Annotated in this window: 41 protein-coding genes, 1 tRNA gene, 2 pseudogenes and 1 CRISPR repeat array; of the genes and pseudogenes, 25 read left to right on the forward strand and 19 right to left on the reverse strand. The window is 55.6% G+C overall.

The annotated features are described in order from the left end of the window. Positions 1-132: 132 nt before the first annotated feature. Together GJA01_RS15600 and GJA01_RS15300 are read left to right on the forward strand one after the other, a co-directional pair. Positions 133-830, forward strand: a pseudogene (locus tag GJA01_RS15600) (IS5 family transposase); the annotation flags it as partial. Positions 831-1,270: 440 nt separating this feature from the next. Continuing rightward, positions 1,271-1,438 (forward strand): hypothetical protein, encoded by a 168-nt coding sequence (locus tag GJA01_RS15300; protein WP_169925641.1) that lies wholly within the window; start codon positions 1,271-1,273, stop codon positions 1,436-1,438. Between the two features lie 11 nt (positions 1,439-1,449). On the opposite strand, the gene GJA01_RS11675 is transcribed toward GJA01_RS15300, so the two are convergent. From GJA01_RS11675 to GJA01_RS15780, 6 genes are read right to left on the reverse strand one after another with little or no spacing between them, the layout of a single operon-like run. Continuing rightward, entirely contained in the window at positions 1,450-2,292 is an 843-nt protein-coding gene (locus GJA01_RS11675) for a transglycosylase SLT domain-containing protein (RefSeq protein ID WP_062503126.1), read from the reverse strand. A 43-nt stretch (positions 2,293-2,335) separates the two neighbouring features. Then, a complete protein-coding gene (locus GJA01_RS11680; RefSeq protein ID WP_062503124.1) occupies positions 2,336-4,126 on the reverse strand; it encodes an aminopeptidase P family protein in 1,791 nt (596 codons plus the stop codon). Further along, on the reverse strand, positions 4,123-4,653 hold the full coding sequence (locus tag GJA01_RS11685; protein ID WP_062503122.1) for a GNAT family N-acetyltransferase: 531 nt from the start codon (positions 4,651-4,653) through the stop codon (positions 4,123-4,125). The genes GJA01_RS11680 and GJA01_RS11685 overlap by 4 nt, the downstream gene beginning before the upstream one ends. Further along, positions 4,641-5,561, reverse strand: a complete 921-nt coding sequence (locus tag GJA01_RS11690; protein WP_062503120.1) for a 50S ribosomal protein L11 methyltransferase — start codon at positions 5,559-5,561, stop codon at positions 4,641-4,643. Before GJA01_RS11690 ends, GJA01_RS11685 begins: the two co-directional genes overlap by 13 nt. After that, on the reverse strand, positions 5,561-7,786 hold the full coding sequence (locus GJA01_RS11695) for an ATP-dependent helicase (protein WP_062503118.1): 2,226 nt from the start codon (positions 7,784-7,786) through the stop codon (positions 5,561-5,563). The genes GJA01_RS11690 and GJA01_RS11695 overlap by 1 nt, the downstream gene beginning before the upstream one ends. Before the next feature lie 39 nt (positions 7,787-7,825). Beyond that, entirely contained in the window at positions 7,826-8,008 is a 183-nt protein-coding gene (locus GJA01_RS15780; protein WP_253783194.1) for a hypothetical protein, read from the reverse strand. Here GJA01_RS15780 and GJA01_RS11700 point away from each other — a divergent pair. Continuing rightward, a pseudogene (locus tag GJA01_RS11700) lies at positions 7,943-8,443 on the forward strand (JAB domain-containing protein); the annotation flags it as partial. The gene GJA01_RS15780 and the pseudogene GJA01_RS11700 sit on opposite strands and share 66 nt — an antisense overlap. 65 nt (positions 8,444-8,508) lie before the next feature. Continuing rightward, positions 8,509-8,842: direct repeats of the CRISPR family, unit length 29 nt; unit sequence CGGTTCATCCCCGCGTGTGCGGGGAACAC. Between the two features lie 124 nt (positions 8,843-8,966). Next, entirely contained in the window at positions 8,967-9,725 is a 759-nt protein-coding gene (gene radC, locus GJA01_RS11705; protein ID WP_062503114.1) for a RadC family protein, read from the forward strand. A gap of 7 nt (positions 9,726-9,732) precedes the next feature. Here radC and GJA01_RS11710 read toward each other — a convergent pair whose 3' ends face one another. The 6 genes from GJA01_RS11710 to rpmE form a co-directional block, all read right to left on the reverse strand. Continuing rightward, on the reverse strand, positions 9,733-10,863 hold the full coding sequence (locus tag GJA01_RS11710; protein WP_062503112.1) for a 5-(carboxyamino)imidazole ribonucleotide synthase: 1,131 nt from the start codon (positions 10,861-10,863) through the stop codon (positions 9,733-9,735). Beyond that, a complete protein-coding gene (gene purE, locus GJA01_RS11715) occupies positions 10,860-11,384 on the reverse strand; it encodes a 5-(carboxyamino)imidazole ribonucleotide mutase (RefSeq protein WP_010501649.1) in 525 nt (174 codons plus the stop codon). Before purE ends, GJA01_RS11710 begins: the two co-directional genes overlap by 4 nt. Further along, positions 11,384-11,584, reverse strand: coding sequence for a YdcH family protein (locus GJA01_RS11720; RefSeq protein ID WP_007281975.1), 201 nt, complete (start codon positions 11,582-11,584; stop codon positions 11,384-11,386). Before GJA01_RS11720 ends, purE begins: the two co-directional genes overlap by 1 nt. 162 nt (positions 11,585-11,746) lie before the next feature. After that, on the reverse strand, positions 11,747-12,331 hold the full coding sequence (locus tag GJA01_RS11725; RefSeq protein ID WP_010501648.1) for a DUF1013 domain-containing protein: 585 nt from the start codon (positions 12,329-12,331) through the stop codon (positions 11,747-11,749). Between the two features lie 212 nt (positions 12,332-12,543). Further along, entirely contained in the window at positions 12,544-13,026 is a 483-nt protein-coding gene (locus GJA01_RS11730; protein WP_099282378.1) for an Hsp20 family protein, read from the reverse strand. 155 nt (positions 13,027-13,181) lie between these two features. Next, positions 13,182-13,406: a 50S ribosomal protein L31 gene (rpmE, locus tag GJA01_RS11735; RefSeq protein WP_007281980.1), complete on the reverse strand. Its 225-nt coding sequence runs from the start codon at positions 13,404-13,406 to the stop codon at positions 13,182-13,184. A 191-nt stretch (positions 13,407-13,597) separates the two neighbouring features. On the opposite strand from rpmE, the gene mscL reads away from it, so the two are divergent. Then, positions 13,598-14,056: a large-conductance mechanosensitive channel protein MscL gene (mscL, locus tag GJA01_RS11740; protein WP_062503110.1), complete on the forward strand. Its 459-nt coding sequence runs from the start codon at positions 13,598-13,600 to the stop codon at positions 14,054-14,056. Beyond that, a complete protein-coding gene (locus tag GJA01_RS11745; protein WP_062503108.1) occupies positions 14,056-14,388 on the forward strand; it encodes a hypothetical protein in 333 nt (110 codons plus the stop codon). Before mscL ends, GJA01_RS11745 begins: the two co-directional genes overlap by 1 nt. Before the next feature lie 75 nt (positions 14,389-14,463). Here the strand turns inward: GJA01_RS11745 and secF are convergent, their stop codons facing one another. Both secF and secD read right to left on the reverse strand, forming a co-directional pair. Continuing rightward, positions 14,464-15,411, reverse strand: coding sequence for a protein translocase subunit SecF (secF, locus tag GJA01_RS11750; RefSeq protein WP_062503106.1), 948 nt, complete (start codon positions 15,409-15,411; stop codon positions 14,464-14,466). 5 nt (positions 15,412-15,416) lie between these two features. Next, the gene (secD, locus tag GJA01_RS11755; RefSeq protein WP_026017428.1) at positions 15,417-16,958 is read right to left on the reverse strand and encodes a protein translocase subunit SecD; all 1,542 of its coding nucleotides are present in this window, start codon (positions 16,956-16,958) and stop codon (positions 15,417-15,419) included. A 162-nt stretch (positions 16,959-17,120) separates the two neighbouring features. Here secD and GJA01_RS11760 point away from each other — a divergent pair, with 162 nt between their 5' ends. After that, on the forward strand, positions 17,121-18,110 hold the full coding sequence (locus GJA01_RS11760) for a Gfo/Idh/MocA family protein (RefSeq protein ID WP_062503104.1): 990 nt from the start codon (positions 17,121-17,123) through the stop codon (positions 18,108-18,110). A 21-nt stretch (positions 18,111-18,131) separates the two neighbouring features. Here the strand turns inward: GJA01_RS11760 and GJA01_RS11765 are convergent, their stop codons facing one another. After that, the gene (locus tag GJA01_RS11765; RefSeq protein WP_062503102.1) at positions 18,132-19,943 is read right to left on the reverse strand and encodes an ABC-F family ATP-binding cassette domain-containing protein; all 1,812 of its coding nucleotides are present in this window, start codon (positions 19,941-19,943) and stop codon (positions 18,132-18,134) included. 58 nt (positions 19,944-20,001) lie between these two features. Continuing rightward, entirely contained in the window at positions 20,002-20,733 is a 732-nt protein-coding gene (locus GJA01_RS11770; protein WP_062503100.1) for a response regulator, read from the reverse strand. Between the two features lie 127 nt (positions 20,734-20,860). Here GJA01_RS11770 and GJA01_RS11775 point away from each other — a divergent pair, with 127 nt between their 5' ends. From GJA01_RS11775 to recQ, 9 genes are all read left to right on the forward strand, one after another. After that, a complete protein-coding gene (locus tag GJA01_RS11775) occupies positions 20,861-21,436 on the forward strand; it encodes a sigma-70 family RNA polymerase sigma factor (RefSeq protein WP_082785239.1) in 576 nt (191 codons plus the stop codon). A 122-nt stretch (positions 21,437-21,558) separates the two neighbouring features. Further along, positions 21,559-22,134 (forward strand): sigma-70 family RNA polymerase sigma factor, encoded by a 576-nt coding sequence (locus tag GJA01_RS11780; RefSeq protein ID WP_010501628.1) that lies wholly within the window; start codon positions 21,559-21,561, stop codon positions 22,132-22,134. A gap of 204 nt (positions 22,135-22,338) precedes the next feature. Then, complete coding sequence (locus GJA01_RS15305; RefSeq protein WP_023942497.1) at positions 22,339-22,512, forward strand: NepR family anti-sigma factor; 174 nt, start codon at positions 22,339-22,341, stop codon at positions 22,510-22,512. 91 nt (positions 22,513-22,603) lie between these two features. Continuing rightward, the gene (locus tag GJA01_RS15610) at positions 22,604-22,993 is read left to right on the forward strand and encodes a hypothetical protein (RefSeq protein WP_253783192.1); all 390 of its coding nucleotides are present in this window, start codon (positions 22,604-22,606) and stop codon (positions 22,991-22,993) included. A 153-nt stretch (positions 22,994-23,146) separates the two neighbouring features. Then, the gene (locus tag GJA01_RS11785; RefSeq protein WP_253783190.1) at positions 23,147-24,382 is read left to right on the forward strand and encodes a sensor histidine kinase; all 1,236 of its coding nucleotides are present in this window, start codon (positions 23,147-23,149) and stop codon (positions 24,380-24,382) included. A 109-nt stretch (positions 24,383-24,491) separates the two neighbouring features. After that, positions 24,492-26,180: a thiol reductant ABC exporter subunit CydD gene (gene cydD, locus GJA01_RS11790; protein WP_062503095.1), complete on the forward strand. Its 1,689-nt coding sequence runs from the start codon at positions 24,492-24,494 to the stop codon at positions 26,178-26,180. Next, positions 26,177-27,850, forward strand: coding sequence for a thiol reductant ABC exporter subunit CydC (gene cydC / locus GJA01_RS11795; RefSeq protein WP_062503094.1), 1,674 nt, complete (start codon positions 26,177-26,179; stop codon positions 27,848-27,850). Before cydD ends, cydC begins: the two co-directional genes overlap by 4 nt. Before the next feature lie 59 nt (positions 27,851-27,909). Then, the gene (locus GJA01_RS11800; RefSeq protein WP_010501619.1) at positions 27,910-28,317 is read left to right on the forward strand and encodes an OmpA family protein; all 408 of its coding nucleotides are present in this window, start codon (positions 27,910-27,912) and stop codon (positions 28,315-28,317) included. Beyond that, on the forward strand, positions 28,271-30,181 hold the full coding sequence (gene recQ, locus GJA01_RS11805) for a DNA helicase RecQ (RefSeq protein ID WP_253783188.1): 1,911 nt from the start codon (positions 28,271-28,273) through the stop codon (positions 30,179-30,181). The genes GJA01_RS11800 and recQ overlap by 47 nt, the downstream gene beginning before the upstream one ends. Positions 30,182-30,197: 16 nt before the next feature. Here the strand turns inward: recQ and GJA01_RS11810 are convergent, their stop codons facing one another. Next, positions 30,198-30,662: a copper chaperone PCu(A)C gene (locus tag GJA01_RS11810; RefSeq protein ID WP_062503091.1), complete on the reverse strand. Its 465-nt coding sequence runs from the start codon at positions 30,660-30,662 to the stop codon at positions 30,198-30,200. A 107-nt stretch (positions 30,663-30,769) separates the two neighbouring features. Here GJA01_RS11810 and nrdR point away from each other — a divergent pair, with 107 nt between their 5' ends. The 3 genes from nrdR to thiL are packed head-to-tail and all read left to right on the forward strand — an operon-like array spanning position 30,770 to position 32,703. Next, the gene (nrdR, locus tag GJA01_RS11815; protein ID WP_010501613.1) at positions 30,770-31,273 is read left to right on the forward strand and encodes a transcriptional regulator NrdR; all 504 of its coding nucleotides are present in this window, start codon (positions 30,770-30,772) and stop codon (positions 31,271-31,273) included. Next, positions 31,270-31,752: a transcription antitermination factor NusB gene (gene nusB, locus GJA01_RS11820; protein ID WP_010501611.1), complete on the forward strand. Its 483-nt coding sequence runs from the start codon at positions 31,270-31,272 to the stop codon at positions 31,750-31,752. Before nrdR ends, nusB begins: the two co-directional genes overlap by 4 nt. Before the next feature lie 3 nt (positions 31,753-31,755). Beyond that, positions 31,756-32,703, forward strand: a complete 948-nt coding sequence (gene thiL, locus GJA01_RS11825; protein ID WP_062503089.1) for a thiamine-phosphate kinase — start codon at positions 31,756-31,758, stop codon at positions 32,701-32,703. A 23-nt stretch (positions 32,704-32,726) separates the two neighbouring features. On the opposite strand, the gene GJA01_RS11830 is transcribed toward thiL, so the two are convergent. Beyond that, on the reverse strand, positions 32,727-33,896 hold the full coding sequence (locus GJA01_RS11830; protein WP_062503087.1) for a hypothetical protein: 1,170 nt from the start codon (positions 33,894-33,896) through the stop codon (positions 32,727-32,729). Between the two features lie 152 nt (positions 33,897-34,048). On the opposite strand from GJA01_RS11830, the gene GJA01_RS11835 reads away from it, so the two are divergent. After that, on the forward strand, positions 34,049-34,852 hold the full coding sequence (locus tag GJA01_RS11835) for an SDR family NAD(P)-dependent oxidoreductase (protein WP_062503129.1): 804 nt from the start codon (positions 34,049-34,051) through the stop codon (positions 34,850-34,852). 91 nt (positions 34,853-34,943) lie between these two features. Next, entirely contained in the window at positions 34,944-35,912 is a 969-nt protein-coding gene (gene glk / locus GJA01_RS11840) for a glucokinase (RefSeq protein WP_062503085.1), read from the forward strand. Positions 35,913-35,961: 49 nt separating this feature from the next. Here glk and GJA01_RS11845 read toward each other — a convergent pair. Then, positions 35,962-36,035 (reverse strand) — tRNA-Cys (locus GJA01_RS11845). A 152-nt stretch (positions 36,036-36,187) separates the two neighbouring features. On the opposite strand from GJA01_RS11845, the gene GJA01_RS11850 reads away from it, so the two are divergent. The 4 genes from GJA01_RS11850 to GJA01_RS11865 form a co-directional block, all read left to right on the forward strand. Continuing rightward, a complete protein-coding gene (locus GJA01_RS11850) occupies positions 36,188-37,645 on the forward strand; it encodes a TolC family outer membrane protein (RefSeq protein ID WP_062503083.1) in 1,458 nt (485 codons plus the stop codon). A gap of 35 nt (positions 37,646-37,680) precedes the next feature. Beyond that, the gene (locus GJA01_RS11855; RefSeq protein ID WP_062503081.1) at positions 37,681-38,172 is read left to right on the forward strand and encodes a DUF2497 domain-containing protein; all 492 of its coding nucleotides are present in this window, start codon (positions 37,681-37,683) and stop codon (positions 38,170-38,172) included. Positions 38,173-38,227: 55 nt separating this feature from the next. Beyond that, positions 38,228-40,894: a valine--tRNA ligase gene (locus GJA01_RS11860; RefSeq protein WP_062503079.1), complete on the forward strand. Its 2,667-nt coding sequence runs from the start codon at positions 38,228-38,230 to the stop codon at positions 40,892-40,894. A 46-nt stretch (positions 40,895-40,940) separates the two neighbouring features. Further along, positions 40,941-41,690 (forward strand): hypothetical protein (locus GJA01_RS11865; protein ID WP_099282380.1); only part of this gene is annotated, 750 nt, incomplete at its 3' end.

A 41,690-nucleotide genomic window follows, 5' to 3' on the forward strand; every position in this document is an offset into this window, starting at 1 on the left:
TTCGAACGGACGGGTCCACCTCTCTTAAAGGCTAACAAATTAACACTAGGTCGCGTTGACAAAAGGTCTATACACTCATCCTGAGATCTGATTCACTGGTTGCTTCAACGCAGACGGTACGGTGGAGCGGGCATGGCACGAGGCGATCTGACGGATCAGGAATGGGCGATGATTGGTCCGCTTCTGCCGCCTGAGCGCGGACGTTGGGCTCGACCAGCTGGAGACAATCGCCTGTTTCTCAATGGTATGCTGCATGTTCTGCGCACAGGCTGTCCGTGGCGGGACATGCATGAGCGCTACGGCAAATGGAACTCGGTCTATGTCCGGTTCCGGCGTTGGGCTGAGCAGGGGGTGTGGGATGCTCTGCTGCAAACCCTGATAGACCTCGGCCTGACCGATAACTGGCAGCATATGGTCGACAGTACCGTAGTCCGTGCCCATTCACAGGCTACGGGCGCAAAAGGGGGGCTCATTCGGAGGCTTTTGGTCGATCACGCGGCGGCTTTACGAGCAAGATCCATGCCCGATGTGACAATCAGGGGTGCCCTCTTGGCTTTGTCCTTACCGGAGGCCAGGTCTCGGACTACAAAGCCACAGACGCCCTGATGAAGCTGTCTGTCCCGCCCCCCAAAGCCATGCTGGCTGATCGGGGCTATGACAGTGACAGCTTCCGCCAGGATCTGCTGATCCACGGGATCCTGCCGGTTATTCCATCACGCAAAAGCCGCAGTGCTCCACAGAAAACAGACTGGTGGCGTTACAGGGAACGCAACCGCATCGAGCGGATGTTCAACAAACTCAAGCAGATGCGCCGTATCGCGACGCGCTACGACAAGACCGCCTTGTCCTTCATGAGTTTCCTCAATCTCGCCGCCGCAAAGCTCTGGATCAGATTTTTTGTCAACATGACCTAAGAGTCACACGAAATGTCTTGATGGGGTATCCTAGCCAGCTTATAGCAAAGCCAATTAACTGTGGTGCGATATCTTGTCTCGAGCAAACTTTGTACAAGTCGGCGCGATAGAGCCAATTCCACTCTCTAAAGCACCACTACGAAATATATTTTCCAAGGAATAATTCGCGCTGTCTTTCGGTGGAAACTTCAATCCGTTCGAGGTCTTTCGCGATCTCTGGGAACTCTTAAAGGCGCTTTATCGCCTGATGCTTTATCTCTATCATCTTTTGACAGGTTTTCCCCCGCAACATTGAACCGGATGAAACGTTATCGTCGGCCTGCTTATATCCGGCCGGCCTTTAACGGAGAAACATCATGAGGTTCCATCTGCTCTTGGGGCCCGTACTGCTTGCCCTGTCTTTGACAGCCTGCGTCGACCATCACTACCATGATCGGACAGACCGAACGCACTGGCGCCAGGGGGATACACCCGGGCCGTATTCAGGCTATAAGCAGAACCGGTGGACAGCCCCCAATAACTGACATCGGTTTTTCTAATTCTGGCGCCAGGCCAGCCGGACAGGTGCAGCCCTGTAAGACATCAGGTCCCGGCCACGGCCTGCGCCAGACACATTGCTTCCAGAGTTTTCAGGTCGCCTGATGACACGAGGTGGGGGGCCATAAACGACATGAGCCACCTCTCCCCCCTGAATTCTCTGCGGAGCCGGAATTGGACGAGGATATGAATATTGGCTCTGGCTGGGCGAATGCCATGTTGATTCCGGCATAATGACCCTGGGGCCTGCGCCTGTCATGACAACCTGAGGCAGGAAGTCAGGGGGTCGATACGTATCAGATTTTCCATTCCAGACCGCCATCACATGCTGTTCGTATTCAGCACCTAAAGAAGGGGTCAGTGAATGATAGGCCGCAGTTGCAGCAGGCCAAGCGTGAAACTGACTGAAAAGATTTCTTAAAAACAGGGCTCCATAACGAGCATTTTTGAACGGATCGAACGCCTCTTCAAGCGAAGCGAACGCGTCAGCATGGTGATGCAGATTGATCTGCATACACCCTACATCAATCGAAACGATTCCTGCCCGCCGAAACTCTTCTACTGCGGCAACAGCTTCTGCTTTTGAACCGTAAAAATATCCCCGTCCTGCGGCATTGACCGTCCAAGGCCATGCTACGACCTGACCCGACAGCGGATCGCGGCGACCACTTTCCACACGACTGATAGCGTTTAACAATCCAGACGGAATAGCTGTATTTCGCTCGGCATCAGCAACCGCCTCGTGACAAACAGCGCCCGCCACATCCCAGTCATTAGCATGCCCCAATTTCGGCAAGCCCAGAACAATGCAGAAGAGCAGGAGAAGCGTTTTGCCGGTCATAATGCTCTATATGACCGGCAAATATGAAGAAACGCTTACCAGATCAGGCGTTATTTCTCAGCACAGGCGCACAGGCCTGTTCAAGCCAACCCAAAACATCCGCTTCAACATCAGGTCCAACACGCGTCAGAACTTCAGCATGATAGGCGTTCAGCCACGCCAGTTCAGCATCATCCAACAACGTCACATCAATAAGTTCGCGGTCAATCGGCGTATAGCTCAAGAGCTCGAACTCGAGGAAACCACCCTTGGCGCCATGATAAGCTGATGGCTTTACGAGCATCAGGTTTTCAATACGAATGCCATACCTACCCGGCTCGTAATATCCGGGCTCATTGGAAACGATCATACCCGCTTCCAGGGCCGTTGGCCGAGGGGCAGGGGAAATGTTCTGCGGCCCTTCATGAACTGACAGATAACTGCCAATTCCATGACCCGTCCCGTGATCGTAATCCAGCCCGATTTCCCACAGCGCAGCACGCGCCAGAGTGTCCAGACGATGCCCCGTTGTACCGGGTGGGAAGCGCACGCGCGAAAGCGCAATATTGCCCTTCAGAACACGCGTGAAATTCTCTTTAATGCTCTGCGGAGCGGCATCAGGCCCGATCCATAGCGTGCGGGTAATATCCGTCGTCCCGAACGGATACTGACCACCGCTATCAATCAGATACACACTGTTTTGCGCCAGAACCCGGTCTTTGCCGACTTCCGCACGATAATGTGGGTACGCGCCATTCGGTCCCGCCGCAGAAATCGCGTCAAAGCTCTGCTCCCGATAATCAGAAGACTGGGCACGAAAGCCGTTCAGACGGTCGACCAGATCCGTCTCACGTTGACCGGCTGCTGAGCTAGACAGCGAATGCAGGAACCTCGCCATCGCAATCCCGTCCAGCTTATGCGCCCGGCGTGATCCGTCCTGCTCCACACTGTTCTTGACGGCCTTGGGCAAGGTGGACGGATCATTACCATCCACAACCTTGGCGCCAACAGCTTTCAGGGTCGTTTCAAACCACACCGGCGTCGTCACCGGATCAAGCCGAACATCCTTGCCCGCCAGCGTACTCAGACGCTCTTCAAGCAGCTCCGGCGTATAGACTGCAACATCTGCACCTAGAACATCGACCAGACCGCTCTCAAGGCGAGCAGGATCTGCAAACAGTTCTGCCCTGCCATCAGCATGAAGAATACCATAGCCGTGCGCTACAGGGGTGAGGGGCACATCATTCCCACGGATGTTCAGCAACCACGCAATAGAGGTACAATCCGCGAGCACAACGGCATCCTGACCCGAACGCATCAGGAATGCAGCAAGACGCTCCCGTTTGCTCGTACTGCTTTCCCCTGCAAGCGCCAGCGATTGTTCAACAATAGTGCTCGCCGGAGCGGAAGGCTGATCCGTCCAAGCCTGATCAATCGGATTAACCGTCAGTGGAACCAGTTCAACGCCCGGCGCAGCCCATGCGGCCAGCATGGAGCGACTGACCAGCTTCGGATCGTAGCCAACCCGCAAACCGGCTGCCTTCTCTGCCAGCCAATCCGCCGCTGGCTCCAACGTTACGTGTCGCCGCTCCCATAGCTCATGCGGAACCTGCTCTTCCATCTGAACCGTATAACGACCATCGGAAAACACAGCCGCTGCATCCGGCAAAAGAACTGCAAGACCCGCACTTCCCGTAAAGCCTGTAAGCCAAGCAAGACGGTCAGAGCAGGGGGCCACATATTCCCCAAGATATTCATCTCCACGAGGAATAATGAAGCCTGAAACTCCCAGAGCTTCACAAGCCTTGCGAACAAGGGCAGGGCGCTCATTCAGGGGAATGGAAGAAACGGTCATGGAATATCCTTTTCCGGTTCGAATACTGCCTCAAGGCAGAGCGTCATGAAGAGAAGGTCGAGCCAACGTCCACCTTTTCGTCCCACCTGAGGTAAGATACCGCTGTTCTGAAAACCAAACTGGCGATGAAGGGCAACCGAGGCCTCATTACCAGCCGTAATACCGGCCACCATGACGTGAAAACCGGCCTGTCTGGCATGATCGATCAATCGGGCCAACAACATGCGCCCGAGACCTCGCCCCTGATGCTCGACATCCACATACACTGAGTGTTCGATCGTCTTGGCGTAGCCCTCAAAAGCGCGAAAAGCCCCATAGGAAGCATATCCGCAAACGTCTCCGTTTTCGCTCACAGCCACGAACACCGGAAACCCCTGAGCCAGACGATCCGAAACCCATTTCTGACGCTGCTCCAGCGTGAATGGTGTGCTGATCCACAAAGCATCCGTATGGGCAATCGCATGATTTGTGATCCGCAGAACTGCAGGCAGGTCCTCATCCTGAACGTCTCGGATCACGAGCACCATTGTAAGCCTCGCTTACGAAGGATCAACGTCGCCCAGTCGCCTTCACGCAAGAGCCGCTCAAGAACGAGCCCCTGACGGCGATGTGCCGCCAGAACCATATTGGCCTGTGTGTAGAGCAGACCCGCCAGAATAGCGGTACCGTTCGGAGCAAGATTCAGAGCCAGAGACTGTGCCATCCGGCAAAGCGGACGCGCCAGAATATTAGCAAACACCAGATCATACGGCGCCTTGACCCGCACCTGATTGGTATTCCAGCCATTGCCAAAGCGGCAATCCAGCAAATTACCCTGGCCATTCAACCGGGCATTGGTCTTCGCCGTCCGAACAGACCATGGCTCAATATCAACCGCCAGAACGGGACGATGCAGCAGCTTGGCTGCCGCCATGGCCAAAATGCCCGATCCACATCCCATATCCAGAATGTGCCGAGGCTTGCGGTAGGCCACCATTTCCAGAGCGCGCAGACAGCCCCGCGTCGAGCCATGCTCACCCGAACCAAACGCGATACCCGCATCCAGCGTGATGGTCAGGCGGGACTGGTCCGGGGCACCATGCAGATGCGTGCCCCGAATGGCAAAACGCTTGCCAACATTCTGCTGCGGAAAGGACTCATACGTCCGCGCTAGCCAGCCCTCCGCCTCGGTCGCTTCCCGAACAAGTTCAGCGTCACATCCCGTCAGAAGGCGAGCCACAGCCAACGCGCTTTCAAGCTCGTCTTCCTTATAGCCAATGTCCTTGACACCTTCGAGACGCCAGTATTTCTGCTCGTCATCAGCCTCGAAAATACCAACGGTCTCACAGACGCACATCAGAACCTGCTCGAAGAGAGGAACGTATTCCTCCTCCACCGTAATGGACAGGGTTTCAAGCGCACTGGCATGGCGTCGGCCAATGCTGCGGGGTGCCATCACGATCTGATCTCCACGAAATTTGCCATGACGCGCTTAATGCCGCCATTTTCAAAGTTGATTTCAAGTCGGCTGCCATCCACCGCAATCACGGTGCCTTCGCCAAACTTCTGATGAAAAACCGTCGCCCCAACCGGAACATTGGCCTGTGGCTGCATATCCGTGACGCGCGGGCGAGGGGCCTGATGCATCCCAGCAGGACGGGTGCTCGTAAAAGGCCCGGACGCAAACATGGAAGGCGCTGCTGCAGCCTGCCGCCGACTTTCAAGAGACTGGCCACTCGTCTGAACGTATTCGGACGGAATTTCTTCGATGAACCGGCTTGGCATCGAAGCCTGCCAGTTCGCGTAAATCCGCCGGCTGGCCGCGTGAACAACGATGGCCCGAAGCCTCGCCCGCGTCAGCCCAACATAGGCCAGACGCCGTTCTTCTTCGAGCGCCCGGTTCCCGCCTTCATCCAGAGACCGCTGAGACGGGAAAACGCCTTCCTCCCAACCGGGCAGAAACACCGTATCGAACTCCAGCCCCTTGGAACCATGTAACGTCATGAGACTGACCTTATCGTCGGTCGTCTCGCTTTCCGTATCCATGACAAGCGCCACGTGCTCCAGAAAACCTTCAAGCGTCGCAAACTCACCGATCGCACGCAAAAGTTCACGGATATTGTCGAGACGCCCCGGTGCTTCCACAGACCGATCATCACGCCACATCTGAAGATAACCGCTCTCTTCCAGAAGCTGTTCAACCGCGACAACCTGACCTTCCGTCTCCAGCGTCGCTTTCGCACGCTGGAACGCTTCCATCAGACTGGTCAGAGCCTCCTTGGACTTTCCCTTGAGCGCGCCCTGTTCAATCTGCGTCAGAACAGCAGCCGTCAACGGGCCGGGCAGGGTGCGCGCCAGACCATGCAGCTTCTGCACCGCGACAGCACCCACACCACGTTTGGGAACATTGATGATGCGCTCGAACGCAAGATCATCAGAAGGCTGCGACAGAACCCGCATATACGCCAGACAGTCCCGAATTTCCGCACGCTCATAAAACCGCAGACCGCCGACAATCCGATAAGGAACACCGATCGTCATCAGGCGCTCTTCGAAGGGCCGCGTCTGAAAACCGGCCCGCATCAGAATAGCCATTTCGGACAAGAGGTGCCCATCGGCATGGAGACGCTCAATCGCTCCGCCGACAATCCGGGCTTCCTCATCGGAATCCCGAACACCGATGATCTGTACCTTCTCGCCCTGCGCATCCTCGCGCCCGGGACGAAGCGTCTTGCCGAGACGACCCTCATTATGCGCGATCAGTCCCGCAGCAGCAGCCAAGATCTGCGCCGTCGAACGATAGTTCTGTTCCAGCCTTACAACTGCCGCCCCAGGAAAATCCTGCTCGAACCGCAGAATGTTTTCAACCTCAGCCCCACGCCAGGAATAGATCGACTGATCGTCATCGCCCACACAGGCAATGTTGGACGGACCATGCTCCCGCTTTGCCAGCAGACGCAGCCAGAGATACTGGATCGTGTTGGTATCCTGATACTCATCCACCAGAATATAGCGGAAGATGCGGTGGTACTGCGCCAGCACGTTCGGCTGGGACCGCAGGATCTCCACCATGTGCAGCATCAGATCGCCAAAATCGCAGGTATTCAGTTCCCGCAGCCGCACCTGATAGGCCCGATAGATTGCCAGCGCGTGCCCATTGGCAAAATCGGTATCTTCAGCAGACGTCACGCGATCCGGCGTCAGACCACGATCTTTCCAGCGCTGGATAATCCCCATGAGCTGGTTCGGCGGCCAACGCTTCGTATCCAGCCGAAACGGCTCCATGATCTGCTTCAACAAACGAAGCTGATCATCCGTATCCAGAATATTGAACCCACTCGTCAGGCCCACATATTCCGCATGCCGCCGCAACATCCGCGCACAGATGGCATGGAACGTGCCAAGCCATAGCCCCTCGGCCGGCTCGCCAAGGATCGCCCCAACACGCTCGCGCATTTCCCGCGCCGCCTTGTTGGTGAAGGTCACGGCAAGAATCTGGCTCGGATACGCGCGGCCAGTCAAAAGCAGATGGGCAAAACGCGTCGTCAGAACGCGGGTCTTTCCCGTTCCTGCACCGGCAAGGATCAGAAGAGGGCCTTCGGTTGTTTCGATGGCACGTCTCTGTTCCGGGTTCAGACGGGAGAGATACTCGGGTGTGGGGATGAGAGGGTCTTGCGGCACACTCCCGATATAGAGTGTGATGCTCCTATGGCCAACACATCATCTTCCCGGATTGACCTGACACGCGGTACTGGGCCGCAGGGGCATCGCGCCCGGATGCGAACCCGCGTGGAAACCAACGGTGCCGAAACCCTTGCGGATTACGAACTTCTGGAAATGCTGCTGTTTCTGGGTATCCCGCGCAAGGACACGAAACCTCTTGCCAAGGGCCTCATCAGCCACTTCGGAAGCCTCATCAACGTCTTCCGTGCGCCAACGCGCGATCTGCGAAATGCCGGCCTGAACGACGATACCATCCGCGCCCTTCGCCTACCATCAGTCGCCGCAGAACGCCTCGCTTCAGCGGAACACCAGGAACGCCCGGTTCTGGGAAACTGGCCCCAACTGACAGAGTACCTTGAAACAGCATTGAAAAGCGCAGTCGCCGGACAGCTTCGCGTTCTCTATCTGGATAACCGAAACCGGCTCCTCGCGGATGAAGCAGCTCCGCCAGAAGAAGATATCACCTTCCTGAACCGCGCCATCGCCATTCGCGCCCTGGCTCTGCACGCTACAGCCATCATCGGCGTACACGTCCAGCCCGCCCTGAGAGCACCAGCCCTCTCAACAGCCGCACGAACATTGGAAAACGCTCTCAGGCCACTCTCCATTGTTTTGCATGATGTCCTTATCAGCACCCAAACAACAACTCTCAGCAGCCTCAGACAGGAAGGCCTCCTGTAAATTTCATCCCCGCATGTGCGGGGAACACCCCTACGGAGATCAGGCTGGCACGTATCAGAGCGGTTCATCCCCGCGTGTGCGGGGAACACGCCGCATTAGCAACCGCATCCAGATTGGCAATCGGTTCATCCCCGCGTGTGCGGGGAACACATCTTGGGGCTGGAACCCAACAGATAACAACTCGGTTCATCCCCGCGTGTGCGGGGAACACCCGGTTGTAACCGAGGGGATAAAATGGCCGGACGGTTCATCCCCGCGTGTGCGGGGAACACTGGACTTTTGCCGCTCTGAGTAACGGCGGATACGGTTCATCCCCGCGTGTGCGGGGAACACTCTTCCTGTTAGATAGCTGTTTTCCAAAGGAAAAACAGCCCTCGAAAAATCTACCGATTTTTTAAGCTTTTTTGAGTGCCGATGCTACCTTGATCTTCTTCGCCTTACAGTGCCAGAAAAACAAATGACTAATGCTCCGGCCTCTGATGATGGGTTTGCTGAATACTCAGGAAAAATCCTTTTCCAAACCGTACCATTTTCCATCAACCCACAGCCGACAAACAACGAGCATATTCCGCCCCCTGTTGCCCTTCTGAGCGGACGGGGACGGCGCCTGGACGATGACACTCTGTTACGCCTGATCGTTCAGATTTTTACGGGCCGTAAAGAAAAAGTGGACACCCTCGTTCCAGCACTTCTGGAACGCTTTGGTTCGGTGGCAGCCCTGCTTTCCGCCAGCAATCGGGAACTTGCAGGCATCAGGGACATGGGTAACCACATGGTTCCCATGATCCGCGTCCTGCAGGAAGCAGCGCTCCGGTATAACCGGGAACGGTTACCAACGGCCGATTTGCTCGATAGTGAGCAGAAGCTGCTCGACTATCTGACAGCCCGGCTTGCCCGTGAGAATATTGAACAATTCCGCATTCTTTTTCTCAACGAGCAGCAAGGCCTCATTGCAGATGAGGCTCAGGCCCGCGGGACCGTCAACCATACCCCCGTTTATCCAAGAGAAGTGGCCAGACGCGCTATAGAGGTAGAAGCAACCTCTCTCGTTCTGGTGCACAACCACCCTAGCGGCGATCCAACGCCCTCACAGGCCGATATCCAGATGACCCAGCAGGTTCAGGCTGCGCTGGAAGTGGTGGGCATTCAACTTACAGACCATCTCATTATCGGAAATGGCCGGCACACCAGCTTTCAGCGTACAGGCCTGCTCTAGAACTGCTTTAGCCTCGTGGAGGCAACAGACCTTCCAGCGCCAGTTCACCCGGCAGGGCGCCACGAGGAAAAATCGTATTAACGTGCCCCATCTTCCGGCCCGGTCGTGCTTCACGTTTTCCGTACAGATGAAGCGATGCGCCATCCGTTGCCAGAATACCCGCCACGCGCGCCATATCTTCCGGACCAACAAGGTTGTGCATGACGGCATCTGAATGACGCCGTGCAGGCGGTAGAGGTAACCCGGTCACAGCGCGGATGTGCATCTCAAACTGGTCGATCAAACACGCATCCATCGTCCAGTGCCCTGAATTATGCGGGCGAGGGGCAATTTCATTCACCAGAAGCTGACCATCGGCTCCATGGAACAACTCCACCCCCATGATGCCGACAAGATCCAGTTCCATCGCAATTTTCATCGCGATCGCCTGAGCTTCCTCAGCCACATCAGGCATAATCCGGGCTGGTGCGAGAGTGACGTCCAGAATACCGTCCCGATGACGGTTTTCGACCGTATCAAAACACCGCACGGTCCCGTCAATACCACGCACAACCATGACGCTCAGCTCACGCTGGAAATCAATCATCTTCTCGGCAACGAGAGGGTAGGGAAGATCTGTCAGTGCAGAAAGCGCTTCCGCACTCTCAACGCGGAACTGCCCCTTGCCATCATACCCAAAACGCGTGGTCTTCAGAATGAGAGGGAAACCGAGTTCTTCCAGAGATTTCAGGTCCTGCGGGCCAGACACTGCCTTCCAGGGAGCAAGTGCAATCCCTGCTTCGGCCAGACACGTCTTTTCCAGAATACGATCCTGACTCACACGGAGGATTTCGCCTGCAGGGCGAACAGGCCGATGCTTCGCCAGAAGCGATAATCCTGCGGCGCTAATATTCTCGAATTCAAATGTGATGACATCACAACGGGATGCAAACTCTTCGAGAGCCGCTGGATCATCATACGAGCCAGCAGTCGCAGAAGCCGAAACCTCGATTGCAGGACTCGTCGGAGCAGGGTTCAGAATATGAACGCGATAACCCAGCTTGGCCGCAGCCATGGCTGACATGCGGCCGAGTTGCCCTCCGCCAATAATCCCGACCGTGCTCCCCGGCTCAAATACAGCATTCGTCTGCATTGTCATTCGACTGGTACGTCCGCGACAGCAGCCGTCTGCGTACCGCGCCATGCGTCAAGCCGCGCCGCAAGTTCAGGATCAGAGAGAGACAGAATGGAGGCGGCCAGAAGGCCAGCATTTTTCGCGCCTGCCTTGCCAATCGCCAGCGTTCCCACAGGCACACCACCCGGCATCTGAACGATGGACAGAAGACTGTCCTGTCCCTTCAGGGCGTGGCTTTCAACAGGAACTCCCAGAACAGGCAAAGACGTCCACGCCGCGCACATACCCGGCAAATGGGCCGCGCCGCCAGCGCCCGCAATCACCACATGCAACCCACGGCTCCGGGCCGTCCGGGCATAGTCGGCAAGGCGGTCAGGGGTACGGTGCGCGGAGACAATCCGACGTTCATGGGCGATACCGAGTTCATCCAGGATATCGCAGGCATGCCTCATGGTTTCCCAGTCAGACTGGCTTCCCATGATGACGCCAACGCGCACGGCGCTCTCGGCTTGAAGGGTCTCGCTGGAAGAAAGGATCTGGCTCATCAGGCAATGTTATCCGGAATCAGACGGGTCTCGATCCAGGAAATCTCGTCTTTAAGCTGCAACTTGCGTTTTTTAAGGCGCTGAAGCTGGAGCTGGTTGAGGGGATGGTCCACCAGACGCTCAATGACTGTATCAAGATCGCGATGCTCGCTCCGCAGTTCGTGGAGGCGTCTGAGCATGGCATTATTGTCAGTCATCATCGCTGTCAGTCCCGGAACTCTGTCTGGGCATGATGGAGAACTGAAGTCGTTCCGTCCACCATCATGTCTCCATATCACAGGCAAAAAGGCAGAGGTTGTTTCCAGCCCATGCCAATAAAAAAGGATGCAGCCCCATCCGGCACTGCATCCCCATCGTCTGACTTAGAGAGCTTCGTCTTCGTGGGCGTCAAACGCGCTGACAACTGGCAGGGTATGTCCCTCACGCGCAAGACGGTCATTAGCCGCTGACACAGCAGCATTGAGATCCATCTGCGTGCACAGCCCAAGAATAACCGGATCGCGGGGCTTGATGTTGGCACTATTCCAATGCTGGCGATCACGCACCTTGATGATGGTATCCTTCGTCGTGCCAAGCAGCTTGACGATCTGGGCTTCCGTGAGTTGCGGGAATTGACGAAGGATAAACGCAATCGCATCCGGCCGATCGTTACGTCTCGCAACCGGCGTATAGCGGGCCCCCTTGGCACGGCGCTTGACCGGGCTTCCGGAAGACAGAATCTTGAGCTTGGCGTCAGGGTTGGCTTCACAGCGCTTGATTTCAGCTTCGGAAAGCTGGTGATTCTTGACTGGATCGTAGCCATTGATGCCGGCAGCAACTTCGCCATCAGCAATCGCCTGCACTTCAAGCGGATGCATGCCGCAGAACTCAGCAATCTGTGTGAATGTCAGGCCGGTTTTTTCGATCAGCCAGACGGCCGTGGCCTTGGGCATCAAAGGCAGAGTCATGTCAGTGCGTTCCTTGTGGGGCGCTTCAGGGGCCCGCGAAAGCGCAGGCACCGATTGGCGTACCCGGAGAGGAGAACTGAAAGCCCGCTCGGGATATAATCGCGGCACCTGCTGGATGCGCGGCGATAATGGAAACGATATGGGGCACCATCCGGCCTCCGGTCAAGGTCGAAAAGGCAGAGCTTAACAAAAAGCAGCCCTGCCTTCCGTCATCATGCCGCCTGATGTGATTCAATATGGCAATGCTGAGCTTCACGCGAGACCGTCTGAGACGATGCCGCAGTAACAATGGGGATACGACGTGGCCTTGCAGTTTCCGGCACAACCTGCCGAACAACAATCGTCAGTAATCCGTTCCGCAGTTCAGCCTCATCAATCTCAGTATGATCCGCCAACACAAACCGGCGCTCGAACGCACGCGTCGCAATTCCGCGATGCAGCCACTCCCGCTCCCGATTACTTTCAGGCACCCTCCCACGAATGACAAGCGTGTTGTCTTCCTGAAGCACCTCAACATCTTCCGGACCGAACCCGGCAAGCGCCATGGTCAACGCGTAATCCGTCTCTGCCGTTTTTTCGATGTTGTAAGGGGGGTAGCTCGGCATAGCCTGAGCATTGGCAGCATTTCCGGCCATGCGGGCCAGACGATCAAAGCCGATTGCGCTGCGAAACAACGGCGTAAAGTCATAAGACATGGAAACCTCCTTAAGGCAGGGTTCATCTGGTGCAGTTCCCAAAGAGGCGAACCGCGATTGGTCTATCGGTCACGACCCGAAAGGCGTCATGACCGATATTCCAGATGGTACCTGTCCTGCGACGCTTCAAGAGGCGCGCATGGAGGCAGACAAGCTTACTTGCGGGTACCGATACCAGCGAAGCGCTTGTTGAACTTGGCAACCTGGCCTCCGGTATCGAGCATACGCTGCACACCCGTCCATGCCGGATGGGACTTCGGGTCAACGTCCAGACGCAGGGTGGCACCCGGCTCGCCGTAGCAGGAGCGGGTCTTGTATTCGGTGCCATCGGTCATGATGACGGTGATTTCGTGGTAGTCGGGATGGATGCCGGATTTCATGAATTCTCTACTCCAGAAAGAAAGCTCCGATACCGACCGGAGCGAATCATGAGGCGCGTATAACGGAAAGTCCTACAGGATGAAAGCAGACTTTACGGGATCGCCTGAGTCCGTTTATTTCTGGGTTGATGCAGGCATAACTTTTCAGGCCTGCAACCGCGTCTCTGCGGCTCCCCCAAGAAAGGTTTTTTATGAGCGAAACGAAACACGCCCTGCACACTCCGGGCTGGGTCAGCGATTTCCAGAAATTCATCATGCGCGGCAATGTTCTGGATCTCGCCGTCGGCGTGATCATCGGTGCAGCGTTCACAACCATTGTGAACAGCGCCGTCAAGGACGTCCTGACGCCATTCATCGGCCTTCTGACCGGCGGTGTTGACTTTTCCAACCTGTTCATCACCCTCAAAGGACCGGTTAAGGACACCCTTGAAGAAGCCCAGAAAGCTGGTGCTGTCACCGTCAACGTCGGCGTTTTCCTGAATGCCGTTATCCAGTTCCTGATCGTTGCGTTCTTCATCTTCTGGGTCGTGCGCCTCATCGGCAAGCTGCACCGTAAAGAAGAAGCTGCTCCAGCAGCTCCGCCAGCACCCACAAAGGAAGAAGTCCTTCTGACGGAAATCCGCGACATCCTCGCCAGCAAGGCGTCCTGATGTCTCGGCAGGCCTTTCCCGGAACGACCTTCATTCAAAGAATGAGCACTTTTGTTCTGATGACAGGCCTGCTTGCAGGATGCGTGGCACGCCCGATGGAAGGCGTGCCACCATCCCCAAATGCCCGTTTATATGCCTATCTCATGGCTCACGGCATGGCGCGCGGAGCATTGATGGGAGGGCGAATTACCGCCCGGAATGTTCCAAAGCTGATCTCTCTGGATCATGATGCCCAAAAAGCCGTTCTGAATGCGATGCGCTCTCAGACATCTGCGGAAAACCGAAAGGCGGATGCTGCAATTGCAGCACTTCTGAGCAGCTTTTCGAGTTAAACAGCCAGACCTCTGAAACAAAAAAACCGGCCCTTATGGAGCCGGTTTTTTTGTCTCAACATTCTCAAGAAACGCTCATTCCGCTTCGGGAGTGGAGCTCCCCTTACGCAGGCGCTTTTCACCCATCAGCAGCAGGAGTGGCGCTGCGATGAAGATGGAAGAAGACGTCCCGACCACAATACCGAACAGCATGACAGTCGCAAAACCCGTCAGGGTACTTCCGCCAAACAGCGCCAGAGGCAGAGCCGCCAGAAACACCGTCATGGACGTTCCAAGTGTACGATTCAGCGTCTCATTGATGGAAAGATCCAGAAGCTCCCGCAGCGGCATCGTGCGATATTTGCGCAGATTTTCTCGGATCCGGTCATAAACCACCACCTTGTCGTTGGTTGAATACCCCAGGATCGTCAGCAGGGCTGCCACCATCACCAGATCAAATTCGAAACGTGTGATGGCCAGAAAACCAACTGTCTTCGTCAGATCAAGAATGAGCGTAACAACCGCGCTGATGGCGAACTCACGCTCAAAGCGGATCCAGATATAAGCCAGGATCATCGCAAGACTGAAACCGAGCGCCAGCAGACCATCCCGGAACAGTTCGGAAGACACGGAAGCACCAACAGCATCCGCCCGCAAAACCTGCGTTCCAGGCTCAGCAGCGGAGATGGCAGTCTTGACGCCATCTACAAGCTTCTGCGTCTGAGCCTCTCGGTCAGCACCTTCAGGTGCATTAATCGAGATACGCACATCACGCGGAGAACCAAAAGCCTGCACGGCGTCCGGATGGATACCTGCCTTTTCCAGAGCAGAGCGCAGTTTGCCAAAATCAGCCGCACCAGGCGTCTGAGCTTCGACAATGATGCCACCCCGGAAATCCAGACCAAGCTTCAAACCCGGCTGAAAGAACAGAATAACAGACGCAATGGAGAGAACCGCCGAAACGATAAGCCCCATGTGACGGCCGCGCATGAAATTGATGCGCCGATCGTCACGGACAAAACGGAGTAGGGGACGTGACAGCATGACGTTCAGACCGGCAGTTCTTTGGGACGGGCAAGGGCATACCACCGCACGACAAGGAAGCGTGACAGCAGCAGGGTCGTAAAGAGGGTCGTCACGATACCGATCGTGATGGTCAGAGCGAAGTTTCGCACCGGCCCCGTACCGAACACAAACAGCATGACGTGGGCCAGAAACGCCGTGGCGTTACTATCCACGATCGTGCTGGTCGCGCGTTCGAACCCGGCCTGAAGAGCCTGCAACGGCCCACGACCACGCTTCACTTCCTCACGAATACGCTCGTTGATCAGAATATTGGCATCCACCGCCATACCCAGTGTCAGAAGCATACCCGCCATACCCGGCAGCGTCAGCGTTGCCTGGAACAGCGAGAGGATCGCCACCATCAGGATCAGGTTCGCAAACAGGGCGATATCAGCATAGAGACCAAAGCGCCCATAGAAGAGCACCATGAATACAACAACCAGCAGGAAGCCCACACCCAGGCTGATGATACCAGCATGGATAGAGGCTGCACCAAGGCTCGGGCCAATCGTCCGCTGTTCAATAACGGCGAGCGGAGCGGGAAGGGCGCCAGCCCGCAGCAGAAGGGCAAGGTCAGACGCACTATGCGCATCAAATCCACCCGTAATCTGGCCGCTTCCAGCCGTGATCGGGTTGATGATGTTCGGTGCCTCAATAACCTTGTTGTCCAGCACGATCGCAAATCGCTTGCCGACATTCGCGCGGGTCGTGTTCGCAAAAGCCGTCGCGCCAGCACTGTTAAGCTGGAACGTGACAGCCCAACCACCACTCTGCTGATCAATGACAGCACCAGCGTTCGTCAGATCTGTTCCATCAACATCGACATGATCCTGAACAGCAACCTGAGAGTGCGTGCTGATATCCTCAAGCATCGTTGAGCCTGGGCTTGCGACGCTGGGATTGGGCGCTAGCAGACGGAAAGTCAGACGAGCAGTCGTTCCCAGAAGGGTCTTGATCCGCTCCGGATCACTCACGCCCGGCAGTTCCACGACAATCCGGTCATCACCTTCACGGGCAATACTCGGATCAATCGCACCCGTCGCATCAATACGACGACGCACGATCTCAATGGACTGAGCCACAGCATCGCGGGCCCGGGCCAGCATGGCGTCATGCTGAAGCGTCAGGACAATACGACCATTCGCTTCTGTGACATGGAACTCATCCGGCACAACAACCGGAAGATCCTGCATGGTCTTCAATGCTGCAGCACGCTCATCATCTGAACGCGGCGCAAAGCTGAGACTGGCCGTCTGATCGTCCTTCTGAAAATCCCGGTAACCGAGAGATTTATCCAGAAGGGTCTGACGTGCCTGATCCTGCAGGGACTGCAAACGATCATGCTCAAGAGACTTCAGATCAAGCTGAAGAAGCAGGTATGACCCACCTCGAAGATCAAGGCCAAGATGGATCTGCCGCCAGGGCAGGGACGGCGTGGGGGCACGCATGAAATTGGGCAGACACAGCAGGAGGCCGATCAGGCAAACGCCTGCGACACCCAGCAGTCTGAGCCGGCTGTAATACATCATAACGGGTCGAGATGTCCTCGGCGGGTTTGGACGGTTCGAGTTTCTTGCGCGGGACCATGCCGCTTCCGCAATGCCGATGCAACCTTTCACCAACATTGTTCGCCCATTCCGGACCTGACGCCTTTGCGAAGGCGCAGCGGGCTGGTAATCCTGTCACGCATGAACACTCGGCGACAGCTTCGGGTCGGCATCGTCGGTGCCGGTCATTTCGGGCGGTTTCACGCTCTCAAGTCAGCGGCAAATCCGGCTGAACATCTAGTGGCGCTCTTCGACCCTGACCCCGCTAGGGCGGCGTTGGTTGCCCGTGAAGCAAAATGTGCGGTTGCCCCCACTTACGAAGCACTTTTGGCGGATGTCGAAGCCGTCATCATCGCAGCCCCAGCCGAGTATCACTTCAAACTCGCCAGCGAGGCGCTTGAAGCTGATCGTCATGTTCTGGTGGAAAAACCGATCGCAGCAACACTGGATGAAGCATACCAATTGGCAGAAATCGCAGCGAGAACAGGGAAGGTTCTTCAGGTCGGTCACCTGCTTAGGTATTCCGCAGAACACAAAGCCATTACAGAACGGATCACAAAACCCCTCTACATCGAGGCCACCCGCATCGCGCCCTTCAAACCACGCGGCACAGACGTCTCAGTCATTCTAGACCTGATGATCCATGACCTCGATCTCGTTCTGGCGATTGTAGACAGCCCCATCGCCGCCATTGACGCTATCGGTGCAGCGGTTTCGAGCGAGCATGAAGACATTGCGAATGCGCGTGTCCGTTTTGAAAACGGCTGCGTCGCCACGATTACCGCAAGTCGAATTTCCTTGAAAACAGAACGTCGTATGAGACTTTTCTCACAAGATGGATACCTGTCTGCTGACTTCATGGAGCGCAAACTGAGCTTTATCGGGCGGGAACGCGGCCTGCCGCTTCCGGGTACCGGAGGCTTCCGACGAGAAGCCATCAGTTGGAACGATCATGATAATCTGACCGTCGAACATCAGGCTTTTGCATCCTCATGCCTCGAAGGCACTCCGGTGCTCGTAGACGCACAGGCTGGCATCCGGGCACTGGATGCCGCGATCTGCGTCACGAAAAGCATTCATGCTTCCCGCAAAACCATGGAGCTTTCAGGTCTTATCCCTGCGATGGAATAGACCTGAAATTACACTAGCAACTCATTGAGATTGCAACTCTTCTTTCTTGACCTCCAGCTCCAGCCACTGCTCTTCAGCCTCTGTCAGAGCATTTTCTGCGGCCTGAAGAGCATCGCTGATTTTCGCAAATTTGGCAGGGTCGCGCGTGTAGAGAGCAGGATCGGCCAGAGCTTCTCTATACGTAACGATCTCTTTCTCCAGCTTGGCCATTTTTCCGGGAAGAAGGTCAAGTGCACGCTTGTCGTTATAACTGAGCTTTGTCTGCTTCTTTTCTGATTTTACGATATTTTTAGGGTCAGGATTAACGAACGACTTCTCGTCAACACTTCTCTCAGCAGGGGCTTCGCCACGTCGTTGAACCAGCATGTCAGAATATCCACCTGCATACTCAATCCAATGACCATCCCCTTCTGACACCAGAACGGAGCCCGCAACCCGGTCCAGAAAATCACGGTCATGGCTGACGAGCAGAACCGTACCCGCATAATCAGCCAGCATCTCCTGCAGCAGATCAAGCGTTTCCAGATCAAGATCGTTGGTTGGCTCATCCAGCACCATAAGACTGGATGGTTTGGCCAAAGCGCACGCAAGGGCCAGACGGCCACGCTCTCCACCCGACAGCTTGCCAACAGGCGTACGAGCCTGCTCGGGCCGGAACATGAAGTCCTTCATGTACCCAATAACATGCCGCTTTTCAGTCCCGACCTGGACCATATCGCCGCTTCCTCCCGTCAGGGTATCAGAAAGCGTTTTAGTGGGATCAAGACTTTCACGTTGCTGATCCAGCGTCACCATAGCAACAGACGGTCCGATATAGACCGAGCCTTCCTGAGGAGCCATTCGCCCCGTCAGCAGTCGAATAAGTGTCGTTTTGCCAGCACCATTCGCCCCGACCAGCCCAAGTCGGTCCCCACGAAGTATTTTGAGATCAAGGTTGTTGACGATCTGCCGGTCATCATAAGACCACCCTAGATTCTCGGCGCCAATCGTGATTTTTCCGGCTCCGTCGGCCTCAGTAGCAGCCATCCGGAGCGTACCAGTGCCGCGCGAAGCTATTTCCCGACGGTTGTTTCTCAATGTCGCAAGTTCAGCCACGCGGCGCACGTTCCGCTTTCGCCGAGCTGTTACACCATACCGCATCCAGTCTTCTTCACGGGCAATCTGGCGATCCAGCTTGTGAGCATCACGCTCTTCCTGCTCCAGAACCTCGTCGCGCCAGGTTTCATAGCGCGAAAATCCTTGGTCCAGACGGCGCGTCTTACCTTGCTCAAGCCAGACAACACTGCGAGACAGCGTTTCCAGAAGACGACGGTCATGGCTGATGACAATCATGGCACAGCGGGAAGCAGCCAGTTCTTTTTCGAGCCATGTGATTGTTGGCAGATCAAGATGGTTGGTCGGTTCATCCAAAAGCAACAGGTCCGGCTCAGCCGCCAGCGCCCGGGCAAGAGCACAACGACGCACTTCACCGCCTGAAAGCCGCTCACACCCTTCGTCACCTGTCATGCCAAGTTCGGACAACATGGCGCGGGCACGATAATGCTCTGTCTCGTCCAGACCGTCAGCGACATAATGAAATGTAGAAGGATAGGCAGAAAGATCCGGCTCCTGGGCCAGATAATGGACCTTCACTCCTGGCTGAACGAAACGCGTTCCGTCGTCAGCGATGATATCACCCGCCGCTATTTTGAGGAGCGTGGATTTGCCCGAGCCGTTCCGCCCGACAAGGCAAATACGTTCTCCCGGCAGGACGCCAAGCTCCGCTCCATCAAGGAGCGGGCGTCCGCCAAGAGTGTAGGTAATATTCTGGAGAAGGAGGATGGGTGCCGACATGCCTCCTATGTGTCGCAGGAGACGTCAGCCCGCAAGGCTCCCAATTCCTGTTTTCAACTCAAACCGGCTCTACGCCACCTGTTACAGCCTGATACGTCGCAACAGCCAGAGCCAACGGCTCAAACGGCTTCGTAATCACAAAGGAAGGCTCGTGCGCTTCCCCAGTCAAAAGACGCTCGGGATAGGCCGTTACAAAAATAACAGGGGTTTCATGCGTTTTAAGGATACGACCGACAGCATGCATACCGTCTCCACCGCCTCCCAGATTGATATCGGCAAGTATCAGACCTGGTTTTGTCTCGACAGCCAATTTGACAGCATCGGCCTCTGTATGAGCTACGCCGGCAATCTTGTGACCACACCGTTCAACGAGATCCTGAATATCCATCGCAATGATGGGCTCATCCTCAATGATCAGCACTGATGTCTGGGCAATCCCCTGCAAAGCCTGACGGGCAATTCCAAGTTCACTTGCTGCATCTTCTTCAGAAATGGACAATGCGCGCGCAGCGGAAGCCAGTGACTGCTCCTCTAGAGACGTCAGAAGCAACAAGGCTCTCTGGGTTAACGTCATACCGGCCTGCAAGGCAGACTTGTGAGAAAATTCCTGCACAAGCTTGCCATAAAGAGCCAGTCGGGCAGGGAGGTCTGCTTCTCCTTCAGCCAGTAAATCTTTCAGAGCGCTGGCAACCAGACGATCTCCCTGCGCCTGATCCCCGGCCAGCGCACGAGCAAAACGACGGGCATAAGGCAGCGCCGCGATAAGTTCCTGACGTGCCGTGTCAGTCATGGATTCTTGGCCTCTTGCAGAATGGTCGCACGGAAACCTTATGAGGAGCTATCCGTTTGCGGCAATTGATTAATCATGACACGACCAGCATGACGCGCCTAGTGTTCGTTATCCGGTCGCACCTCACATGTTCCTTTGGAAGGACAATCCTCTGACAAACCCTGTTTCCGGCACGCTACCGGCTCCGCAGGAGAAAAGAGGATCTTCCTTCCATCAGGAACTCCTCAAAACACTCCCCGACCTTCGCGGTTTTGCGCGTTTTTTAACCCGTGATGCGACGGCAGCAGATGATCTTGTGCAAGATACGGTCGTGCGGGCTCTCGCAGCCCAAACGCAGTTCGAAACAGGAACCACGCTCAAGGCGTGGCTGTTCACAATTCAGAGAAATGCCTTTTACGAGCAACGCAGGCGTTTTTCCCGCGAACAGGAGATCATGCAAGATTTCGAACTCGATATGCCCGTCTCTTCCGAAGCTCCTTCAATGCAAAGCGCAAGAGATGCCATCACAGATCTCGGGGAAATTCTTTGGAAACTGCCAGACCTTCTGCGGGAAGCCATCATCCTGGTCGGTGCGCAGGAGCTTTCATATGAAGATGCAGCCTGTATTTGCAATGTTCCTGCTGGCACCATGAAAGCAAGGGTGTCTCGCGCCAGAAGCCAGTTAGCGGCTCTAACGGCAACAGACAGTTCATTGGAAAATTAAGATTAACTCATTGTTAAAAAACAATTTCCAAGAAAAATAGAAAAATTTTCCATCTGGATGCAACGATCCTGAAGTTCCGTTCATTGATCCCATGAAACAGGACGAAATCAGGAGTATTTCCCATGACGTTCCATGACCAGGTTATTGCCATTCTTCCGAAGCTTCGCGTTCAGGCCCTTTCCCTGACCCGCAACCGCGCAGCTGCAGAAGATCTGGTTCAGGATGCTGTGTGCAATGCTCTTGCCGCCCAGAACAGCTTTATACCCGGCACCAATTTTTCTGCCTGGATGCATCGTATCCTTCGCAATCGCTTCATCTCCGATCTGCGCAAACGCCGTGAGACGACAGATATCGACGATGTGCCAGCAGCCAATTTTGCAAGCCCGGCCACACATGAAGACAGCCTTGCATTAAAGGACCTCTCTCTCGCTCTGTCGCGCCTTCCGGCTGATCAGAGGGAAGCGCTCGTTATGGTTGTTATTCAGGGCATGAGCTATGAAGCTCTGGCAGAAGCTACGGACTGCGCCGTTGGTACAGCAAAAAGTCGCGTTTTCCGCGCACGTCGTCAGCTTGAAGCATGGATGACGGGAGAAATGCCCAGCAACGACAAGCTCCGGGTCAAGGTAAAAGCGCTGCGTGAAGCGATTGATGCCCGCCATCGCGACGGCAAGTCTGCGGATGATCTGTTTCTTTCCTGAGCGAGTATGAACTTTTAGTCTTGCACGGACGTTAAAAAATCGTCCATTTCGGAATTCAGGCAATTGCGGCAGGTCTGCTGTATTTTGTAAACATTCCGTCGCTGCCTCATTCATCGGCTTCTGATAAGGTCGACCGATGGCAGGCAGCACGCAGGGACAGAAGTGACTGTTCTCCTTTGTCACAGAGAGGCTCAGGACTATAAAATGACCGGAGGAGACAAGTCCCAATCCTCATCCGGAAAACCAAAAGTTGAAGAGAACGATTCTCCTTTTGGTATCTGGCTGAGCCGCGGACTTCATCAGCTCTTTGACGATGTTGCGAACGAACCTATTCCTGACGAGCTCCTCAAGCTTATCGAAGAAGACCGCAACAAGTGAAAAAATCTGCAGCCCGACCTGAGATATCGGGTCGGCGGTCTCAAGGGGCCTGATCATTCCTTACCGCAGAATGATTTTTCGCAGTGTGAGAATGCTAGACACTGTCAGTGCCCGTGTCATGGCGCTCATTGTCGCAACGACTCTGCCACTGGCCACCATTGCGGGACTGCTTGCCTGGCATAATTATCAGGAAAATGTAGGGAATGCGCTTTCTCGTACCGAGAAAGACGCCCAAACCGCCCTCTCTGAACTATCCAGTGATATGGACCAGACCCATACCGCTCTGGATATGCTCGCAGAGGGAAACATCTCCCCTGACAATGCTCTCAGGGAATTTGCTCTCGTTCAAACCATCTCCCAGCATCACTATTGTTCACTGGTTCTTACGGATGCAGACGGTCGCCCGGTCGTGGTTCTGCCACCACCGTCATCTCAAGACCCGGCAATCTGCACTTCGAGCGAACTGCTTCCTATTCTTTAAGACGGCGCTCATCGTCCCAATATTGGCGTAGACGTTCTGAAGGGTAAACGCGGTCCACTCATCCGCTTCGTTGTCCCACTGATGAATCAGGGCGCCATTACCGGTTATATAGTAGCGGTACGAACGCTTGGATGGCAAAGAAGCCACCTGCCAATGGGAGATGGCCGACTTCTTCTGGGCGTCAATGACAATGCCCGTCATCTTCTATTGATGGGGGATCAAGCGATCTTTTCGCTTTTCCCTGATCATCCCGACATCCCTGAACTTCCCGCAGCAGTTCACGAGCGTCTTAAAACAGACTTTACAAGACATGCCTTGCACGATGCCTTCACGATTAAAGGCACGACTTATGTTCTTCAGAATGCCTATGGCCCGGTCAGCCTCCTTGTCGCCACCGAGCGCACACATGAAGAAAGCAGAGCTCTTAATATTTTCCTTATTCGGGTGGGGTTAATTGCAGGACTGCTGGCACTGGAATTGATCGCCGTTGCCCTTGCCGCCAGAACCTTTCTTGTAGAGCCACTGGAACGACTTGCTCTTGCCGTCGCAGAATGGAGGAGGGGCGCCCCGTTTGATCCCCGTATCAACCGCTCGATCCCGCTGGAAATCCGCCATCTTGAACGGGCGTTTCTCCGTGCAACACGTCGTCTGACACGCCATGAGCAGGAACTCGAAAAATCTGCCCATCATCAGGATATGCTGATTCGGGAAATCCACCATCGCGTTAAAAACAATCTTCAGGTCATTGCATCCCTGCTGAATCTACAGGCAAGTCGTATCCGTTCCCATGAAGCCCGCGAGGAATTTAGACTTGTGCGGGACAGGGTCAGAGCGCTCGCCACCCTTCATCGCTATCTTTATTCAGAGAACGGCTTATCGGCGCTCGACGTTCAGAGCTTCCTCGAAGAATTATGTTCCATCCTGTTCTCTGCTCACAACATGAATACGCAGACTCGTATTCGGCTGAAGCTGGACATTGAGCATGTTCTGATCTCACCGGATCAGGCGGTTCCGGTGGCACTGATTGTCACAGAAGTCGTTAGCAATGCTCTTCGGTATGCATTCCCTGAAAACCGATCAGGCGCTATCAGTATTTCGCTTCGTCGCGTCCCCAATCCCCCTCCGGAAAAAGAGGGTCTCGTTGAACTTGAACTTGGAGATAACGGGATTGGCTTGGACGCCGCCCGCGCCTCCGAGTCCCGCACGCGACGTGAAGGCATAGGCATTCAGTTAATCCGAGGTTTTGCGCGACAAATCAACGCGGACCTGTTGATCAACAATGATGGTGGCACCTGGTATAATCTAAAGTTTGTTCCCGCTGATCCCGTTCCGACCGCGGTCGCCATCGCGCAGCAGGCAATCAACAGAGACGATTCGCCCATCTCGTAAGGCGTACTGGAGTTCCGACTCCTGAAAATGGGCATAAAAATCTAAATAAGCTGCAAGAAATGCGTCGAAGGCTGTCTTACAGCAATTTTGCGACCTATATGCAGGGATCATGAAGGCCGATAAAACAATCGCAAAAGCGTGGATCAAGGCGCAGGGACGAGCCAGCCGTTCCAGCACTTCCATCGTAGTGATCCTCGGACTGCTCTCGACCCTTCTGGGTCTTCTGCAGGCATGGGCTCTGGCCCGGGCACTTGCTTCCATCCTGACATCCCACTCCGCCGGTGCACCACCAGCGATCGGAATGTTTCTAATGGCCAGTCTGCTTCGAGTAGGACTGGGTGTTATTCAGGAAGTCATGGCCTCACGTTCAAGTCTTGCTGCGCGTCGTCGGTTACGCTCGGAAATTCTTGCGCGTATCCTCGGGGAAGGACCCGCTCTTCTCCGCCGCCAACATAGCTCTGTCATCGCCTCAACTCTGGTCGATCGCATAGAAGCTTTGGACGGGTATTTTGCACGCTGGCTGCCTGCTTCAGCCCTTTGGCTGGTTTCTCAGTGGATCGTGGTTGCGGCCGTATTTTGGCAAAATCATCAAGCGGGCATTCTTCTTGCGATCTGTTGCGCCACTCTGCCTGTTTTCCAGGCTATTTTTGGCATCGCTACAGCCGTCGCGTCCCGCAAGCAGTTTCTGGCCATGACCCGCCTTCAGACGCGATTTCTGGACCGCGTCAAAGGAATTGCAACCATCGTTCTGTCGGGTGGTACGGAGCGTGAAACACAGGCATTGGCCAACAGTGCCGATGATCTGCGTCTACGGACAATGAAAGTGCTCCGCATCGCTTTCCTCGCATCTGCAACGACAGATGTGGCTATGGTTGTCGCTCTCGTACTGATTGTCATCACACAGAGCCATAGTCTCAGCAGTTCGACGCCAGAATTGACCCTGACCCGCGCTCTTTATGCAATCCTGTTGGTGCCAGAAGCATTCGCGTCTTTCCGTGCTCTTTCTGCGGCGTATCAAGACAGAGCCCATGCGTCAGCCGCAGCAGAAGCCATGCATGCACTCGCTCCCATGCCGGAAGAAAGCCATGTTGTGGGTTGTTCTGCCACAGACGCACCAGCCAGCCTGGCGATTATGGCAGAAAATCTTTCTTTTGCATGGACCGAAGACCGCGGCCCCGTCATTCACGACGTCAGCTTTAAACTTCCCGCTGGTGAAACACTGATCCTGGAAGGCCCATCCGGATCAGGAAAATCAACGCTCCTTGAGCTGCTTCTTGGCTTCGTTACACCATCCGAAGGGTCGATCTTCCTCGGCAGCCAGAACATGGCCAACATGACGCCCCGTCAAATCTCTGCACAGATCAGCTGGATTGGGCAGAAACCTGTTCTATTTGCTGGCACGATCAGGGAAAATATTCTCTTTGCCAAACCTGAAGCCTCTGATCAGGAACTGAATGCAGCGATTTCTGCTGCAGCGGTCGACCATTATCTTTCCATGCTGCCGGAAGGACTTGAAACACGTATCGGCGAGGGAGGCTTCGGTCTCTCCGGGGGGCAGGCACAGCGTATTGCCATCGCGCGGGCATTCCTCAAAAACGCACCGATCCTGCTTCTGGACGAACCTACGTCCCACCTTGACCCGATAACAGAAGCTGAAATTCTGGAAAGCCTTCGCACATTGGCGCAGGGACGAACAGTTGTTCTCTGTACACACTCCGCACAGGCTCGACAGTTCCACGGGCGACACCTCGTTCTGAACAAAGGGCACGCCATCTCCTACACGGAGGAAGCCGCATGAGCGCCTCTTTTCAGTCCGAGCAACCCAAAAATGGAACTGCTCTTTCCCGTGTCATCCAAATTTGGAAGCCACATTACAGCCGCCTGATAACCGGTGGCATTATCGCAGAACTGGCTGTGTGCTCCGGCCTGCTTCTGATGGGACAAGCAGGAAGCCGCGTCGCCGCAGCTGCTGTCGGTGTCGCCGCAGGATCAATACTTCTGCAAATCGCTGGCTCCTCCCAGATCGTTCTCCGTTATTTTGAACGGCTCTACACACACGACGCCATGTTCCGTGCGCTGTCTGATCTACGTGTGTGGTTTTACCGCCGATTGGCCGGAGGGGCAGCAGCAGGTCTCGGCTTCCAGAGGTCAGGCGATCTCCTGTCGCGGCTGGTGTCTGATGTGCAGACGCTAGACAATCTTTATCTTCGCATTCTCATTCCATTAGCAGCAGCCGTTCTGACCCTTCCGGTCGCAGCTGTTGTCTGGCTGAAGGCGGGCATATTAGCCGGCCTGATCACAGGAGGATTTTTTGCCATTCTGGCATTCGTCCTGCCTTGGATCGCCGCACGCCTGTCCAGAAAATTCGGCCCCGACATTCTTCATGCAGATGCGGACCTCCGGGTAGCAGCTCTCGATCTCGCCTCCGGCTTACGGGAAGCAAGAGCTTTTGGCGCTGAAGACGTCTTGGCAAACGCCGTAACGCAACGTCAGGATGCACTGTTTGCCGCGCAGCAGCGTCAGGCGCTTCGTATGGCACTGACAAACGGGCTGGCAGGTCTGATCGCAAAAGCCGGAATCGCCGTCATCCTGTGCGCCGTCGCTGGCCTGATCTTTCAGCAATCCGCACCAGTTGTTGGTATTGCAGCCCTGTTTGTCACCATTACAGCTCTGGATGGCGTCACAGGCCTGTCCCGCGCAGGCCTCCTATACGGACAGGTCTCACACGCGGCAGAACGTATTATGGAAGTGGCCGAGCGCGGCTCTCAGGTTCCTGAAGGAACAGCAGCCCTGCCTGCTCGTCATGACATCCGCGTAGAGAATGTGACCTTCCGCTGGACGCCCGACCGGGCCCCCGTTTTTCAGGATCTGACACTCACTCTTCGTGAAGGGGAACGCGCTGCTCTGATTGGCCCTTCAGGCGCCGGAAAATCGAGCCTTGCCGCTCTGCTCCTCAAGGTCGTCGCCCCCGAAAAAGGCAAGATCCTTCTTGGCGGAACAGATATCGCAACACTTCAGAACGAAACCCTGCGTTCTCAGGTCGCGTGGCTCTCCCAGTCCAGCCATCTTTTTGATGACACCATCCGCGATAATCTGCTTCTCGGTCGCACGGACCTCTCCGAAGATGCGCTGTGGACCGCTTTGGAACAGGCGAAGATCGCAGATACGGTTCGGAGCCTTCCGGATGGTCTGGACACGTGGATTGGCGAAAGTGGTTCCAAGCTTTCTGGCGGGCAGGGGCGACGTATTGCACTGGCCCGTGTCCTGCTTTCGGACGCTCCCGTGCTCATTCTGGACGAACCAGCCACCGGTCTGGACGCAGATACAGAAAAAGCCTTTCTGGAAACCCTGAACAATGTTGGAGATGGTCGAAGCGTGCTACTGATCGCCCATCGCCTGACAGGCGTTGAGAAGCTGGATCGAATCTGGCGTCTCGAGAACGGACACGTTGTTTCAAGCGCAGGTTGACCAGCCTTTGCCGACAAGGCACCTAGAGGCCTCAATCCTTTCTTTCAGGACGTTACGCCATGGTTCGTATTCTTTCTTCCATCCGTCTTGCGGCTCCGGCTCTCGTCCTGACCGCCGCCCTCGCTGGCTGCGCGGATCAGCCCTCCCGCGACAGCTATGTCGTGTTCTTTGATCGTGACTCCGTAACCTTGAGCCCTGTTGCCCAGGCTGTCGTCACGAAGGCTGCAACGGCTGCACGCAACGAAAACGCAAAGACCATTCGTGTGGCAGGTTCCGCTGGCATGAATGGCGACCCGGCAGTTCTGAAGGAACTGGCTGACAGCCGTGCACAGGCCGTCGCAACCCAGCTCGCCAATGACGGTGTAAACGGCGCAAAAATTGAAATCCGTCCAGAGCCGGAAACAACGATTGACGCCTCACATGTTGCACTGCGCCGCGTCTCCATCACCATCAATCCGGGCCAGTGATCCGGCGCTCGGAGTGACGGAGGGACATCTGAACCCTACGCCCAGTCCGGGCCGTAATCCCGAACAGGTCCTGTCGGATGTGTTCGGGTTTTCCGGTTTCCGCGGCCTTCAGGGAGAAGCCGTAGAGACCGTCATGCGCGGTGAGGACGTTTTGGTCCTCATGCCGACCGGTGGCGGAAAAAGTCTCTGCTATCAGGTTCCAGCCCTGTGCCGAGATGGCATGGGCATCGTTGTGTCTCCCCTAATCGCCTTGATGGACGATCAGGTCGCAGGTCTTCGCCAGCTTGGTATTCGTGCAGCTGCTCTCCATTCGGAACTGGAGACAGAAGAGCGGGAAATCCTGCGCGACGATCTGCGGAACAACAAGATCGACATCCTCTACATTTCACCCGAAAGGCTTCTCCAGCCCGGAACCGGCAATTTCCTGTCAAAGCGTCAGATTTCTCTGATCGCAATTGACGAAGCACACTGCGTCTCCGCCTGGGGACATGAATTTCGTCCCGAATATCGCGCTCTTGCGTCCTTGCCGGAACTTTTCCCCAATGTTCCCCGCATTGCTCTGACGGCCACAGCCGACCCCAGAACACGGGATGATATTCTCAATGTTCTGGGAATGCCCGACGCACGGGTTCTGATGGCCAGTTTCCACCGGCGTAACCTGTTTGTGGAAGCACGCCCCAAAGGTGGCGAGAGCAAGCAGTTGCTTGAAGCGCTGGAAAGCCATCGCACCGGAGCAGCCATCGTCTACTGCGGCAGCAGGAACAAAACCGAGCGCACCGCAACCATGCTACGGGAAAAAGGTCTGACGGCTCTTCCGTATCATGCGGGCCTGTCTCCCATAGAGAAGCGTGCAACCCTTATGCGCTTTCGTTCCGGTGAAGACATGGTGATCGTCGCCACGATTGCGTTTGGCATGGGGATTGACCGGCCAGACGTCCGCTGCGTGATCCATCTGGATATGCCGTCTTCGCCGGAAGCCTATTATCAGCAGATTGGGCGGGCAGGGCGTGACGGAGAAAAGTCCGATACGCTTCTGCTGTATGGCGGTGAGGATATGGCGCGGGCTCGCCACTGGCTGGAACAGTCCAACGCTCCCGACAACGAGAAACGTGTCATGCAATCCCGGCTGGAAAGCATGATTGCTCTTACCGAAACCACAGGATGCCGAACACAGGCTCTCCTGGCCTGTTTTGGTGAAAATCTGTCAGAGCCCTGTGGACATTGCGACAACTGCATCACGCCTGTCTCCACCTTCGATGGGACAGAGGCGGCCCAGAAAGTCCTGTCCGCGATTTACCGTACCGGTCAGCGTCTTGGAGCCGTTCAGCTGACCAACGTACTTCGAGGCAAGACGAACGAAACCATCGAACGCCACGCCTATCAGCATTTATCCGTCTTCGGGATCGGGAAGGATCAGACGGAAAACTGGTGGCGAGCGGTTGTCAGGCAACTGATTGCGCGGGGTGCCATCCGCACCCATGGCGAACATGGCAGTCTGGCTCTTCAGACAGACATCGCACGCCCGATCCTGCGCGGAGACGAGAGAATTCGGCTGCGTCAGGATACGCGCCAGAGCCTGATCGCCCGCACGCCGTCCAGCAATCAGGAAAACGAGAGCCTGTCGACTGAAGAAAAAACTGTGTTCGATGCACTGCGTCAGTGGAGACTTTCAGAAGCCCGGGAACAGGAAATCCCGCCTTACGTCATCTTCCACGACTCTGTTCTACGGGACATTGCCCGGGAGCATCCAGTGAGCCATCAGGAGCTTGCCAGCATCAAAGGCGTAGGAACATCCAAGCTCGACCGGTATGGCGAATCGGTTCTGGCCGTCATCAAGGAAATCTCGGCCAAAATTATGGCCTGAGATTTCCCGGAATTGATTATACGGGCTTGACCGTAAACCCGATCGTAATGCTGTCCCCGTCAAGGAACTGGAAGGTAAACGGAATTTTCTCTCCCTGCTGCAAAGGCTTCGTGATGCCGCCGCACAACAGATGATACCCTGAGGGTGGGAAAATCATTTCCGAATTATGGGGAAGGGACAGATGGGAAAACAGATCATTCGTTGCCTGAGTCTGTTCCTGATTGGTGTGGTGTGCGGTGATGCTGGAGCAGACCGAAGACGACACCCCTTTCAGCAGATGATCCGCACCATCGTCATTGCGAATCGTGAAATAGCCGCTGGCGTATGACGTGCTGTGTGACGAGGGCGAGAGCGTTCCGTCCAGAACAACGATTTTCTGGCGGTTATGCTGGGCAGCAGGAAGCGCACCGGCATCCTGGGCAAAGCCCGGAACCGCAGAAAACGACAACAGGACAGCAAAAGCGGCAGATACCCGTTTCAACGACAGTCTCCTAAAAACAGACAGGCCCGTTTGGGTCGGAACGTATGATCCGGTAAACTGCCTCCAATTCCCCGGCCACCACAAGGCCCGAACAATCAGGACCGTCCATGCGTTGCCCTTTCTGCGGACATGAAGACACTCAGGTGAAGGACAGCCGGTCCAGCGAAGATGGAACGGCCATCCGCCGCCGTCGCGTCTGTTCCGCCTGCACCCAGCGCTTCACGACCGTTGAGCGCGTTCAGCTCCGGGAACTGACTGTCATCAAGGCCGATGGTCGCCGCGCACCGTTTGATCGGGACAAGCTCGCACGCTCCATTCGCGTGGCACTGCGCAAGCGCCCGGTTGAGGAGGAGCGTCAGGAACGACTGGTCAACGGACTGGTCCGACAGCTTGAAGCCTCCGGAGAACAGGATATTTCTTCACATCGTATCGGCGAACTTGCCATGGACGCATTGCGTGAGGTGGACGGTGTGGCTTATGTCCGCTTCGCCAGCGTCTATCGCGACTTCCGTGAAGTCGAGGCTTTCTCGAAGATCCTCGCCGACATGAACCCCATTCCCGGGGACGCACACGCGTCCCTGCCGACCAAAGACTCCCAGGAGACACCATGACCGCATCCGACGCGCCCACGAGCCACCCGACGCGCCGCAGCCGGACAATCGCCCGCGTTGCCGCTGTTCAGGCCCTGTTCCAGTGCGAACAGTCTGGCGACAATGCGGAAACCGTTCTCAACCAATTCCTCCGCCATCGCCGTGTGAGCCCGACAGCCTCGTTCGAAGACGGCCACATTCCCGACGCCGACCTGACTCTGATGCAGGAAATCGTCCGTGGCGTCACACTGAAGCAGGACAAGGTTGACCACACACTGAGCGATCTTCTTCCAGAGCAGTGGCCAATTTCCCGCCTTGATCCCGTTCTTCGCGGCCTCCTGCGCGCCGCTGTTTTCGAGATTACCGAAACAGACACTCCAGACCGCATCGTCATCAACGAGTATCTGGACGTCGCCCATGGCTTCTTCTTCGGTGATGAACCCAAGATGGTGAATGGTATTCTGGATACCCTGAGCCGCCGCGGTGAAGGCAACGCCTGATCCATGTCGGGCGAATTCAGTTTCATCGCCCGACACTTCCGGCCCCTCGCAGGCCCGGAAAGCCTTGACCTTCGAGACGACTGCGCCCTGATTTCCTGCCCTCCAGGGCAGGAACTGGCCATTTCAACCGACACAATGGTCGAGAACGTCCATTTCCTGTCGGATGATCCGCCGGAAACGCTCGGACGAAAGCTCCTGCGCTGCAATCTGTCAGATATCGCAGCCATGGGAGCAACGCCCTACGCCTACACCCTGAACGTCACCATTCCCCGAAACTCACGTTACAACGATAGCTGGTTCAACGCCTTTGTAGCCGGGCTATCAGAGGATCAGGCCCGATACAGCGTGACACTACTCGGAGGTGACACAACCTCCACATCCGGACCTCTGGTCCTCTCGGCTACGGTGTTTGGACGTTTACACAAGGGAACTGCGCTGCGGCGAAATGGCGCCATACCGGGCGACAGCTTATGGGTCACAGGCACGATAGGAGACGCCGCTCTCGGCTTGTTGGCACTTCAGGGGAAAATTTCTGACCCGTCAGGATTTCTGGCTGATCGCTATCGGTTACCGCAACCAAGAACAGGACTGATCCTAAACGGTATCGTGCATGCAGCGATGGATATTTCAGACGGGCTTATCCAGGATTGCCAGCATATTGCTGAAGAATCTGAAGTGGCCATTGATGTTCTGGCTGAGGCCGTGCCAGCGTCATCAGAAGCAAAGTCGTTGGGACCGGAGTGGTTGGAGCAACGGCTGACAGGGGGGGATGATTACGAACTGCTCCTAGCCTGTGCACCTGAGCAGGAAAACGCCCTGATTGAAATCTGTCAGCAAGCCCACACACCCATAACAAGAATAGGGTCTGTGCATTCAGGAAAGAGTGTGCGTGTGCTAAATCAGAACGGGCAGGTCATTCAGTTTTTGAAAGGCGGCTGGCAGCACTTCTGAATGCTACCAGCGCCTGTGGCACTTCAGCCTTCGATCGCACGCTCATAGAGGCGATACCGCTTGTAAGGATGCGGCACGACGGCTTCTGCAAGATTCTTCATCCGCGTATCGGATTCCTGAATCCACCCAAGCTCGACCCATTTGTAGGGAAGAGACTGACCACGACGGAGCAGCTCTGAAATCGCCAGAGATGGCAGCAGAGACCCGAGCATGGTCCCGTGCAGCTTGCGGGTTACCCCCAACAGGATCACGCGCGCAGAGTGGAACCGATGCAGCCCAAGGCGAACACCAAGCTTCACCCAGCCCAACGGTGAAGGATCACCGCCCAAATCGCCAGCAATATCGTAGAGATTTGGGACAACCAGAGCCATGGCAACAGGCTCTCCATCCTGATCGATCTGTACATAATGCTCAGGCCGTAGCAGCGGCTTGAGCTGATCGATCATAGCCTTCATTTCATAGTCCTGAAGAGGCACAAAGTTGTACTTTCCGCTCCAGGCATCATTATAAAGCGTCCGCAGAACCTCCCCCTGATCTGCAATCTGCTTCTTGGAGAGGCGTGTCAGGGAGATCGACCCAAGACGTCCTTCGCCAATCGTAAGGTCACCTGGGACCCGGAAAATCGACTCGCTGTCGTCCGTCAGATCCAGCTTGTAACTCAGCAGGTCTTCCGTGCGCTCATAACCTGCGGCTTCTACGAGCTGACCAAGCAGCTTGGGGTGCCACGGCATCGCAATCATCAAGGGCTGATCCTGCCCCTCGATCATAAGACCGGACTCACCATTTCCGCTCAGTGTCACAGGACCACGAACGCGCTCCATACCCTGCAACCGCAGCCAGTGCCGGGCGGCATCCAGCAGAGCAGCCACAACAGACGCTTCCGGTACAGCATCCAGCGCCCCGAAGGACCCGATTTTCTCACCCCAAAACTCGATTGCACGATGGTCTACGATTGCAGCAATTCGCCCGACCGGGACATTACCGCGCCATGCCAGAAAGTAACGGATGCTGGAGTGACGAAAAATCGCCGCCTTACGAGGGTTAAGGAGATCGTTCTGTTCCAGATCCAGGGAAGGAACAAATCCCGCCATTCCCGCGTAAATACGGCGGGGCAGGGTAATGAAGAGCTTCAGATGTGCCCGCGTCGTAACTGGACGGACTACTAGATCATCTTGCGGAGCGGGCGATGTCATAGGGTCGGGCCTTGCACCTCTGGTTGGAAAACAGGTTCCGGAATAAAGGGTAGCGTGCTGTTCAGACACGGGGTCGCATCTTCTGGCACGGGAAGGCTATACCTTTCCACCACCAATCCGACCATGACTTTCAATATATGGATCTTTCTTCCATGACATCGACACCGCCCAGCCGGCCCGGTCTTCAATCCCGCATCCTGATCACCGGGGCCTCAAGCGGCATCGGAGAAGCCCTTGCGCTTCATTATGCACGGGCTGGCACACATCTTGTTTTATGGGGACGTAATCAGACGCGTCTGGATCGTGTCGCAGCACAGGCCGCCAAACACGGGGCGACAACAGAAACTCTGGCACTGGACCTCTGCGACCCTGAGGCAGCCCTTGAGGCCCTTCGCAAGGCCGATGATACCACTCCAGTCGATATTCTCATTTTGGCTGCAGGCCTGGGCGATATCCGGCCGGAAGGTGAACTCACGGAACTTCCCGAGCAGGTAAAGACAATCTCGCTGGTCAACTTCACAACGCCCGTCACACTGGCGACCGAAATGGCCCGGAGAATGATCACACGGGGAGGAGGGAACATTGCCCTGATAGGCTCTGTGGCGGCATTCCATGATCTGCCCATTGCCACGGCCTATAGCGGCTCCAAAGCCGGTCTGGCCCGGTTCAGTACCGCTCTTCACGCAGCTATGACCCCGCATAACGTCCATATCACGCTAGTCTCTCCCGGCTATGTGGACACACCGATGAGCCAACGCCTGGAAGGCGCGCGACCTTTCCTGGTTTCTTCCCGCAAAGCTGCGCGCATGATCGCCCGTGCGATCGGCCAGGGCAGGGCCCATCTCCTGTTCCCATGGCCATTTGCACTTGCTCGACTACTGGAAATGCTGGTGCCGCGTCCCATCGCTCATCGCCTGCTGCGCTCTGCAGAAGTGCGACAGAGTGCGTCAAATTAGGAAAAGCAGTATCTCGTTAACTTGACGTCACGCAGCCGGTAAGCGACTGCTTCCACATTGAACCCGCCAGACAGGCCAGAGGAAAGTTGTCATGAGGGAAATCGTTGCAGTCGACATCGGGGGCACCCATGCCCGTTTCGCGATTGCAAGCATCGAGGACGGGAAGGTCATCGAGCTGGGAGAAGCCGTCACCCTGAAATGCGCCGAACACGCCAGTCTCGCGCTTGCATGGGAGGCTTTTGGTCGTTCTCTTGACCGACCAATGCCTAAAGAAGCAGGAATTGCCGTCGCCTGTCCGGTCACAGGCGAAATCCTGAAGATGACCAACAATCCATGGATCATCCATCCGTCCCAACTCGCTCAGCGGCTGCATCTGGACAATTTTGTTCTTGTGAACGATTTCGGTGCTATCGCTCACGCAGTCGCGCAGGTTGATTCTTCCTTCATGCAGCATCTCTGCGGACCGAATATCGATCTGCCCCCCCAAGGTGCCATCACAATCGTTGGTCCTGGTACGGGACTTGGCGCTGCATGCCTTCTTCGACGCGGCTCAAAGTACTTTGTCATGGAGACAGAAGGTGGCCATTTGGACTACCCGCCGCTCGATGATGTAGAAGACCGGATTCTGAAGGCCCTGCGTCAACGCTTCCGCCGCGTCTCGGCCGAACGGATCGTGTCCGGGCCAGGTCTGACAAATCTTTATGAAGTGATTGCCGAGCAGCAGGGGCTACCCATTACCCTGCGGGACAACAAGACCCTCTGGCAAAATGCAATGGAAGGCTCAGACACGATTGCCGCTGCAGCTCTCGAACGATTCTGCCTCAGCCTTGGTGCCATTTCTGGTGATCTGGCTCTCGCGCACGGTGCACAGGGCGTGGTGATTGCGGGTGGTCTGGGATTACGCCTAGCCAGCATTCTTGGAGAGTCCGGATTTGCAGAGCGTTTCGTCGCCAAGGGCCGATTTGAGGCCATGATGAGCGAAATGCCCGTCAAGATCATCACACATCCGCAGCCCGGCCTATTCGGGGCAGCAGCAGCCTATGCAGAAGCTCACTCCTAACGGGGTGAGCGAAACATCCGGATTTTCATGGGGACAAAATAAGGTCTCCTGGAGGTCCGGGCGGGAATCGAACCCACATTCGCGGATTTGCAGTCCGCTACATCACCATTCTGCCACCGGACCTCGGGGAGACAGGCGCTGTATCGTCTTTCAGAAGCTTTTGGTCAAGAGAGATATTTCAATCAGGAAGATGATTTTTCTTCTTGGAATGAACAGGCTATTAAGATCTGATTCACGAAACGCTGCGATACAGTGTTCAGACGGCAGGATATCTCATGACTTCAGGACGCAACGGCGCAAAGACAATCACTGGTCCCCTCGGACTAGGTCTTCTGACCTTCCTCCTGAGCGGCACCGCTCTTGCTCAGAAATATGATGGGAGCGGTTCACCCACCTTTGTCCCGCATACGTTGCAGGAAGCTCTTGCTACCGCCTATCTGACCAACCCGACCCTCAGGGAAGAGCGCGCGCGTCTTCGCGCGACGGATGAGCAGGTGCCTACAGCCATGGCTGGCTGGCATCCTACCATCCAGACGACCATGAACCTCAGTTACTATGATGGCCGGACCAACTACGCCTCAACAGGCGGCTCCCTGGGAAGCAATGTCGCTTACAAGACACCCGGTTACAGCGGTGGCGTCAATATTTCGCAGCCTTTGTATCAGGGTGGAAAGACTCTCGCTAGCATCCACGCAGCAACCAATCAGGTCATGGCAGAACGCGCCAAGCTGATCGCGACAGAGCAGGACGTCTTCACCAATGTCGTCAATGCCTATGTCGGCGTTATTGAAGATGAACAACTTCTACAATTGGCCATCAACAACGAGCGCGTTCTTCAGCAGCAGCTTCAGGCGACGGAAGAACGTTTTCATGTTGGCGAAATCACCCGTACAGACGTCGCACAGGCACAAGCAGCTCTGGCGAGCGCGACCGCACAACGCCAGCAGGCAGAAGGCACACTTCAGAGTGCCCAGGCCACATACCTGCAGATTGTTGGCATCGCAGCGGCTCCTAACCTTGAGCCACCTCAGCCTCTCAATCTACCGGTAAAAAGCGAAAAAGAAGCGGTTGCGCTGGCAGTTCAGAATAATCCCACTGTCGTCAATGCTCTCTTCGCGGAAGCGCAGCAGAAAGACAATGTCTCTGTCCAGATCTCAGCGATCATGCCCAAGGTCTCGGCGGAACTGAATTACCAACACTCTGTCAACCAGGGTTACAGCCGCTCCCTGACAGACAATAAATACGGCGTCATTGCTTTCCAGATCCCCATTTACCAAGGGGGTTCGGAATATTCCGCCATTCGAGGCGCACGTCAGCAAACTCAGGCAGCTCACAGAGAAGTCGATGTGCAGCGCCGTCAGGCTCTTCAAAAGGCTGCCTCCAGTTGGCAGCAGATGGTGGCCTACAAGCAGTCTATTGCCAGCGACCGGATAGCCATTTCAGCAAACGTGATCGCATTGGATGGCGTGGAACGACAGGCTCTTGTTGGCACTAGTACGACCCTTGCCGTCCTGCAGCAGCAGCAAACACTCCTGTCAGCGCAGCAAGCTCTGGTGCAGCATCTCTCCAGTCTGGTGCGGTCGTCCTACTCCGTAGCGGCGTCCATTGGCCGACTGACTGCTTCTGACCTGAAGCTTGGCGTCCCCCTTTATGATGAAAAGGCTTATTACAACGCCGTTAAAAACAAGCTGTGGGGAACAAGCGATTACGCAATCAACCAGCCCGGGCGTTAAAAACTTTCCTATAAGCTGCGGATAATTTGTAGCCCATGACCTCCTCAGTACAACCGCCGCCCCAAACGGGCCATGATGACGAAACAATTGAAACCGTTCTCCGCTCGATCCGTCAGATCCTGCATGACGATACATTGAACACTGATAAGAAGGGTCAGGTTATGACATCAGCCACACCTCAGGATGAACTTACCCTCGATCCCTCCATGATGGTTTCGGCCCCGGCCGTCACACTGTCCTCAGAGCAGAAAACAGTTGAGACTGCCTCGTCAGACGATCTCATGGGGGCACAGACCATCGCAGCGGCTGAGCATTCTCTGAAAGATCTTCAGACAGCCTTCAGTATATCCGGAAACAAGACCATTCCTTCGGATACCGTCATCAGCAATGGCAGCGGCATGACAATTGAGGATATGGTAAGAACCGAAGTCAGGGCGATGGTACGGACCTGGATGGACGCCCATCTCCCGTCTCTGGTAGAAATCCTCGTCCGTGCCGAGATCGCGCGCCTTCGCCCCAACAGCTGAAAAGCTCGCATCTTTCTTTCACTTTGACAGCCTTCGCTGACCTCTCTGGATTATCATGCTCGAAAAAAGTTTTGTTCCCGCCGAACACGAAACCTCCCTTTACGAAAACTGGGAGAAAAGCGGGGCTTTCCGTGCCGACCCAAACGCATCAGGCACACCTTTTTCGATCATGTTTCCACCACCGAATGTCACGGGAACTCTTCATCTCGGTCATGCCCTGACCTTCACCCTTCAGGACATCCTGATCCGCTGGAAGCGACAGGAAGGGTTTAATGTCCTCTGGCAGCCAGGAACCGACCATGCGGGTATCGCCACCCAGATGGTTGTCGAGCGCGCCTTGGATAAAGAAGGCATCAGCCGGACAGCTTTGGGGCGCGAAGGTTTTCTGGAGCGTGTCTGGGACTGGAAGCAGCAGTCTGGCGGTGAAATCGTTCAGCAGCTCCGGAAACTCGGAGCCTCTGCCGACTGGGAGCGTGAGCGCTTCACGATGGATGAAGGTCTGTCGAAGGCAGTGCGCAAGGTCTTTGTGCAGCTTCATCAGGAAGGCATCATTTACCGTGATCGCCGTCTGGTAAACTGGGACCCCAATTTCCGTTCAGCAATTTCGGATCTGGAAGTCGAAAACCGCGAGACCAACGGGTCGATGTGGTACATTCGTTACCCGCTTGAGGATGGTCGAACCATTACGGTAGCGACCACACGTCCGGAAACGATGCTGGCAGACGTCGCTGTTGCCGTTCATCCCGAGGATGAGCGTTATGCAGATATGATCGGGAAATTTGTCACGCTCCCCTTAACAGGCCGCCGCATTCCTGTTGTTGCGGACCTGTATTCCGATCCTGAAAAAGGGACAGGTGCGGTCAAAATCACGCCAGCCCATGATTTCAATGACTTCGAAGTCGGGAAGCGCCATGATCTGCCCGCACCGACCATGCTCGATGAAACTGCCTGCATCTGGCTTGAAGAAATACGCAGTGAATTGCAGGACATTGAAGGTCTCGCATCCGTAGAGTTTGTAAATTCTCTGGCTGGATTAAGCCGGGAAGAGGGACGCAAGCGCATCGTATCGGAACTTGAGCGCCTGGAATGGCTTGAAAAAATCGAGCCTCATAAGCTTCAGGTCCCATATGCCGAGCGCGGTGGCGCTATCGTCGAACCGCGCCTCACACTCCAGTGGTACTGCGATGCCCAGAAGCTGTCTGGCCCGGCCGTAGAAGCCGTCGAAAATGGTAAAATCGTTTTTGAGCCCCGTCAGTGGCAGAATACGTTCTTCGCCTGGATGCGGGATCTTCAACCATGGTGCATCAGTCGCCAGCTTTGGTGGGGCCATCGCATTCCGGCCTGGTACGCACCAGATGGCAGTGTTTTCGTTGCAGAAAACGAGGCTGAAGCACAGGCACAAGCAGGCGCTGGTGTTGTCCTGACACAGGACGAAGACGTTCTGGATACGTGGTTCAGTTCTGGTCTTTGGCCGTTCACGACCCTTGGCTGGCCCGATAAAACGCCGGAACTTGCCCGCTACTACCCGACAAGCGTCTTGGTGACGGGTTTTGATATCATTTTCTTCTGGGTTGCCAGAATGATGATGATGGGCCTGCATTTCATGGACGATGTGCCATTCCGCACGATTTTGATTCATGGCCTCGTCAGGGACGAAAAAGGCCAGAAAATGTCCAAGTCCAAAGGCAATGGCCTTGATCCTCTGGACCTGATTGCAGAATTTGGCGCTGATGCGACCCGTCTTGCAATCTGTGCAGGAACCGGTCCAGGTCGAGACATCAAGTTGGGCAGAAAACGCGTCGAAGAGCATCGCGCGTTTGTCACCAAACTCTGGAATGCAGCGCGCTTCCTCGAGATGAATGGTGCCGCCCCCGTAGCAGACTTTGACCCCGCCAAGGTTCAAGGCAGCCTCAGTCGTTGGATTTTGACGGAAGCCAATGCAGCGATTGCCGAAGCACAGCAGGCTTTGTCAGCCTATCGCTTCGATGAATATGCAAACTGCTGTTATCGCTTCGTCTGGAGCTGCTTCTGTGACTGGTTCGTTGAGTTCTCAAAACCGGTTTTTGCCGCCGAAAACGAAGAAACAGCAGAACTACGCACCGTCAGTGCCCATGTTCTGGGTCTGATTCTGCGCCTGATGCAGCCCGTGATACCATTTGTCACGGCAACGCTCTGGGAGCAGCTCGGCTATATTGGTGACTTCACGGCCATCCGTTGGCCGGAGGCTATGGTCGTTCAGGATGCAGATCAGGCGCGGGCGGAGCTCAATTGGGTGGTCCGCCTCATCGGTGAAATTCGGACCGTTCGTTCGGAAATGAATATTCCGCCGTCCCAGAAGGCTCCTTTGATTTTCCGTGATGTGTCATCGGAAAATCTGGCTCGTGCCAAAACCTGGGAAGAGGCTATCGGCCGCATGGCACGTGTTTCAGAAGTTGGCGTTCTGACGGGTGACATTCCTCGCAATGTAGCCCAGATCGTTCTGGACGAAGCAACAATTTTTATTCCACTGGAAGGCCTTATTGATCTCGATGCAGAGCGTGCACGTCTTGCAAAAGAGATCAGCAAGAACGAAGGTGAAATTGTTAAGGTCCGCCGCAAACTGGACAACGCCGATTTTGTTGCACGCGCAAAGCCTGAAGTGGTTGAAGAAAACCGCCAGCGTCTCGAAACTTTCGAGCACGATCTTGAACGCCTCAAGGCCGCTTTGGCACGGCTTGGCTAACCCTCTACATTTTACTCGCCTTGCTCTGGCTGTGACACTTTTCCAAGTGTCACCTGCCGGAGCCTCAGAACTCCCAACAGGCTCAAGCACACAGAAAGCTGTTTTGTTTGGCCAGACCATGGACGTGCTGGCCTTCCGGCCGCCAGACTGTCGTTTGCGAGCCATTCTGCTCGTTATGGCAGCCAAAGACCGCAACAGTGGGGCGTACCGGGACGACAGTGTCCCTCTCGCCAACGCTGTCTGCGGCGTTGTTTTCTCTCCTACATTTCCTGAAAAACAGTTTCCAACCTGGCAATACCAGCGAGGTGGTTTTCCTACTCGAAATAATGAACTTCCAGCCGCCGCCTTGGTCAAACCCCTGGAGCAATGGGCATGGCAGGAAACCGATCTTCCTCAGCTGCCTATCATTCTGATCGGCCACTCTGCTGGCGCCCAGTTTCTGGATCGTGTTGCGGCTTATGCCTCGGCCGATGAAGCCGAAATCATTCTCATGAACCCCGCCACTTATGTAGAGCCTGAAACGGACAGCCCCGTGCCATATGGCTTTAATGGCTGGTCAGAGAATATCCACCAGACCTCCCTCAAGCATTACCTGTCCGAGCACCTGACCATTCTTCTGGGATCAGACGATGTGGAAACTACGCTCGGAGCGGGCCGCATTGCGCAGGCTATGGGACAGGGACGCAATCGTCTGGAACGAGGGCAATGGGCTTTTGCACAGGCTCGGGAACAGGCTTACCGCCTGGATGTTCCCTTCAACTGGAACATCGATATTGTTCCAAATACTGGCCATGAC

The organism is Gluconobacter japonicus (assembly GCF_002723975.1).
Lineage (GTDB): Bacteria > Pseudomonadota > Alphaproteobacteria > Acetobacterales > Acetobacteraceae > Gluconobacter > Gluconobacter japonicus.

Excerpts from the sequence above, each read along its gene's own strand:
- GJA01_RS15300 (WP_169925641.1), top strand. The coding sequence starts at position 1,271 with ATGAGGTTCCATCTGCTCTTGGGGCCCGTACTGCTTGCCCTGTCTTTG.
- GJA01_RS11675 (WP_062503126.1), bottom strand. The coding sequence starts at position 2,292 with ATGACCGGCAAAACGCTTCTCCTGCTCTTCTGCATTGTTCTGGGCTTG.
- GJA01_RS11680 (WP_062503124.1), bottom strand. The coding sequence starts at position 4,126 with ATGACCGTTTCTTCCATTCCCCTGAATGAGCGCCCTGCCCTTGTTCGC.
- GJA01_RS11685 (WP_062503122.1), bottom strand. The coding sequence starts at position 4,653 with ATGGTGCTCGTGATCCGAGACGTTCAGGATGAGGACCTGCCTGCAGTT.
- GJA01_RS11690 (WP_062503120.1), bottom strand. The coding sequence starts at position 5,561 with ATGGCACCCCGCAGCATTGGCCGACGCCATGCCAGTGCGCTTGAAACC.
- radC (WP_062503114.1), top strand. The coding sequence starts at position 8,967 with ATGACTAATGCTCCGGCCTCTGATGATGGGTTTGCTGAATACTCAGGA.
- GJA01_RS11710 (WP_062503112.1), bottom strand. The coding sequence starts at position 10,863 with ATGACAATGCAGACGAATGCTGTATTTGAGCCGGGGAGCACGGTCGGG.
- purE (WP_010501649.1), bottom strand. The coding sequence starts at position 11,384 with ATGAGCCAGATCCTTTCTTCCAGCGAGACCCTTCAAGCCGAGAGCGCC.
- GJA01_RS11720 (WP_007281975.1), bottom strand. The coding sequence starts at position 11,584 with ATGATGACTGACAATAATGCCATGCTCAGACGCCTCCACGAACTGCGG.
- GJA01_RS11725 (WP_010501648.1), bottom strand. The coding sequence starts at position 12,331 with ATGACTCTGCCTTTGATGCCCAAGGCCACGGCCGTCTGGCTGATCGAA.
- GJA01_RS11730 (WP_099282378.1), bottom strand. The coding sequence starts at position 13,026 with ATGTCTTATGACTTTACGCCGTTGTTTCGCAGCGCAATCGGCTTTGAT.
- rpmE (WP_007281980.1), bottom strand. The coding sequence starts at position 13,406 with ATGAAATCCGGCATCCATCCCGACTACCACGAAATCACCGTCATCATG.
- mscL (WP_062503110.1), top strand. The coding sequence starts at position 13,598 with ATGAGCGAAACGAAACACGCCCTGCACACTCCGGGCTGGGTCAGCGAT.
- GJA01_RS11745 (WP_062503108.1), top strand. The coding sequence starts at position 14,056 with ATGTCTCGGCAGGCCTTTCCCGGAACGACCTTCATTCAAAGAATGAGC.
- secF (WP_062503106.1), bottom strand. The coding sequence starts at position 15,411 with ATGCTGTCACGTCCCCTACTCCGTTTTGTCCGTGACGATCGGCGCATC.
- secD (WP_026017428.1), bottom strand. The coding sequence starts at position 16,958 with ATGTATTACAGCCGGCTCAGACTGCTGGGTGTCGCAGGCGTTTGCCTG.
- GJA01_RS11760 (WP_062503104.1), top strand. The coding sequence starts at position 17,121 with ATGAACACTCGGCGACAGCTTCGGGTCGGCATCGTCGGTGCCGGTCAT.
- GJA01_RS11765 (WP_062503102.1), bottom strand. The coding sequence starts at position 19,943 with ATGTCGGCACCCATCCTCCTTCTCCAGAATATTACCTACACTCTTGGC.
- GJA01_RS11770 (WP_062503100.1), bottom strand. The coding sequence starts at position 20,733 with ATGACTGACACGGCACGTCAGGAACTTATCGCGGCGCTGCCTTATGCC.
- GJA01_RS11775 (WP_082785239.1), top strand. The coding sequence starts at position 20,861 with ATGTTCCTTTGGAAGGACAATCCTCTGACAAACCCTGTTTCCGGCACG.
- GJA01_RS11780 (WP_010501628.1), top strand. The coding sequence starts at position 21,559 with ATGACGTTCCATGACCAGGTTATTGCCATTCTTCCGAAGCTTCGCGTT.
- GJA01_RS15305 (WP_023942497.1), top strand. The coding sequence starts at position 22,339 with ATGACCGGAGGAGACAAGTCCCAATCCTCATCCGGAAAACCAAAAGTT.
- GJA01_RS15610 (WP_253783192.1), top strand. The coding sequence starts at position 22,604 with ATGCTAGACACTGTCAGTGCCCGTGTCATGGCGCTCATTGTCGCAACG.
- GJA01_RS11785 (WP_253783190.1), top strand. The coding sequence starts at position 23,147 with ATGGGAGATGGCCGACTTCTTCTGGGCGTCAATGACAATGCCCGTCAT.
- cydD (WP_062503095.1), top strand. The coding sequence starts at position 24,492 with ATGAAGGCCGATAAAACAATCGCAAAAGCGTGGATCAAGGCGCAGGGA.
- cydC (WP_062503094.1), top strand. The coding sequence starts at position 26,177 with ATGAGCGCCTCTTTTCAGTCCGAGCAACCCAAAAATGGAACTGCTCTT.
- GJA01_RS11800 (WP_010501619.1), top strand. The coding sequence starts at position 27,910 with ATGGTTCGTATTCTTTCTTCCATCCGTCTTGCGGCTCCGGCTCTCGTC.
- recQ (WP_253783188.1), top strand. The coding sequence starts at position 28,271 with ATGTTGCACTGCGCCGCGTCTCCATCACCATCAATCCGGGCCAGTGAT.
- nrdR (WP_010501613.1), top strand. The coding sequence starts at position 30,770 with ATGCGTTGCCCTTTCTGCGGACATGAAGACACTCAGGTGAAGGACAGC.
- nusB (WP_010501611.1), top strand. The coding sequence starts at position 31,270 with ATGACCGCATCCGACGCGCCCACGAGCCACCCGACGCGCCGCAGCCGG.
- thiL (WP_062503089.1), top strand. The coding sequence starts at position 31,756 with ATGTCGGGCGAATTCAGTTTCATCGCCCGACACTTCCGGCCCCTCGCA.
- GJA01_RS11830 (WP_062503087.1), bottom strand. The coding sequence starts at position 33,896 with ATGACATCGCCCGCTCCGCAAGATGATCTAGTAGTCCGTCCAGTTACG.
- GJA01_RS11835 (WP_062503129.1), top strand. The coding sequence starts at position 34,049 with ATGACATCGACACCGCCCAGCCGGCCCGGTCTTCAATCCCGCATCCTG.
- glk (WP_062503085.1), top strand. The coding sequence starts at position 34,944 with ATGAGGGAAATCGTTGCAGTCGACATCGGGGGCACCCATGCCCGTTTC.
- GJA01_RS11850 (WP_062503083.1), top strand. The coding sequence starts at position 36,188 with ATGACTTCAGGACGCAACGGCGCAAAGACAATCACTGGTCCCCTCGGA.
- GJA01_RS11855 (WP_062503081.1), top strand. The coding sequence starts at position 37,681 with ATGACCTCCTCAGTACAACCGCCGCCCCAAACGGGCCATGATGACGAA.
- GJA01_RS11860 (WP_062503079.1), top strand. The coding sequence starts at position 38,228 with ATGCTCGAAAAAAGTTTTGTTCCCGCCGAACACGAAACCTCCCTTTAC.